The sequence below is a fragment of the Mycolicibacterium wolinskyi genome (assembly GCF_002101965.1).
GTDB classification, from domain to species: Bacteria; Actinomycetota; Actinomycetes; order Mycobacteriales; family Mycobacteriaceae; genus Mycobacterium; species Mycobacterium wolinskyi.
The window spans coordinates 1-57,060 of record NZ_LQQA01000007.1 but is presented as its reverse complement, the minus strand read 5'-3'; the positions used below and the strand labels follow the sequence as shown (position 1 = coordinate 57,060).

The window sequence follows — 57,060 nt, the reverse complement described above, 5'->3', positions numbered from 1 at the left end:
GCGACGTCGGTCGCCGCCCATGCGCGGGCCACGATCGGACTGGCGTGGCCACGCCGCAGGAACACCACGAAGATCACCGCGGTCACCGCGGTGACGGCGATCGGGTAGATCAGACCGGCCATGGCGCTGTCGAGCGACGTGTTGAGCGACAGCGCGATGAGTGGGGTGAATCCACCGAACACGCCAGTGCCCAGGTGGTAAGCCAGGGACAGTCCGGTGTAGCGGATCTGCGGCGGGAACAGCTCGGTCAGGAACGCCGCCACTGGTCCGTAGATCGCCGCGACGAGCACGACCTGCAGGGTCAGCGCCACGACCATCGACACTTCGTCTCCGTCGATCGCGGCCTGCCGTACCCAGGCGAACAGCGGATAGCAGCCGGCTGCGGACAACACCAGGCCGGTCAAGATGACCGGTGGCCGGCCGATCCGGTCGGACAGCCACCCGAAGACGACGAAGAACGGGGTGGCGACCACGAGGGCGATTCCCACGCACAGATTGGCGGTGAGGAAGTCGACCTGGAGGATGCTCTGGAGGAAATAGAGCGAATAGAACTGGCTGGTGTACCACGCCACGCCCAGCCCTGCGGTCACACCGAAGAGCACGGTCAACAGCAGGATCAGTGTGGGCCGTTGTGCGACAGCATCTTTGACCGGCGTCTGGGACAGGCGACCGTTCTGCCGCATCTCCTCGAATACCGGCGACTCGTGCATCTTCAGCCGGACCTTGAGCGAAAACAGGACGAGCACGGCAGACAGCAGGAACGGTATGCGCCACCCCCACGCCTCGAACTGTTCCTCACCGACGATCAACCGGCACAACACGATCACACCGATCGACAGGACAAGACCGCCCGTGGCGGTGGTCTGCAGAAAGCTGGTGACCGCACCGCGCCGCCGTTTGGGTGCATGCTCGGCGATGTAGATCGCCGCGCCGCCGTACTCGCCGCCGATCGCGAGGCCCTGGAGCAACCGCAGCAAAACCAACAGGAGTGGCGCAGCCAGGCCGATGTGCTCATAGGTGGGCAGTAGTCCCAGCAGGGTGGTCGCGCCACCCATGATGAGCAGCGTCGTCAAGAACGTCTTCTTCCGGCCCACGCGATCGCCCATTCGACCGAAGACCACCGCGCCGATCGGGCGCACGACGAAGCCGGTGCCGAACGCCGCAACCGTCACCAGGAGCGCCGCAGCGGTGTTGCCCTCAGGGAAGAACATCCCGGAGAACACCACCGCGAGACTGCCGTAGATGTAGAAGTCGTACCACTCGATGAGCGTGCCCAGGCTCGAGGCCGTGACGATCTTCCGTAATTCCCGCGCCGAAGCCGGCCGGTCGGGTGAGCGTTTATCTGTCATGGTTTCCATTCGAGAAATACGTGAATTCGTCATTGCTGTGGCGGAACAGAACGGCCGAGAATGTCGGCTGCCGCGGTGACCATGTGGTCGATGATTGAATCCGCTGATTCGACGGCGGTGATTTGACCGATGACTTCACCGACGATGACATTCGCGATGTCGTAGTTGCGCGATTCGACCGCGGCGCGGAATTCTTCACGGCGGCGCGCGAGATCATCGCGCAGGCCGGGCTCGTCGCCATGCCAGCGCCGCAGGAAGTCGTTGCGCAGCACGCGGCCGGTGTAGGGCGCGGGCCATGGCTTGTCGCGGACGATGTCGAACGCGTTCTGCCGGATCGTCTCGTCGCCGGTGGCCCGCAGTGCGCGGGCCTGCGCCGCCTGCGGGATGGCCGCCTCGGCGGCCGCCCAGAAGCGGGTGCCGACCACCGCGCCGTCGGCGCCGAGCGCCAGGGCGGCTGCAAGACCGCGACCATCACCGATTCCACCCGCGGCGAGCAGCATCACCTCGGGCGACTCGCGCGCCAGCAGATCGGCGACTTCGGGAATCAGCGTGAATGTCGACCGTGCTGCGGTGCCGTGACCGCCGGCCTCGCCGCCCTGCGCGACGATGACGTCGGCTCCCACCTCGATCGCGTGGCGAACCTGCTCGATGTCATGGACCTGACACATCAGCGGGATACGCGCGGCTTTGATGGCTGGGGCGTGGGGAGCGGGATCGCTGAACGACAAGAACACGGCGGCCGGTCGCTGCTCGATGACCAAGTCGAGCAGTCCCGGTTGCCGCTCCATCGACCACGTGATGAAGCCGACGCCGATCTCCGCGCCGGAGACGTGGTCGAACTGTTCTTTCAGCCAGATCTCGTCGCCGTAGCCGCCGCCGAGAATGCCGAGGCCGCCCGCTTGCGAAACCGCATTGGCCAATCGCCAGTCGGCAACATAATCCATGGGAGCGAGAACTATCGGATGCAGAATCCCGAATTTCTCTGTGAATCGATTCTTCAGCCGCATTTGTCCTCCAATGTTTCTGCGGTGTTACGGCTCACATTTGGCGCGTAATTCACGGTAGGACCGTTTGCGACACCAGCACCAACGGTTTATCGGGAACGCAGCGTTCTCTGGAACAGAACGCTCTGACGGCCCGCGGGTTGCAAGAGGTGGGCACCCGCACACTGTTCGCGGATCATGAACGGTATATCCACGAAGATCATGTGGACGTGAACGGTCCGGGTGTTTTTCAATGCAGGAGTGACTTCCACCCCGGCCCGCAGTGGCGCCCTCATGGCGATGGGATCCATGGCGTGCGTGCAGATTGGCCTGGCGTTGGCCGTGTCACTGATCGACGACATCGGCGCCGAAGGCGCAGCCTGGTTGCGCCTGGTCTGGGCGGGGATCCTGATGCTGGCGATCGTGCGCCCGCGCCGCACCGCCTTCACCAGATCGACGTTCGGGGCCTGTGTGGTTCTCGGCGTCGTGACCGCAGGGGTCACGCTGCTGTTCATGGCCGCGCTGTCGCGCATACCGCTGGGCACCGCGGCCGCCCTTGAGTTTCTGGGCCCGCTCGGCGTCGCGGTTGCGCACGGGAAAGGCCGCAGTCGGCTCGTGTGGCCAGGCTTCGCGGCAGCAGGCGTCGTGCTGCTCACCCAACCCTGGTCCGGCACAGTGGATCCCATCGGGGTGCTCTACGCGCTCGGCGCCGCGGTGTGCTGGGCCTGCTACATCCTGCTGACCCAACGGGTGGGCGACGAAGTCGCCGGGATCAACGGCTTGGCGGTGTCGATGCCCGTCGCGGGAATCGTCGCCACCGTCACGGTCGGGCCGTCGGTGTTCGGCCGGCTGACTCCCGAGATAATGCTCATCGGAGTGGGTCTCGCCATTCTCCTGCCGGTCGTCCCGTTCGCCCTGGAAATGCTCGCGCTACGGAAGTTGACGACGGCCGCATTCGGCACGCTCATGAGCCTCGAGCCGGCCTTCGCGATGGTGGTCGGACTGGTGATGCTGCATCAGGTTCCTGGGCCGGCCGCGGTGGTCGGAATCTGCTTCGTGGTGGCCGCGGGCATCGGCGCGGCCCGCACCGGGGCGCGTAACCTGCCCGTACCCGCCGAGGTCGGTTGATCGGGCTACTCTGGCGCAAATGGCACGTGGAATCTTCAATTCACCGGTCGTGCGCTGGGTCAACTCGGCGGCAGTCGGCCTCACTCGCGTCCCCGTATTGGCCCGCTTGGTGGGGGACAACGTGGTGGTCATCCGATATCAGGGACGCCGTTCTGGCCAGACGTTCGAGACTCCGGTCTCGGTCCGGCGCGACGGCGATCAGGCGACCATCCACGTGATGGCGCCCGACAACAAGAACTGGTGGCGCAACTTCCTCGGCGAAGGTGGTCCGATCACGTTCCTCAACCTCGACGGCCGCGAGCGCACCGGCCACGCGGTCGCCCACCGCGACGCGGAGGGCAAGGTCGCGGTCACCGTCCAGCTCGACGCCCCCTGACGCCGAGCAGACGCGCACGCACCCGAGAACGCGCGTTCCCGGGTACGCGGGCGTCTGCTCGCGCGGACTCAGACGTCGATTCGCTTGCGCCGGTAGAGCGTTCCCGCAGCCAGCAACAGCAAGCTGATCACGAGGATCGCGGTGGCGAGCACATTGATCTGGGGCGGCACGGCGGCCTTGACCGCGGCGTTCACGTACAGCGGATAGGTGACCGCCGACCCGCTCACGAAGTACGTGATGATGAAGTCGTCGAGCGACAACGCGAACGACAACATCGCAGCCGCGACGATGCCCGGAACGATCAGCGGCAGCGTCACTTTGAAGAACGTACGGGTCGGGCTGGCGCCCAGATCCATCGACGCGTCCTCGAGCGTCCAGTCGAATCCACGCACCCGGGCCCGCACCGTCATCGCGATGAAGCTCACCTCGAACGCGATGTGCGCGATGAGGATCGTCGTGTAGCCCGCGGCCCAACCGAGGTCGAGAAACAGCGTCAGCAGCGACGCACCCATGACCACCTCAGGGGCGGTCAGCGGCAGCACCAGGAAGGTGTCTACGGCTTTCTGTCCCCGAAACCGCTGACGCACCAACGCAATCGCGACGAGTGTGCCGAGCACGAGCGCTACCGCGGTGGACACCGCGGCGATGTTCAGGCTCAGCTTGAGCGCCTCGGTCAACGCCGGATATTTGAACGGGTCGGCCCAATTCTCGAGCGTGAAACCCTGCCACGTGTAGTTGAACTTGCCGGCAGGCTTGTTGAACGAGAACAGCACGATCACGAAGATCGGCAGGAACAGATACAGCAGCACCAGACCGGCGACGATCCGCAGGGACAGATCGCCCCATTTCGGCGAACCCTTGACGGTTTTCGGCGGGGTGGCCTCGCCCGTGGCCTCGGCCATCGCGGTCGCGGTCATACCAGGTCCTCCGTGCCCAGGGCCCGCGTGTAGAGCAGCACACCGACCAGGATGATCGCCATCAGCACCATGCTCAGCGCGGCCGCCGCCGGATAGTCCTTGACGACCAGGAACTGTTTCTGGATCACGTTGCCGATCATCGTGGTCTGCGTACTCCCCAGATAATCGGCGTTGATGAAGTCACCGGCAGCCGGGATGAACACCAGCATGCTGCCGGCCAGCACGCCCGGCATCGACAGCGGCAGAATCACTTTGGTGAAGCTGCGGGTGTTCGACGAGTACAGGTCCTTCGAGGCCTCGATCAGCCGCGGGTCGATCTTCTCCAGGCTGACGTAGAGCGGCAGGATCATGAAAATGATCCAGTTGTAGGTCAGGCCGCCGATGACCGCCCAGCTCGTCGACAACAACCTGCCCTCGTCGGGCAGCAGGCCGATCGCACCCAGCGCACTGACCACCCAACCGTCGTCGGCGAGGATCGTCTTCCACGCGATCGTGCGGATCAGGAACGTGACGAAGAACGGCAGGATCACCAGGCCGAGGATCAGGTTCTTGAAGCGGCCGGCCTTGAACGCGATCACATAGGCGAGGGGGAACGCAAGGATCGCGCACAACACCGTGGCGACCAGTGCGTAGCCGAACGTCCTCAGGATCTGGTCCTGGTACTCGCTGAACGCGTGCAGGTAGTTACCGAAATTCCAGTCGAAGGTCAGCGTCGGCAGGTACACCGAGCCGCCCGACGACGACAACGACGTGCGTGCCAACGAGAAGAACGGCACGACGAAGAAGATCCCGAGATACACCAGGGCCGGCAGGATCATCAGGTACGGAGCGATCTTGCTCCGCTGCCGGCTGCTGGTGGCTACACCCGCCACCCGGTCAGGCTCCGGTGACGGCGGTGTACATGGTGTTGAACTCCTGGGTCTGCTCGTCGGTCAGTGCCGCCCAGGACTCGAGGTTGTTCGACATCTCGGCGGGCGGGTTGATAAGCGGGTTGCTCGCGATGGCCGGGTCGATCTTGGCCAGTTCGTCGGTCATGTCCGAGAGCACGGGCACGAACTGAGTGAACGCGATGAGCTTGGCGTAGTTGGCCCGGTCGTAGACATAGTCGATCCAGGCTTCCGCGGCCTTCTGGTTCTGCGTGGTGTACGGGATCACCATCGTGTCGATGAACCAGTCGCCGCCCGACTCGGGCACCACGAACTTCAGGTCGGGGTTGTCGGCCTGCAACTGCACGACGTCGCCCGAATAGGCTTGGGCGACTGCGATGTTGCCGGCCGCAAGGTCGTCGGCGTAGTCGTTGCCGGTGAACCTGCGGATCTGCCCCTTGTCCTTCTGCTCGCGAACGAAATCGACGGCCTTCTGGACGGATTCGCTGGTGGGTTCCTCGACGGAGTTGCCCTGCCACTGCATGATCATGCCGAGCCCATCTTGGACGTCGGAGAACAGGCTGACCCGGCCCTTGAACGCGGGATCCCACAGATCGTCGATCTTGGTGATGTCGCGTCCGGTCGCGGCCCGGTTGTAGGCGAGCCCGACCATGCCGGTCATGTACGGCGCGGTCACCTTGCGGCCCGGGTCGACCTTCGAGTTCAACAGGTCCTGGCGCAGGTTCTTCTTGTTGGGTACGCGGGATTCACTGATCTCGTTGAGCCACTGGAGGCCGTTGAGCCGGGCCGCCATGAACTCGGTGGGCACGACGAGATCCGCCCCGATGTCCTGCTTGCGCGACAGCGGTTCCTTGACCTTGGCGAACCACTGCTCGTTGTCGTTGAAATCCTCTTTGTAATCGACCGTCAGGCCCGACGCGGTCTGGAATGCCGCGACGAATCCGTCGGCCATGTACAGCGGCCAGTTCGAGATCCGCACCGTGCCGCTCGCCGGCGAACCGTCGTCAGGTGCGGCCGAGGTCGTCGGCGAACTGCTGTCGCCGCCCGAACCGCAGGCGGCCAGCACGGTCGGCCCCAGGGCCAGGGCTGCGGCGGCCGCGGCGCCTCCGCCGAGGAATCGCCGCCGGGTCGTGCGGTTGGCGGCCAGTCGGGCAAGCAGTCGGGGATCGGTGTTGTTGGGCATGGGCGACCTTTCTGGGATTCGGGCGCGTGTCGTCAGAGGGGAGGGGTGCGCGATCGGCAATCGCTATGAGTCGTCCAGCATCTCTTCGAGATCTTCGGTCGTGGGGATGTCGGCCGCCGGTAGGACGCGCGATGCGTCGGGGGCCCAACTGACATGGACCCGATCGCCCGGCCGCAACAGCGGCAGATCCTGTTCGGCTCCCACGTGGGCGATGATCGCCGAATCATCCGGGGCGGCAAGGGAAAGCCGCACGACCGGACCCTGGAACGTCAGGTCGGTCACGGTCGCCGGGACGGTGGCGACGTCGCCGGTCGGCGCATCCATCGAGACGCGTACCCGCTCCGGGCGGATCATCAGTGTCGCGTGGCCGCCGGATTCGATCGCGGTGTCACCAGGCTTCGCCTTCAGCGTGGTGCCGAGTACCTCGACTTCGACGTAGTCGCGGTTGATCCGGCCCGTCTGCCTGCCGGGCCACAGGTTGGCCTGGCCGATGAAGCTCGCGACGAAGACCGTCGCCGGGCGGTCGTAGATCTCGGTCGGACTTCCGATCTGCTCCACATTGCCCGCATTCATGACCGCGATCCGGTCGCTCATGGTGAGCGCCTCTTCCTGGTCGTGCGTGACGTAGATGAACGTGATCCCGACCTCGCGCTGGATGCGCTTGAGCTCGAACTGCATCGCATGGCGCAGCTTGAGATCGAGGGCGCCCAGCGGCTCGTCGAGCAACAGTGCGCTCGGGTAGTTCACCAGGGCTCGCGCCAAGGCGACCCGCTGCTGCTGGCCGCCCGACAGCTGGCCGGGCTTGCGTTTGGCGAAATCGGTCAGCCGCACGATCTCGAGCAGCTCGTCGACGCTGCGCTTGATCTCGGCCTTGTCCTTCTTCATGCTGCGCGGCCCGTACGCGACGTTGTCCCACACGGTCATGTGGGGGAACAGCGCATAGTGCTGGAACACGGTGTTGACGTTGCGCTTGTGCGGCGGGACGCGGGAGACGTCCACCCCCTCAAGCCGGATCGCGCCCTCGGTGGGGCTCTCGAACCCGGCGATCATGCGCAGCGTTGTGGTCTTCCCGCATCCGGACGGGCCGAGCATGGAGAAGAACTCGCCCGAGGCGATGGAAAAGTCGGCGTCTGCCACCGCCACGTAGTCGGCGAAGCGCTTCGTTACGTGGTCGATCTCGATGACGGCGTTGCCGGGCGTGTGTGGTGCGCCGTCCTGTCCGGTCGGGTGGTCGACGGCAGTGGTGTCTGGGCCGGTCAGCGTGGTCCTCCTCAGGTGCAGCCGTGGTGGCTGTGCGTAAACAATCGCGGATTCAGTCGACCTTCGCAAGCGATTCCGCAACGATTTAACATTTCTACAATGGAATCCTTCGTTTGGCAGCGGTTTGGGCACGAGAAACCGCTGTGAAGGACGCGAACACCTACGGCAGGCGCTGACCAGCCTGCGGGCTACGGAATGGGTGGACTTGCTGTATCAGTTTCGCAGTCCGCCGGCCAGGGACGGCGGGAAACTGTCGAGTAGCTCAGCCCCACTCGTGGTTCATGGCACGCGACTCCGACAGGTTCTGCATCGAGTCGCGATGCCGATCCGGCGCCCGGGAAACGGCGATGAGCGCCATCGCGAGCCCGGCGGTGACCGCGCCCGCGACGAAGATCGTCACGAAGCTGGCTTCGGTGGGAATCGCGCTGTGGCCGAGCAGCACCGCGACCACCGCCGCGGCGCTCGAGCTGCCGATCGTGCGGGCGATCGCGTTCATGCTCGTGGCGACGCCGGTTTGGCCGGCATCGACTTCGCTCACCACGAGTGCGGGCAGTGCGCCGTAGCCCAGGCTGATGTACGCGTTGGCCAATACCCCGGCGACGATGACCTGCCACGCGCGGTCGTGCGCGACCGCCAGCATCGCGAACCCGGCGATACCCGCCAGAGCGGCGACCACCAGAACCCGCCGGGCACCGAACCGGTCGATGAACCGGCCGCTGATCAGAGCCACCAGGAAGCCCGCGAGTGCTCCCGGCAGCAGGAAGTAGACGCTCGCCTGAAGCACGTTGGCGCCGAACCCGTACCCTGCGGCTTCGCGCGAGATCTGCACGAACTGGGTCAGACCGAGGAATGCGAAATAGAGCCCCATGCCGACGAACACCGTCGCCAGGTTGGTCAGCAGTATCGCTCGTTTCGCCAACATCCCGGTGGACACCAACGGATGCGCGGCCCGTCGCTCCCAGAACCACCAGGCGACGAGCACGACCACACCACCGGCGAGAAAGGCCACCGTCATCGGCGCCGCCCAACCCCACGAATTGCCCTGGGTCACTGCGAGTAACACCGCGGACAGTCCGCAGGCCAGGCCAAGGGCGCCGAGCCAGTCGATCGTGCCGCGCGCGGTGGGTTTGCGCGCCGGCACGGCGAGGACGGTGACGACGATGACCACGGCGGTGAACCCGGTCGTCAACCAGAACACCCGGTGGTAGCCCGCGTTGCCGGCCATCAGCAGACCGGTGACGACGAGACCCATCCCGCCGCCGAACCCGAGCGTGCCCGACAGCACCGACATCGCGCTGACGAGTCGGTCCTCGGCGAGTTCTTCGCGGAGGATCGCGATGCTTATCGGATAGAGGGCATACGACGCCCCTTGCAGTACCCGGCCGAGGATCAGCATCGGCACGGATGCGGTGGTAGCGGCAAGAACCGAACCGACAAGCACCACGATCAGGACGGCGAGCAGTACGCGCTTCTTGCTGTACAGGTCGGCCAGCCGGCCGATCAGCGGCGTCGCGGCGGCGGCCGCGAGCAAGTTGGCCGTGACCGCCCAACTCACGGCGACCGACGAGGAATGCAGCTGGGCGGCGATGACGCCGAGTACGGGAACCACCGCGGTCTGCAGTACGGCGACCGTGAGGACGACCAGGCTGAGCCCGGCGACCAGAAGGGCGGGACGCGGGTGCGGGGCGTCGGTGGCCGGGGTCGACGGGCTGGCTTCGGTACCCGTCATGGCCTTCTCATGGCCCCAGCCACGTCCCCTCCGATCGTTAGCTCATCTTGATGTTTCTCGATTATGGACCGACGGGCCATGACAGGGCCAATCCACGTTGAGGTGAGCGACCGGTGGTCATCTCGGCCGTGATCGAATACCTCCATGTCTTTGGGATCCAGTGCGCTGAACGCGTCCACCTTCAGCGGGCGCAGGCCGTCCGGGGCCGGCGATCTGACCGTCGAGACCCATGGCATCGCACCTGTCGGCGCCGATGACCGCTACGGGCACCCGGCCCGGTTGTTCACCGTCTGGTTCGCCCCGCAGGTCAACATGACCGGCGTCTTTACCGGGACGCTGGCGATCGCGCTCGGTCTCGGATTCTGGCTGGGGCTGCTGGCCATGGTGATCGGGACGGTGCTGGGTTCGCTGGTGGTCGCGTATCTGTCGACGTGGGGACCGCGCACCGGAGCGGGACAGCTTCCCAACTCCCGCATGGCATTCGGTGGGTTCGTCGTGGTGCCGGGGATCCTGCAATGGGGTTCGTCGATCGCCTGGGACGCGCTGGTCGGGCTCTTCGGCGGGGAGGCCCTCGCCACGCTGCTGGGCATCCCGTTCTGGATCGCAGTTCTCGTCGTGCTCGCAGTCCAGGGCGTGGTGGGCTTCTTCGGCTACGAGTTGATCCACCGGCTGCAGGCGGTGCTGACGGTCATCCTGTTCGTCACCTTCGTGGTGTTCGCGGCCAAGCTCGTCAGTGGGCACGACATCGTCGCCCCGGCAACGGTGCACGGCGCCGACCTCGTGGGGGCGTTCGTCTTCGAGGTCACGATCGCGCTCAGCCTCGCGATCTCGTGGGCGAGCTATGCCGCCGATTTCAGCCGCTACCTGCCGGCGGACTCGCCGCGGGTACAGGTGTTCGGGTACACCTTCGCCGGAATCGCGTTGGCTTACACGTTCGTTCAGGGCATCGGGATCGCGGCGGCCGCAGCCATCGGCGAACACACGGCAGCCGGGGTGCAAGCGGTCATGGGCGGCGGCCTGCTCGGGGGGCTCGCGTTACTGGTGATCGCGCTGGCCGCGATCGGCTCGGGCGTGATGAACGACTACAGCGGGTCACTGGCGTTGCAGACCATCGGTATTCGGGTTCGGCGTCCGGTGTCGGCCGTGATCGTGACGGTGCTCGCGTTCTTCCTGATCCTGTGGTTGCATGCGGCCGACACCGCCACTCGCTTCACCGATGTACTGCTGCTGGTGAGCTACTGGATCCCGGCGTTCGTCGCCGTTGTCGTCGTCGACTGGGCGATCCGTATCGGGGGCCGCGCGACCATCGACCCGGCCACCGAACCCACCGGGCGGCGCGACGCGGTCGCGGCGCTCATCGCGTTCGTGCTGGCCTATCTGATCGCCATGCCGTTCATGAACACCACGCTGATCCAAGGCCCGGTGGCCGTCGCGTGGCATGGCGCCGACATCGCCTACTTCGTCAATTTCGTTGCCGCACTTGTTCTCTACGGTGGCTACCGCTGGCTGGCCCGACCCAGGAGTCGTCAACCACAGCCGTGAGCCTCAGCACCGCGGAACCGCCCGGATCGCGAGAAATCCGGTGGGCTGTGTCGAAAGGCGTTGATACGTCTCTGGATCAAGCTCGCACGCGCGCCGTGTCGGTCGTGGTTCGCGCAACTGCTCGATGAGGAAGCCGGCCTGCCGCAGTTCCTCGCAGGTCTGCTCGAGCGGCGACAGCCAGTACCGCACCTGCCAGCCCTTGCTCCATGTCTCTTCGATGACCCTGGGCTCGAAGTAGTTGCCGCCGTGCCGCAGCCAGTCGCCGGTGGGATGCTGCCGCGACAATACGAGCGCGCCGCCGGGCCGCAGCACCCGGTGAAACTCCCGCAACGCGGCGGGCCGGTCGTCGAGATATTCGAGCGCGAGTGCGAACAGCACGAGATCGACGGACCGATCGGGCAGCCAGTCGAGCGGTGCGCTCAGATCATGCACCCGGAAGTCACCGTCAGGAACCCGCTGCCCGGCCAATTCGACCATGCGCGGGCTGATGTCGAGACCGATCACGCGCGCACCCCGCGACACCAGTTCCTCGGCGTAGAGACCGGGGCCGCACGCGGCGTCCAGGACGGTAAGGCCGTCGACGTCACCGAGCAGGGCCAGACAGGCTGGTCGGTCATAGTGAGCGTTGTAGAGTCCGTCGCGCGCATGGTCGAGGAACTCGTCGGCGAATACGTCGTATTGAGGCTGGGGTCCTACCATCTCGGGCACCTGCCCAGTGTGCACTCTCAGATCGGGTGCGCCGCAAACCACTCCACGAGTAGGTCTGCGATGGCGTCGGACTCCTCCTCGGGCAACCAGTGTGATGCGCCGCGCAGCGTCTCGAATCGGTATGGCCCGGCGACGTACCTCGCGGTGTCATGGGCAGGCTTGGCGGTCACCGCGATGTCGTGGTCACTCCACACGTACAGTGTCGGGACCGTGATCTTCTGCCGCGCGCCACGGGGATCGGTCAGGGACAGCGGCATGGCCCGGTACCAGTTGAGGGCGGCGGTCAGCGCACCAGGCTCCGTCATCGCGCGCGTGTCGCGCATGGCGACTTCGCGGGACTGTCCGCTGCGCCGCAACGATTTTCGCAACGGCTCACCGCGGCCATCGCGTCCCAGCATCATTCGCTCGGGCAGTCGCGGCAACTGGTTGAGATACATGTACCAGGACGCCAGGCCCTGCCGGCTTGTCGGCATCGAGCGAAGGAAGGCAAGCGGGTGTGGCACCGACAGGGCCGAAAGCGACGCGAGCCGGGCCGGTGCCTGCGCCGCGACACCCCACGCGACCGCCGCGCCCCAATCATGCCCGACCAGATGGACTCGGTCTGCGCCGCTGGTGTCGATGAGTGCCAGCACGTCCCGGACAAGTTCGGTCATTCGGTAGTCCCGCCGCCGCGTCGGGCGCGCACCCGGTGAGTAGCCGCGCTGGTTTGGCGCCAGGCAGCGGTAACCCGCTGCGGTCAACCGCGCGATGATGGCGTCCCAACTGCTGTTCTGCTGTGGAAAACCATGCAGCAGTACGACTACCGGGCCATCGGGCGGTCCCGCGTCGATCAGCTCGAACACCAGCTCACCGCGGCGATACTGCTCCATGTACGGCCCCTTCACTCGCGAAGACATCTCGACGATGTGTCGGCAGCGTACCGCCGGGTTCGGCGCGTGGACGGACGTCGCGGTTCAGTCGAGGTCTTTTGTGAAGTACACGCGGGAAAAGCCGTCTCTGATGGCTCGATCGACTTCGAGGTAACCGAGGTGCGGATAGAGGGTGAGATTCTCGGTCATGGCGGCATTCGTGTAGAGCCGCACCTGCGCGTAGCCGAGGCGTCTGGCTCGGCATTCGGCGTGTTCCAGCAGTCGACGCCCGTATCCCCGTCCTTGTGCGGCGGCGGCGAGTGCGACCGTCTCGATCAGCATGTGATCGTTGCGGTCCTCGGTCACCAGGACGCCGATGATGTCGGCATCCTCGATGAGTACGGTGACGTGTTGATTCGCGACCTCCGTTCGGTAGTCGGCCACCATCGGCGCCGGTTCGCGGCCGATGCGGGCGGTGTAGCGGCTGAATGCCTCGTCGATCACGCGTTCGATCGCCGCGACATCGGCGAGGGTCGCCGTGCGCAGAACGGCGTCGTCTGGCATGGCGCCCAAACCTACCCGACCGGCGTCGGCCTGCCGTGAGGAAACGGGTGGGGGCGGCTCGTTGCCGCCCCCACCCCCGAGTTCGATTACAGCGGAATCCAGGTGCCCAGGAACCAGAAGCCCCATCCGCGCCCGTCGGCGGCAGGCATGGGCGTCACCTGATGGCCGTTCCAGTTGAACGGCTGGTGGTCGGCGCGCCCTTGGTCGATTCCCCGGTGATTCCAGTCGACCGGTGCCGGGCCGCGGTCATTGCGATTGTCATTGTGCTGGTTGCCGCATTGCTGGTTGCCGGGTCGGTTGCAGTCCGGCCCGGGTTCTGCGCTTGCCGTTTGCAGGCCGAGGCCGAGCAATCCGGCAAGGCCGATTCCGGCGGCCAGCGTTGACACGCCCATCGTGCGTTTGAAAGTCATTGCTCCACTCCGTTTCTGTCCATGCGGCGATCCAGCCACACGTGGAATGAAGTTATGGAGGCGCGATGGGTTTGCCCTGTGTCGGTCATGTGCCCTGGCTGTGCAACCGGTAACGGTTCGAAAACCATCTGCTGTCAGCGTGATCGAGGAATCGGCGCCATCAGTCCTTCGCCGGGTCGGATGTGCAGGTGGCAAGGAACGTTTTGCCGTCCTGGGCCGCCACGTCCGCGGCGGTGAGCCAGCCGATGTCCTGGAACCAATAGGCGTCGGTACCGTGCTGTGTGGAGCCGGTGACGACTTGCGTGAGATCGGAAGTCGAGCCCCAGCCATCGCGGCTGGCCGAGATCACCATCCGCAACGAGCGTGCGCTGCGCCAGTCGAAGCCGTCCGGAAGTGGTTCGGATATCTCCAGCCCCGGATACGGGCCGCCGAGGGTGAGGTGCTCGACGTGCGCTCCCTCGTTTGTTGGTGAGGTGAGCACCAGGTCGGCACGGTCGGCTTGATCGGGATTGAAGGTGAGTGCCAGCCGCGTCACACCCGTGCACGGCGAGCCCGTCCAGATCCGGAGCTGACCGTCGGTGACGCGGGCGCCGAAGGCAGGCTGCAGCGAGGGAGCGAATTGCGCGCTCGGGCTCCAGTCGTCGTTGCCGCCGCAGGCGGTCACGGCCGCGGCGACCACCAACGCTGCAACGGATGCGCGGCCGATCAGTTGTAACCCCCGTCAGATAGCCCGGCGTCTTCCTCGAGGCCCCGGCTGTCAGTGAGGAGTCTCCACCCCATGCCGAGGTGCTCATGTTCAGCCCACTGCTGCGAATGCCGCTCCTCGTGGTGCAAAAGCCTATCCAAGTCGAGCGACCCCTCGTATGGCTTGCCGTTGTCGTCGGTGTACCAGGCGCGTCCGGATTCGACGATGTCTTCGAGCTGCGCAGCCGGATCCGCCGGGTCGTCGATGTTGACCATGAACGTGTCGCCCCACGCGGTTCCGCCTTTCGCGCTGTACAGGTCCTGGAGTTCGTTCCCGCCGAGGCCCATCATCATGCCGTTGGGTGTCGTGACCAGACGCCCGCCGTTGCCGTGGACGAATCCGACATCGTCGTTATAACTCCAGCTGTTGTCTTCCTGACGGTCGATGATCCGCTGAACTTCATCGGCCGAGTACGGCGTCTCGGCGAAGTCGTTCTTGACTCCCGGCCTTCGGCCTGCGTCTCCGTAGTCGGTTCCCGCGTTGAGGATGTAGGTCATCAACACTGCTTTGCGTGCGTCGTCGCCGCTGATGTCGTCGGGAAGCAGGAAGAACGACTTGCCGTCCGTATCCTTGATTTCCTTCATGCCGTCGAAGATCTCGAAGTCCTCGGGTGTGATGCCGTGTCGCCTGGCGATCTCGACGAGTACCTCGGGTGCGATGCCCTGGCGTTCGGCATTCGCCAACCACTGCGCGTAATAGCCGGTCGGAGGCGGTCCGGTGAGCAGGCCCGCTTCGCGCAGGAGTCGTTCGTATTCCGCCGAGTTGGGCTCTCTGGTGGAGTTGAGCTTGACCGAAAGGCCCTGCTTGTCACGATTGATCTGATCGGCGACCGCCTGATCGGAGTTCCACCACTTGGTCGCGGCCGACTGGATTGCGGTGGCCCGGTTCTCGGCGTCTTCCTTCTTCTTCGGATCCGGGGGATCGGTCGCGGGGTAGGTGACGCTCAGGTCGTCGTTGACGGTGAATCCGGCCGCCTCGGCCGAGGAGATTTTCGAGCGGACATCGTTGAGGTTGGGGATGACGGGGTCGTTCATCGAGTTGGTGGCGGCGTCGGCCATCGCGTCGATGGCCTGCCGCAGGTTGTCGATGGCCTGACGGTCGTTGGCGGCCATCGAGATCGCCGCGGTTGCCGTGGCTCCGGACCAGCTCTGACCGCCGGGGTTGCGGATGTTGCTCTGGTACGTTTCGGCGGCGGTGACAAGATCAGCCGCCGATTGCTTCCAGGATCGCGCCATACCCAGCACGGTCTCGGGCCTGGCAGCGTCGATCTGTTTGCGTGTCACCACCGCGCCGACTCCTTATCGCTAGAACGTTCAGTCGGGTGGGAGCAGGCTTCCGGTGCGGATGATGACCCACCCGCGATTGTCATCGGCATCCCGGAAGAGGGTTCGGGCTTGATCCACCAAATAGCCGACTTCGGTGAACCGATCGGCCACCGTGCCCTGCAATTCGCGAATGGTCTGCGTACTGACCGGCCTGGCCGCCACCAGAGATGGCATGTCGACGGCGGGGTCCGGCGTCGCCGTCATCGAGGGAATCTCGCTGGTCCGCTTGAGTGAACCGCCAAGGCGGTTGAGGTCGACCGACAGCCGGCCCAACGCGGCCAACTCAAGTTCCAACGGATCTGCCACTGTGCCCCCCGCATGCACCGACCACGTCTATCGAAACCACCGTAACAAGCAAATGGCGTCAACGGAATCGTAAACCGTTGTGGCAATACAGAAGCGATCGCACCGGCGCTATGGTGATCGACGAAAAGGGGGCCGCTACACGTGTTTGGATCGCACATGCGTCCGGTGGGGGAGATCGAGCTCTCTGACCTCGCCGCGCTCGGCCGTCTCGCCGGTCACGAGAGCCTGCCCTACCCGTTTGCGCACACCCGAACACCGCACCGCGGCAGTGAACGCCGTGATTCGGTCGAAGACAGCCTCGCGAACGGTGACCTCGCCCAGTTCCGTGAGTGGACCGACGCGTACGTCGCGGCCGACATCTGGTTGACCGGCCGGGTACATCATCGTGATGCAAGCATTGCCGACGGCCGCATCCTCGGCTTCCGAGGCGGCGACACCGGCTATCTCGCCCGTCAGCGCTCCGACGATGTCGTCGAGATTTTCGCAGTGCCCGCCGAGGACCTGGGCGCCGAGGGCGCGGGATTGGTCGGCCTCCCCACCCCGGGGGCGCATCCACGGATCGTGGTGCCCGGTTACGTCGGATACTTCGACGGGCCGGCCGATGCCGCCGTCGCCGGAGACGACAGTGAGGGTGTGGGGTCTGTGCTCACCGCCGTCAAGCGACCGGCCGCGCCCGATCACCACACGATCGCCGACGACGAAGTCGCCGCCATTGCGATCATCCAGTCGCGCTGCCAACCGGCACGTGAGTGGGGGGTCGACTGGACCAAACCCCTCGTCGCGTGCCTGCACATCGAGGGCGACGGTAGCTACGTCTATGCGCCGGACTTCAGTCACGCCGTCCCCGTCGCTGAGTCGGACCTCGCCGGCCGGGTCGATCGGCTGATCTCTGCTGACATCGCGCTTCTGGCGCACCTGCGCGGCATGGACTTCTGAATAGCCTTGACTCCCAGCCCGATTGGCTTGCCCGGCAGGCGCCACGCCGCCGCGGTGCTGCGAAAACCGGTGTTTGCCAGTCGATCACATGTCCCCGATGACGGGTGATGGCGAGTGCCATGGTGAGCTAACGACGAGATAGCGCCGCAACGTTGCTATCCCGCAACGGCAGTTGCACGTCACCGCTCATTGTTGTACCAATCATCAGGGCACTTGGGGGAAGGACGACTATGAGTAGCTTCGCGCCCGACGTAACTCCTGGGCGCTGGTTGACTGCCGCCGAAGTCGCACGCGCGTCGAATCTGAGGGAAGACCTCGTCGAGCGCTTCCTGCCGGCGATGGAGCCGCCTGAGGCGCTCTACAGCGGTGACCTCGTCTCTATCGCGCGATTCGTCAAGCAGCTCACCGACCTCGGCACCCCGGCCGCGGCCATCGAGGTGGCCGTCGCGGAACTTCGCGCCCGACCTGACGCCGCGTTCAAGGTCGCGCTCGGAAGTGGCAGGCATCGCGCGTCTTTCGACGCAGGCAAGCGCCGCATTTGGATGTCGGTCGGCGCGACTGTGATCGCGGCGGTGCTCGTCGGCGCCATCGCGACCGCGTTCTTCGGGCCAGACGACACGGGGTCGACGACAGCAGCGCCGGTCACCGAGACCAAACCGGTTCCCGCAGAGCCAGTTGCGCCGACTGTCATGCATTTCGCCGCGATTCCGGCAAAGGCTGATCCGGTGTGCGGCCAGTGGGAGCGGGCGTCCGCCGCATATGGAGCCAAACTGCAGGCCTGGGTCAAGACCGATGCGCGCGTGCCCGCGACACGTTGGTCGCCGAAACAGCGGTCGGTCACCATGGCGGTCATCCCGGTCATGCGCGAAGAGGCGGCAGGCCTGCGGCAGTTGGCCGACAAGGCCCGCGATCCGCTACTCGCCGACCTGTTGCGCGGCCAGGCGATGTACGAAAGTGCGTATGCGGATCGGCTGCCGCATTTCCAACCGGGTGACCATGCGCTGTGGAAGGCCGCGAGTTCGTTGAGTGGTTCGGTGAAAGCAATTTGCTCTGCGGTGAAATGAGCAAATCGTCCGACGCGCGGCGGTAGGCGTTCGAGCGGTTGAAGTGCCCGGTTCAGGTATTCGCCCTGCAACATGCAGAGGCGAGGCCCGATGAACGAGGTCGTTTCGTGTGGTGGCGATCGATGCCGCAGACCATGGCGAAACTCCGGACTTACCCTGCGCCGCAGATGAGTTCACCGAGTCTGGACATCGACCGGGCGATCGTCACGGTAACGCGGCGATGAGGGCATCGGTGACCTCGATGGTGGACGCGTGGCCGCCGAGGTCCGCAGTCCTGGTGTCCGCGTCGGCCAAGGTGGCCTCCATTGCGGCCATGACGTCAGCTGCCGCCGACGTGTGGCCCAGGTGTTCGAGCATCATCGCCGCCGACCAGACCGCGCCGACCGGATTCGCGATGCCCTTGCCCGCGATGTCGGGCGCCGAGCCGTGTACCGGTTCGAACATCGACGGATACTGCTTCGTGGGGTCGAGGTTGGCCGACGGTGCGATGCCGATCGACCCGGCCACCGCAGCAGCGAGGTCAGACAGGATGTCCCCGAAGAGATTTGAGCCGACCACGACGTCGAACCGCTCGGGTTGCAGGACAAATTTCGCGGCGAGTGCGTCGATGTGTTCGCTGTCGACGCGGACGTCGGGATGGAGGGCGGCGCGCTCGGCGACCACCTCGTCCCAGAACGGCAGGGTATGAACGATGCCGTTGGACTTGGTGGCCGACGTGACGTACCCGCGCCGGGTCTTGGCCAATTCCAGTGCGTAGTCGGCGATGCGGCTTACCCCTGCCCGGGTGAAGACGGATTCCTGCACAGCCATTTCCTCGGGGAAGCCTCGGTTGAGCCGACCACCGATCTCGCTGTACTCACCTTCGACGTTCTCGCGCACCACGACGAAATCGACGTCGGTGGCGTTGCGCAGGGGACTGCTCACACCGGTGAACACCCGGATGGGCCGCAGGTTGACGTACTGGCGAAAGGCGCGGCGGATGGGGATCAGCAGGCCCCACAGCGATACGTGGTCGGGCACGCCGGGCCAGCCCACCGCGCCGAGCAGAATCGCGTCGAAGTCCCGCAGGGTGTCGATCGCGTCGGCAGGCATCATCGCGCCGGTCCGCTCGTAGCGCTGGCAGGACCAGTCGAATTCGGTGAACTCGAGATCTGTTGAGTGACGGGTAGATACGGCGTCCAACACAGCTCGGGCGGACTCGATGACCTCCCCGCCGATCCCGTCGCCGGGGATGACTGCGATTCGCTGTCGGGCCATCAGCTGCCGAGACCGATCAGGGCGATCATCAGAGGTAGGAACACGATGATGAGGATAGCGCCGGCGATGTCGAACGTGACGCCCGAGCGGATCATCGTCGTGATCGGTACGGCCCCGGAACCGTAGGCGATCGCGTTCTGCGGCGTCGAGACCGGCAGCATGAAGCCGAACGACGCGGCGAACGTGGCGGCGAGCGCGGGGACGAACGGGTTGACGCCCGCGGCGACCGCCACCGGGATCACGATCGGCACGACGACGGCCGCCGAGGCGGTGTTGCTCGTCGTCTCCGAGACCACGATCGCCAGCAGCACGGCGAAGACGGTGATCGCGATGATGCTCGACAGCCCGAGGGCATCGGCGACCGATGTGCCGATCGTCTCCGCGAGGCCGGTGTCGGCGAGCAGGGAGCCGAAGATGATGCCGGTGCCGAAGAGAACGATTGTGCCCCAGTCGATTGCGGCGGCATCGCGCCACCGCAACGTGAATTCGCGGCTCTGCCAATCGGTCGGCAGCAGGAACAGCAGCGCGGCGCCGAACACCGCGACGGTGCCCTCGTCGAGACGTTCACTGATCGTGCCGTAGATGTCCGAGTCATTGCCGAAGATCAACGCGATGATGCCGGGGAAGATCCACAGCGTCACGGTGACCGCGAACGCGATCAAGGTGTTCTTCTCCGCGCGAGAGAAGCGGCCCATCTCCTCGCGTTCCTTTGCGACATACTCGTCGACACCGTCGATGTGTTTGATCTCCGGCTTGTTGAGTTTGATCAGCACCAAGGCGAGCACCAAGAACATCAAGAGGCAGATCGGTGCGGCCATCAACGACCATTGGGCGAAGCTGATGCGCTCACCGGTGGCCTCCTCGATGAGGCCGCGGCCGATGAGGTTCGGTGGGCTGCCCACCGGCGTCAGCAGACCACCGACGCTCGCCGCATAGGCGAGCATCAGCATGATCGCGGCGCCGACCTTGAGCCGGAGCGGATCGAAGTCGGGTTCGACCTTGCCCTGCTTCTGGAGCAGTTTTGCGATGACACCGAGGATGCCGAGCGCCGTGGGCAACAACATGGCCACGGTCGCGGTGTTGGACACGAATGCCGACAGCAGGCAGGTGATCGCCCCGAACGCGATGATGACGCCGGTGGTGGAACTGCCGGCGCGGGGGAGCGCGAGGATCCGGAACGCGAACCGGCGTGCGAGACCGTGTTTGAGCATCGCCTGAGCCAGGATGAACGCACCGATGAACGTGAAGATGGTGGACGAACCGAACGGACCGAGCACGTCATCGACCGGGGCCACGCCGAGGAAGACGACCACGGCCACACCGAGCAAGCCGCCGATCGGGATCGGCACCGCTTCGGTCACCCACAGCACGATCACGCCGAGCAGGACGCCGGCAAGTGTCTGTTGTTGAGGCGGAATGTTCAGCGGGAGAAGCAGAAACACGATCGTCACGACGGGTGCGAGGAACAGACCGATCGTGCGCCGCGCCTTCTCGAACCGCTCTTCGGCCGGTGTCAGTCTCTGCTCACCGAGGCTGCGATAGGTCGCACTGCCGAGCAGTGCCTTGTCGACATCGGTTCTGGTAACCGGTTCTTTCGTGGTCATGACGCCCCCTGCCCGCAAGTAGAGACACGCGGTGTGGTCCGGGTCACATCGCGTGCACTCGGGATTCCCGTACGTGCGTGGATCTAATCCTCGGATCGAGCGCGTTGCTCAGCGGAGCGTCTGAGCGTCGAAGTGTTTCGAGTGCTCGCAGGGGGTACTTCTCCCGATGTGTCGCACATCAGACGATGGGGAGCGGTATACCTTCTCCTCATCCTTTTCGCCGGCTCGTGGATCGGGCAGTTCTTCACGCAGATGGCCGAATACACCAGCACGCAGCAAGCCCATGGCCAGCCGTTCGAATGGTCCGGTTACTGGCCGGAGTTCTTCGCCAGCACCTTCGAGAACTGGCAGAGCGAGTGGCTGCAGCTCGTGTTCCAAGCCATCCTGCTGCTTGGCGCCAAACACTGGATCTTCCGGGTGGACGCCGAGGACCTGGAACGCATCGAGGCCAAGATCGACGAGCTCAAGGACGCGGCGGGGCTACCCACCCCGCCGCCCAGGTGACGGGAGAGCGAAAACCACTGTGCGGGGCGGCGATTCGCACGTCACGTCCGCGCGGCAGCCACAGCGTCTCGTTCGATACGGCGCTGCTCGTAGTAGGACGCCTTCGCGTCGACCAGCTCGAGGAACTGGCCCAATTGGTCTCGTGCTCGGGCGCCCTCGCCGGTGAAGTCCTCACGTTCGAAGATCTTCCAGAACCGCAGCACCGGCCGCAGCACGTCGTCCAGATGCGATCGGAGATCGTAGATTCCGGCTTTGGCGATTGTGAGCGCATTCTCGGCGAAACCTGGCATGGTGTTGCCCGGCATCTGAAAGTTGATCACCTCGTTCGCAACGGCCTCCATCGTGGCGTTCGGTGCGACGTCGAGCGCGGCCGCGACGAGATTTCGATAGAAGACCATGTGCAGGTTCTCATCGGCCGCGATGCGGGTCAGCATCTGCTCGGCGATCGGGCATCCGGCCGCCCGGCCGGTGTTGCGATGGCTGATCCGGGTGGCCAGCTCCTGGAACGAAACGTAGGCCAGCGCCTGGAGAACAGTCTTGTCGCCTGAGTCGTAGCCGGCGACCGTGTGTTGCATCCGAAGACGCTCAAGGGCATCCGGATCGACACCGCGCGTGACGACAAGGTAATCGCGAATAGCGATGCTGTGGCGCCCTTCTTCGGCAGTCCACTGGCCGACCCACTGGCCCCACGGTCCATCGAGGCCGAACCGGACGGCGATTTCGCGGTGATAGGAGGGCAAGTTGTCCTCGGTCAGGAGATTGACGACCAGCGCGGCCTTCGCTACTTCGTCGAGCTGTGAATCCTCTGGCGTCCAATCCTCGCCGCCCAACAGCGCGAAGTCACGGCCACGGCTCCACGGCACATAGTCGTGCGGATTCCACGGTTTCGCCTGTCCCAGGTGCCGGTTGAGGTTGGCCTCGACCACCGGCTCCAACTCTGTCAAGACCGCGTCTTGAATCGTGACCATTTTCGTTCTCCCCGTAGTCAGAAGCCCTACTTACGTCACCGTAGGTTACGGTAGCGTAGGTTTCCCATCGGGTCGAGACCCGAAACCACATTTCTTTCGAGCGACTTGCCACCGCCGGCCCTGACACTCGGCGTTTCATCCCCGTCAATAACTGGGTATACCGAGCCATCGCCCCGCACGATCACCTAGCCGCAGGAGGATGGACGATGAGCATGAGCGCGAGGCCGGTTCACGGCGCGTTCGACAGAGCAACGGACAGCAGCGCTTTCGAGTACGCGGCGCGCGCCGGATTCGCCGCGAGCGGGGTTCTGCATCTACTGGTCGCCTACATCATTCTGCGCATCGCGTTCGGTTCGGGCGGCAACGCCGACCAGTCGGGTGCACTCGCGACTCTGGCCAACCAGACCGGCGGGGCTGTCATGTTGTGGGTGACGGCAGTCGGTCTGCTCGCGTTGGGTCTGTGGCGGGTGGCCGAAGCCGTGATCGGATCGAAGCCCGGCGAGAGCCGCGGCCCGGGGCAGGATGACAACCCGGCATGGAAGCGCGCCAAGGCGATGGGACTCGCGATCGTCAACTTCGCGATCGCGTTCTCCGCGGCCCGCTTCGCGATCGGGAGTGGCCAGTCCAGCGGTCAGCAGAACTCGGGGATGTCGGCGCAGCTCATGCAGTCCGGCTGGGGCAAGTTCGTGCTGATCGCCGCCGGGCTCGGGGTGGCCGTGGTCGGCGGCTACCACGTCTACAAAGGCGTCGCGAAGAAGTTCCTGAAAGACCTCCGCGTCTCGGGTGGCACCGCGATCACGGCAGTCGGCATCACCGGCTACGCGGCCAAGGGGGCGGTTCTCGCCGGCGCCGGCCTGCTCGTGATCGTGGCGACGCTGCAGGCCGATCCGGCCAAGGCCTCGGGTTTGGATGCCGCCGTCAAGACGTTGGGCCAGGCACCGTTCGGCAAGTTTCTCCTCGTCGTCGCCGCGGTCGGCATCGCCGCGTTCGGCGTGTACAGCTTCGTGCGCAGCCGCTACGGGCGGATGTAGTTCGTAGCGGGCAGCACTTTGCCGGGGTTCATCAGCCCCCGCGGATCCAGCGACTTCTTGATGTCGTGCATGAGGCCCAGTTCGCAGCTGTCCTTGTAGTCGGCGACGATGCCGGCCTTGGCCTGCCCGAGCCCGTGTTCGGCGCTGATGCTGCCGTTGAAGGTCGATATCTGGTCGTAGATGACACCGGCGAGGTCGGCTGCTCGCGCACGGAAGACATCGTCAGCGGATCCCGGCGGCTTGCTGAGGTTGTAGTGCAGATTGCCGTCGCCGACGTGTCCGTAGGTCACGATCCGAATGCCGGGGACAACCTTGTCGAGTGCTGCATCGGTGCGCGCGACGAACTCGGGGATACCGCTGACCGGCACCGTGACATCGTGTTTGAGGCTTGGCCCCTCGTGATTCTGGGCCTCCGAAATTCCTTCGCGCAGTGCCCACAGCGCAGCGGACTGAGCCGACGATGACGCGACCACGGCTTCGGCGACCAGGTCATGCTGCACCGCGCGTTCCATAGCCAGTTCGATCACCGCGTCGAGCCCGGCGTCCGGCAGCGCGTCGCTCAGCTCCACCAACGCAAACCACGAATACTGCCCGTCGAGCGGGTTCCGTACGCCCGGTGAATGGCGCACGACAAATTCCACGCTCTGGCGCGACATCAGCTCGAAGCCGGTCAACCGGTCTCCGGCGACATCGCGGAACACGCCGATCAGGTCGACCGCGGCCTGCGTCGTGTGCATCGCGATCCATGCCGTCGCGCGGCTTCGCACCGCGGGAAACAGCTTGAGCACCGCAGCCGTGATGATGCCGAGCGTGCCTTCGGCGCCGATGAAGAACTGCTTGAGGTCGTAGCCCGTATTGTCCTTGCGAAGCCCGCGCAATCCGTTCCAGATGCGACCGTCGGCGAGTACCACTTCGAGCCCGAGGGTGAGATCGCGCATCGTGCCGTAACGCAGCACCGCGGTTCCGCCCGCATTTGTGGCGACGTTGCCACCGATCGTGCAACTTCCTTGTGCGCCGAGGGAAAGCGGGAACAGCTTGCCGACGCCCGCGGCCGCCTCCTGCACCGACTGCAGGATCGTGCCTGCGTCGACGGTGATGGTCTGGTTCGCGACGTCGATATCGCGAATGCGGCGCATGCGAGTCAGCGACACCACCAGTTGCCGTCCGGAGGAGTCCGGGACCGCCCCGCCGCACATCCCGGTGTTACCGCCTTGTGGAACAACCGCGACGCCTGCCTGGTGGCACAGCCGCACGACTTCGGCGACCTCCGCGGTGTCAGCCGGCCGCACGACGGCCATGGCATGGCCCGCATAGGCACGCCGCCAATCGGTCAGGTAGCCGGCCATCTCGGCGGGGTCGGTGATGATTCCGGCGGGCCCGACCACGTCGCACAAGCGTCCGACAAGCTCAAGGGTTGCGACGTCGGCGCGCGAATCGGTCACGACCCGAGATCGTAAAATCCTCGGAAGACCCGCGTCCAAGTCGATTTGGGCATGCGCCAATACCGATCGAGTATGGGTCGATGCCGAGAGCGGCTCGGTTCAGATGATCGGCGGCTCCTCGGGCCTGCGCAGCCGCAACCACCGATAGCCGTAGGGTTGCAGCCCCAGCTCGACTCGGCAACCGGCATCGAGCTCGTGCTCCGAGAGGCCGTCGAGCAGGTCGACGAGGATCGAACCCGGCGGTACGTCATCGAGTTGGACGGGCACCAGGCACCCGTCCCCGCCGAAGTTGTGTAGCGCCACCATCATCCAGCCGGACTCCTCGCGGCACACGTGGGCCAGCACCGCGGGGTTCGGTTGCTCGAGAATCTCCAGCGTCGACCAGCCGATCTCCGGCTGCTGGCGGTAGGTGTAGATGAGATTCCGCATGAACCACCAGAACGATTCGTGATCGTGGCGCTGGTCTGCGGCATTGATGCGCTGCGGTCCGTACAGGCCATCCGGCAACCGACGGCAGAGGCGGCGTTTGTCCGCCTTCGAGAAGCCGCCGTTCACATCCCCGGTCCATTGCATCGGTGTGCGGACGGCGAATCGTCCTGGCACATCCAAGTTCTCGGCCATGCCGATCTCTTCGCCGTAGAACAGGACGGGTGTGCCCGGCAACGAGAACGCCAGCGAGTACGCCATCTTCATGCGCCGGGTGTCGCCACCGAGCATGGGCGGCAGTCGGCGACGGAGTCCGCGACCGTAGAGCTGCATGTCCTCGTCCGGGCCGAACGCGTCGAAAACCTCCTTGCGCTCGTCCTCACTCAGCTTGTCGAGCGTGAGTTCGTCATGGTTGCGCACGAAATTGGCCCACTGGCTCGTAATGTCGAGACGCGGCCGCTGCTGCAGCGTCTTGGCGAGCGGGCCGGCCTCGCCGCGCGCGAGCGAAAGGTAGAAGTTCTGCATCCCGATGAAATCGAACTGCATGTTGAGCCCGTCGCCGTCGGGCCCGCCGAAGAACCTCTGCTGGTCTTTGTAGGGCACGTTGACCTCGCCGAGCAGAACGGCGTCGCCGCGCCGCCGGGTCACGAAGTTGCGCACGTCGCCGAGGTATTGGTTGGGATCGAACACTCCCGGGCCGCCCGGGAGCGTGTCCTTGGCGAACAGGAAGGGCACCGCGTCGACCCGGAAACCCGACACGCCGAGCTCCAGCCAGAAGCCGAGCGTGCGTGAGATCTCATCCTGCACTTTCGGATTCTCGACATTGAGGTCCGGCTGGTGCTTGTAGAAATGGTGCAGGTACCACTCGTCGGTCTTCGGATCGAGTTCCCACAGACTGTCCTCCTGGTCGGGAAAGACGACGTCCTTCGAACTCGACTTGGGCTCGGTCGCGCTCCACACGAAGTAATCCCGATACGGGTCGTCCTTGCTGCGGCGAGCGGACTTGAACCATGGGTGATGATCCGACGTGTGGTTCATGACGAAGTCGATGATCACGCGAATCCCGCTCGCCTTCGCCGTGCGCACCAACTCGACGAAGTCACCAAGGGTTCCGAGCCGCGGATCCACACCGAAGAAATCGGTGATGTCGTAGCCGTCGTCTTTGCGGGCGGTCGGATAGAACGGCATGAGCCACAGGCACGTCACGCCGAGGTCGAACAGGTACTCGATGCGTTCGGTCATGCCCCGGATGTCGCCGGTGCCGTCGCCGTTCCAGTCGTAGAAGGTCTCGATGTCCGCGCAGTAGAAGACGGCGTTCTTCCACCACAGGTCACCGGTGTCGGCGCGTCTCATGCGCTCACCTCCTGCGGCGCGGTGGGGGAGAGTTGCGGCAGGACGTTTTCGCCGAACGCGTCGATGAAGCCGCGCTGCTGTTGCCCGACGAAATGCAGATAGAGCTCGTCCCATCCTTGTTCGATGTACTCGTGCAGCCATTGACGGTGTCGGCCCAGGTCGCCGGACACGTTGACCGACTTCTTCACCTGGTCGGGGGTGACGTATTGACTGACGACGTCGAACGCGTCGACCGATTCGAGGTCCCAGCAGATCGGCGGACCGAACACATTGCTACGCCACTGGTCGTGTGCGATCGCGAGGGCTTGTTCCTCGGTGGGCGCCCAGCTGAGGTGGATCTGCAGGCGGGCCGGGCCCCGACCGCCCGCCTCGCGGTACGCGTCGAGCACCTTCCGCAGCGCGTCCTTCGACTGGTTGACGGTCACCAGGCCGTCGGCCCACGCGGCGTGACGTGCCGCGGTCTCGGGCGTGACAGCGGGTCCGACGAGGTCGGGGACCGTATCGGGCAGGGTCCACAACCGGGCTCGGTTGACGTGCACATGACCGTCGTGGCTGACCTCCTCACCGCTGAGCAGGCGCCGGATGACGTCGACACATTCGACCAGGCGCTGATCGCGTACGTCCTTTCGCGGCCACGCGTCGCCCGTCACCCGCTCGTTGGACGCCTCGCCCGACCCGAGTGCCGCCCAGAACCGCCCCGGGAACATCTGTGCCAGCGTGGCGATGGCCTGGGCGACGATCGCGGGGTGGTAGCGCTGTCCAGGAGCGTTGACGACGCCGAAGGGCAGGTGGGTGGTGGCCAGCGCGGCGCCGAGGAATGACCAGGCGAACCCCGACTCGCCCTGACGGTCGCTCCATGGGCTGAAGTGGTCGGACGACATCGCGGCGGTGAAGCCGGCCTGCTCGGCGTGCTGCACGTCGACTAGCAGTTGCGCGGGACTGATCTGTTCATGCGAACAGTGAAAGCCGATGACGGTCATGGGCACGGGGTACCCGTTATTGACCCGTGCGTCGCACCAGCCGTGGCCGCTAGGGGAATGGAATCGGGGGAATCGCCGATGGCAGCTGAACCGGTGGGATGTCCGCGGGAAGCTCCAGGCGGGGGATGTCAGCGGGAAGTTGCACGCGCGGGACATCGTTCGGCAACTGGACATTCGGTACATCGCTCGGCAACGGGACCGGTGGAACGTCACTCGGCAACGGGAAAGGCGGCAGGTTCGGCGGCACCGGCAGCGTCGTCACCGAATTCTGCGGCGCGGAAAGGTCACTCGACGCAGCACCGCACGCGGTCGTCATGGTCGCGGCGGCGAGCGCCGCGGTGATCATCGCGGCGCATCGTCCGGCAGACCGAGCGACCGTCCTGCTTGCCACCTCGAGAACTCCTTCACCCCGATGCACCTCAAACGTAACACCGCGGCATCACGCAGCCGACCTGACTGCCGGCCGCCGTGTGGTGATGAAGTAGGCGCTTGCCAGAATCAGGAGACTGCCGACCATTTGCCACATCGACGGCACCTGCCCGAGGAACGCCGCCCCGAGTATCAGAGCGCCGATCGGCGTCAAGAGCAGTAAGGCCGAACTCACCTCGGCACGCAGTAGCGGACTGCCCAGCGCGACAAGCAGCCAGCCCAGCACCTGGCCCGTAATCGTGGTCAGCACAAGCCATCCCATTGCTTCCCAGCCCGGCATGAGTGTGACACCGCCCCAGAGTGCGCCGCCGGCGAGCCCAGCGATCGCGGCGGACGCCATGATCGTCAGGTACGACTGGACCGGCGGGCGGTCCGGACCTCCGCGGCGAAGCAGAAACAGGAAAATCGAGTAGCACACGGCGGCCAGCGCCGCGTGCACCGTACCGGCGGCAGGTGCCGTCCCGATCCCGCCGGTCTCAAGGATTCCGCCGGTGAGTACCGTCCCGACAACGACGACGGGCAACAGTCCGACGAAGTGACGGCTCAGCGACTCGCGGTCGATGAACCGGGCGAGCAGTGGCACGATGACAACCTGGGTGTTGACCAGCACCGCGGTAATCCCAACGCCTACCTCGTAAATCGCCTGCGTCCACAGGAGCGCGTCCGCCGCGAACAGAACGCCCGCAGCCGCCGCCCACCCTTGCTGCCGTGCTGTCGGCACGCCGCGGCGACGCCACTCGACGACAGCTAGCGGAGCCAAGAGGGGCAGAGCGAAAACGCACCGGAAGAACGACGCCGTGCCGGGGGAGGCCGCGGACAGCGCTACGAACAGGCCGGACGCCGACACCCCGAGGGCACCCAATGCGGTGGTCAGCGCGGGCCGATCCGTGACCATCGCCCGATCGTAGGAATCGCGTCGCGGCGCACGCATCTCAATTAACACGGGCACCGCAGGGTATATGTACGCGTGGTCCGGGTACTCGAAGTTGTGCCTCAGACACTTGAACTGACGATTCACGACCCGCGAACCGGTGACCTCGTCGCGCAATTGCCGGTCGCCGACCCTTCCGAATGCGCGGCAGCGGTCGCACGAGCCACCGCCGCGTCGAGCAGTTGGGCGAGGACACCGGCCGCCGAACGCGCGGCCGCCCTCACCGCGGCGGCGGCATCGGTGAAAGCTGCGGCAGACGAACTCGCCGAACTCAACGAACGCGAGACCGGAAAGCTGCGCCAAGACGCTCTGGGTGGTGTCGAAGCGGGCGCGGGAACGCTTGTCCAGTACGCCGAACTCGGGCCGCTGCACCGCGGTAGGACCCTGCACGGCGGTTGGTCTGCCACCGATTTCATGGTGCCCGAGCCGCGGGGCGTGGTCGCGGTGCTCACGCCGTGGAACGACCCGGTGGCAGTGGCCGCTGGATTACTCGGCGCGGCACTGGTGACCGGAAACACCGTGGTACACAAGCCAAGTGAGCGTTGCCCGAAGACGGGCCGCCGGTTCGCCGAGTTGCTTGCGGAACATCTTCCTGACGGTGTGCTGGAGATCGTCGACGGTGACGGCAGCGTCGGCGCCCGGCTCGCCGATGCAGACGAGATCGACGTCGTGGCCCATGTGGGCAGCAGCGCGACCGGCCGTGCCATCGCGGAAGCCTGCGCGCGGCGGGGTGCCAAAGCACTGTTGGAGAACGGCGGCAACGATGCGCTCATCGTCGATTCGGGGGTGGACCCGGCGTGGGCTGCCCAGCAGGCTGCGCTGGGCGCGTTCGCCAACGCGGGTCAGATCTGTGTGTCCGTAGAGCGCATATTCGTGGTGGCGGATATGGCAGATGCGTTCACCGATGCTCTGGTCGGCGAAGCGCGCGAGTGGTCAGGCCGCATCGGACCGCTCGTCGATGAACGCCAGCGCGAGATCGTTTGTCGGCATGTCGACGACGCGGTCACCCGCGGGGCGCGGGTGCTGGCTGGGGGAGAGCCCGGTAGTGGCCCCGGCACGTTCTACCCGCCCACGGTGTTGGCCGACTGCAGCACGGACATGCTGGTGTTTCAGGAAGAGACCTTCGGCCCGATCGCGCCCGTTCGTTCCGTGCCGGACTTCGATACCGCCCTCGCGGAGGCGGGGGACGACCGTTACGGGTTGTCGGCTGCGGTGCTGACGCCCGACATGGCCCATGCCCAGGAGGCGTGGCGAAGCCTTCCGGTGGGAACCGTGAAGATCAATGACGTGTTCGGCGGCGCTCCCGGCGGCGCGTCTCAACCGCGGCGAGCGAGCGGCAGCGGGTTTGGCTTCGGCCCGGAATTGCTCGATGAGATGACCGCGGTGAAGGTCGTGCACTGGTCGCCACCTCCGGAGGCGTCCCGATGATTCCGATGAACTGGAAACCGCCCCGGGTGGGAGCGTCCTAGCGTGCCGACCGTGACCGACGCGGTCCTGGTCCTCGCGTCGAACGGACCACCCGGCTTGTTGCCCGCCCGCCAACAGATGGCGGTGTCACTCGGATTCCACATCATCCTGGCGTGTTTCGGGGTGGCCTTCCCGGCGATGATCTACGTGATCCACCGCCGCGGCATCGTCCGCAATGACTCGGTGGCGTTGGGCCTTGCGAGGCGGTGGGCCAAGGTGTCGGCGGTGTTGTTCGCGATCGGCGCCGTCTCCGGCACGGTGCTGAGTTTCGAGATGGGATTGCTGTGGCCAGGCCTGATGAGCCGGTTCGGCGATGTGCTCGGCCTGCCATTCGCGTTCGAGGGGCTGTCCTTCTTCATCGAGGCGATATTCCTGGGTATTTACCTCTACGGCTGGGACCGTCTGCCACCTCGACGGCACCTGGCGATGCTCATCCCGATGGCGATCTCGGGCATTGTCGGCACCTTCTGCGTCGTGTCGGTAAACGCATGGATGAACCACCCGGCAGGTTCGACATCCAGGACGGTCGGGTCACCAACATCGACCCGTGGGCGGCGATGTTCAACGAGGGCGTGTGGCTGCAGTTCCTGCACATGTGGGTTGCGGCGTTCATGGTGGTGGGCCTGACGGTTTCCGGCGTCTACGCCGCCGGTCTGCTACGCGGCCGCGACGACGCGCATCACCGTCTCGGATTCCGGGTGCCCTTCGTGTTCGCGAGCGTCGCGGCCGTTGCGCAGCCATTCATCGGTCACGTCCTCGGGATGCGCATTCACGACACCCAACCGGCGAAACTTGCGGCGTTCGAACTTGCGCCGAAGACCGAGGGTCCGGCCCCGCTCCGACTAGGTGGTCTCCTGATCGACGGCGAGGTGCGGTGGGCGTTCTCCATACCCCGCCTGGGTTCGATCATCGCTCGCAATTCGTGGGATGCGCCGGTGCCTGGGTTGGACACCGTGCCCGCGACCGACCGGCCGCCGGCCAACATCACCCACCTTGCCTTTCAATCGATGGTCATGATCGGCACGCTGCTGGCTGCGGCGGTGGTGCTGTTCTGGGTGGCGCGCTGGCGCGGTTGGGATTTGCTCAAGGCCCGATGGTTCTTGTGGTTCGCCGTCGTTGCCGGCCCACTCGCCATCGTCGCGGTCGAATGTGGTTGGACCGCAACCGAAGTAGGTCGTCAGCCCTGGACCGTATGGCAGGTTCTCCGCACCAGCGATGCCGCCAGCATGAGTAGTGGATTGTGGTGGAGCTATGTGGGCGTGCTTGTCTTCTACCTCGGGATGGCGGTGGGCGCGTATGTGGTCTTGAGATCTATGGCGCGGCGCTGGCGTAGCGGCGAGGAGAACCTGCCCAGCCCGTACGGTCCCGCCGCAGTTGTCAGCAAGCGGCAGTCGGATGGGCGGGATTCGGGGCCATGACACTCGCGGACGTCGTCGCCGTTGCGATGTTCGTCGGTGTTATCGCCTACGGACTGTTCGGTGGAGCCGATTTCGGCTCAGGTTTCTACGATCTCACCGCTGGGCGCGGGGAAATGGCCGGTGAGTTGCGCGAACTGGTCGATCACAGCATCGGGCCGGTGTGGGAAGCCAACCACGTGTGGTTGATCTATATCTTGGTGATCTGGTGGACCGGATTTCCCCGGTCCTTCGCGGCTGCCACGACCACGCTCTTCATTCCGTTGATCTTGGCACTTGCCGGAATCGTCTTGCGGGGAGCCAGTTTTGTGTTCCGCAAGTACGCGGCCACCTACCGGCAGGCCAGACTGTTCGGCGCAATATTCGCGGGATCGTCGTTGATCACCCCGTTCTTCTTCGGCACGGTCGTCGGGGCGCTCGCCTCTGGACGCGTGCCCGCAGGGGGATACGGCGACCGCATCGGCTCATGGGTTAATCCGACGTCGTTCGTCGGTGGAGCCCTTGCGATGGCAACCTGTGTGTTCTTGGCCGGTGTGTTCCTGACCGCCGACGCCCAACGGTCGGGAGCCGACGCACTCGCCGAGCGGCTGCGCATCCGCACGATTGCAGTCGGAATCGTCGCCGGTGCCATCGTCTTCGCGGGGCTGTATCCGGTTACGCACGATGCCCCTATCCTGCGCGGCGCCGCCGCGCCATTGTTGGTGATTGCCGCGGTCGCGGGCGTCGCGACGCTCGCGTTGCTGTACCTGAGACGGTTCTCGATAGCGCGGATCCCGGCCGCGGGCGCGGTGGCCGCGGTCATCGCGGGCTGGGGTGTGGCGCAGTACCCGTGGATGTTGGTCGGCCAGATGACCATCGCTCAAGCCGCGGGCGCACACCCGACCATGGTCGGGCTCCTCGTAGTGGTCGGTGTCGCGTGCGTATTCGTTCTTCCGGCGTTGGGTTACCTCTTGTGGCTCACACAAACGGAGGTGTGGTCGCGCCACTGATCAGCGCGGGCCGCGACGGCAACGCTCACGCAGGCGGGTAGGGCAGCGAGAACTCGTCGGCCAGCAGACTCTGCACGATGATCATGGCGGCCTCCGCCCCTGCCGCGATGGCGCCGGCAAGGTATGGCTGCTCGGTGCATGGATCACCGGCGGCGAAGACGGTGTGCACGGTGGTGCGGTGCAGTGCATCCACATCGAGCGAGTCGGGCGCCGTCGGGCCCGCACTGCACGCCGCACCGAGTTGCGTGGCAAGGCCGGAACGCTGGCGCAGCGGCGCCTCGACGAGCAGTCCATCGCGTTCCAGGCGGCTGCCGTCGGCGAACGCGATCGCGGTCAATTCGCCGTCCTGGCCGATGAGTTCGACGATCCGGCGCTCGTCGATATCCACCTTGGCCGCTGCCAGCCGTCGCCTCTCGCCATCGGGTAGATCCGGTGCTCCGTCGGTGAGGAGCACGACGTCGTCGCTCCATCCGCGCAGCATCAACACTGCGTGGACGGCGTCGTCACCGGCGGCGAGCGCGGCAAGTCGTTTGTCGCGCATCTCCCAGCCGTGGCAGAACGGGCATTGGAACACCGATTTGCCCCAAAGCTCGTCGAGTCCGGGCAACTCGGGCGGGCAGTACCGCATGCCGGTGGCCAGCAGTACCCGTCGGGCGGCTATTGTCTCGCCGCTGTCCAGCTCGAGCACAAGCCGGTCGTCGACGGTCTTGCCACTGATGACCTCGCCTGCGACGTACTGCACGCTCGGATATTCGGCCAGCTCCCGACGGCCGGTCGCATACAGCTCGGCGGGTGGTCGGCGGTCGTGGCCCAGCAGCCCGCCGATCGCGCGTGCCGACTGGTTGCTCGGTTCTCCGGCGTCGACCACGAGGGTTCGACGACGCGCGCGGCCGAGCACCAACGCCGCGCTCAACCCTGCCGCACCGCCACCCACGACGGCGCACTCCCACTCGTCCATGCCCGCATACGTTGCCTCGAACAGGCAGATCAAAACGCGTGCGTCGTGAGCTCCTGGTCGATTCGGCTGGGGACCAGCCCGCGTAGCAGACTGCTACACTCGTTTCATACTGCTACAGCGGGAGGCTGTCATGACCGAAGCTCCAGACCGGGTGACCCGATTCGCCGCGGATTTGATGGACAGCGCGGCGGCCGAAGGTGCTCGTCAGAGCCGGTCGGCCAAACAGCAACTCGACCACTGGGCTCGCGTCGGGCGGGCCGTGTCGAGCCAGCAGAGCGCCGCGCGTCGTCGGGTTGAGGCAGCCCTGGCCGGGCAGATGCCGCTGCGTTCGCTGACGGTAGAGGAAGGGGTCGTGTTCAACGCCGAGATCTCCGCGGCCATCGAAGAGAGCTTGGGCCGGGCCGACTACGGCAAGACCCTCGCCGCCCGTGGAATCACGACGGTCGCCATCGGCGATGACGGCGAGATCGTGCAGTACCGTCCCGACGGCACCACGACGGCGCTGACGCACCAGGGGTGAAGCGCCTCGACCTCGTCGTCGGATCCAACGGCGCGGGCAAGTCGACCTTCATCGAACTGACCCTGGCTCCGCTGTTGCCAGGCAGCCCCGTCGTCAACGCCGACGAGATCGCCAAGCGCCGCTGGCCGGATTCGGCGGCGACACATGCGTACGAGGCCGCTGCGGTCGCCGCCGAAACCAGAGCCAAACTCATCGAGCGCGGCGAATCCTTCATCGCTGAAACCGTCTTCTCCCATGCCTCCAAACTGGACCTCATCGGCGACGCACACGCAGCGGGATACATCGTCACCCTGCATGCCGTCTTGATCCCTGAGGATCTCGCCGTGCTGCGCGTGCGACACCGAGTCGAAGCCGGTGGCCATGACGTGCCTGAGCACAAGGTTCGCGAACGCTATCAACGGCTTTGGGATCTCGTCGCCATAGCGGCAGCGCGGGCGGATTCCGCGACGTTCTATGACAACAGCAAGCTGAAAGGTCCCCGCATCGTGGCACAGGTCGCGGGCGGATTCATCGTCGGTTCGCCGGCCTGGCCGACATGGACACCGGCGCCACTAGTCGCGCAGTGGCCTGACTGAGCGGCGTCGTCATGTCGGCACCTCCACCCAAGTAGAGGATTGAGACGAGGTGATCACCGCGTCCACCAGTGCGGCCGCGCGCAGGCCGTCGGCAAACGTGGGCAACCCGTCAGGAGCCGACCCGCCGATCGCGGCGTAGGTGTCCGCGACAAAGGCGTTGAAGCAGTCCTGGTAACCCTGCGGGTGGCCGGGCGGAAGCAACGAGTAGCGTGCCGTCGCCGCAGACGACGCAGGCGACCCGCGATGCAGCGTGAGGTTGCCGTCCATGCCGCCGACGAACAGGTTCTCCGGATTCTCCTGGTCGAAACCGTATGCGGCGTCGGCACCGTCGAGCGAGATCCTCAGCGCGTTTCGCCGGCCGATGGCCGTCTGGCTGGCCAGCATCGACCCCGCGGCGCCCGCGTCGGTGTCGAACAGCACCGTTGTCACCGTGCCGCTGGCGGTCGTGCGTGCCAGCAGTCGCGTGATTCGGTGCCCGGCCGTGAATTCAACGAGATCGCACCAGTGCACCCCGATGTCGGCGAATGCTCGGTAGGCGCCCCCTTCGGTGTCCTCACCGCGCCACCCGGCGGACGCGCCGCCGGCTTGCCAGTCCTGCAGATAGGCCCCGTGCAGCAGATGCAGGGGACCGGCCTCGCCGGCCGCGATTCGGGCCCGGGCCTCGCGAATCGCCGGATAGAACCGGTAGACGAAGGGTACTGTGGCGACCCTGCCCTGGGCCTCGGCGGCCAACGAACTCGCGTCGGAAAGTGTTGTTGCCAGCGGCTTTTCGCAGACCACCGGCTTGCCGGCGGCCAGCGCACGCCGGGCCAACGGCACGTGCAACGAGTTCGGTGTGCAGATATGTACGACCTCGACGTCGTCGGAATCGATCAGCTCCTCGGCCGTGTCGGCTGCACCGAGGGCGCCCAGTCGATGAGCGGCCTCAGCAGAGCGCTCCGGAGTGGATGCGGCAACCTTCGTCACCACTCCGCCCGCGGCCCGCACGGCGTTGGCATGCACCGCGCCGATGAAACCGGCTCCGATAACCCCGGCCCGCAGTTGCTCAGTCACTGATTCCCTCCAGAACGTCACTAGGTTCCCTGGTCGACGAGGTCGAAGACCACAAAGGCCTCGGAAAAGGGTTGGGGCGTAACGCCCATCGGACCGAACGGGTGGTCGAGCACGAATATGAGGTACAGCAGCAAGGCGAGCAGCATGGTGACGGCGCTGACGAGGATGATGTGAGCACGGTTGTCAGCCAACCGCATAAAGCTCGTGAGCGCGATCAGCACGAACCCGCCGAAGACCAAGGCGCACCACAACAATGGTGGAATCCGTGGCTTCGCATCCAAGATTCGTGCGCTGCGAATCGTTGACAGCTCCGTCAGCTGGCTGAGGAACGGCTGGTTGATCGCACTGGTCGCATCACTGGGCTTGCCACTGCCGACGATGCGGTACATCGCGGTGAGCGCCGCCCGGCCGTCGTTGCTGATATTGCCGAACTCATTCTTGCCCCACTCGGGTCCTTGCATCGCGGTCGCGTACTTGCGGATCTGTGCGCGAACCTCGGATTGTTCGGGCTGCGGCATGGCGACGGTCTGGCGGTACATCGTCTTCAATATTGACGCTTCTGTCGCGACATTTGTCTCGGCCGAGAGATACTGCTGCCAGCCGACGACGACGGTAAACCCAAGAACCGCACCGTAAATGAGGCCGACGACGGTGAGGAACGGCGACAGGATCGAGTTGTGTTCCGGTCGCGCGTCACGGGCAATGATGCGGCTGGCGATGAGCACACTGCCGACCGCGATGATCACTCCGCCGACGATCACGACCGCCAGCAGCAGCCACGCGCCGATCAGCCCAAAGTCGCCCATGGTGCGTAAGAATGCCAGCGAATGCGGCGGCGCGGCGGCGCATTGCGTGTTCCCACGTGATGACTTTCGACGGTCTTACTTCGGCCGCCGGCTGTCTTGCGCCAAACCCTGTTCGTCGGCAAAGAAGTCGACGAGCCCGTATGGCGCACGCGCACCGAGGCACAGATCCAGGGTCTCGCGGGCGTCGACGGCCGACGCTGCACTGCGGGGGAACATCTCCTGCTCGTACACCGCGAACGCCGTATCCGCGTCGTCGGGATGGGTGGCGATCGCGAGCGCCAGACGCGCGCCGTCGAGCATGGCCAGGTTTGCTCCCTCGCCGCCCGGAGGGCTCAGGTGTGCCGCGTCTCCGATCAACGTCACGCCAGGCACGCGATCCCAGCGGTGACCGTCTGGGAGCGCGTACAGCGGCCGTGCCACCGGACCTTCATCAGCCTCCATCAGCAGTGCGGTCAGTTCGGGTGCCCACCCCGAGTACTCACGGGCCACACCTGCGATGGCCGCAGACGGATCGGTGAAGTCGATGCTGGCGACCCACTCGAGTGGCCGGGTGAGTTCGAGGTAGCCGTGCAGCACACCGTGTGGTTCACGGTGCGCGGTGATTCCGACGCCCGGGGCGAGCGCATACAGCGCTCCGGCTCCGACCGCCTTGGCTGCCAGGGGATGTCGCACGTCTGCGTCGTGCAGGTAGGTCTCGACGAACGTCGTGCCGATATAGCTCGGCTCGGCATCGGAAACCAGTCGGCGAACCCGCGACCAAGCGCCGTCAGCGCCGACCAGCAGATCGGTGACGACGGTGTGCCCGCCTGCGAACGTCAGCTCGTGGCGACCTCCGCCGAGCGCACGCGCACCGGCGAGCTTGCGCCCCCACGACACGGTGCCATCGGGCAACGATGCCAGCAGGAGCCGGCGTAGGTCGCCGCGAAGCACCTCGGGTCGATGACCCGCGCCGTCGTCGGGCTGATCGAACAGGACGGTGCCGTGCCGGTCAAGGATGCGGGCGGCCTCTGCGCCTTCGTGGATGATGGCGCGGAACTCGGCCGTGAGTTCGGCGGCGTCGAGTGCCACCTGCCCGGTCTCGGCGTGGACGTCCAGTTGGCCGCCTTGGGTGCGGCTGCCAATCGACGGTTCGGCCTCGTACACGGTGCACGCGATGCCGTGCACGGTCAGCACCCGGGCGAGCATCAGCCCGCCGATACCCGCTCCCACGATCGTCACCGTCATCGCCGCCACCTTTCGCCGTCTTTGGAACGATGTTCCAAACTCCATATTGGAACTGCGTTCCAGAGATGTCAAAATGACGAGGTGCCAAACCGAGTGCGCGACTCCTCCCGACGAACCGATGCGCTGTCGCATGAGCGCATCATCGACGCGGCGGTGTCGCTGCTCGACGCCGACGGCGAGGGTGGCTTGACCTTTCGGCGGCTCGCCGATGTGTTGCGGACCGGGCCGGGCGCGATCTACCACCATGTGGCCAATAAGGACCAGTTGCTCAGCGACGCAACGGATGTCGTCGTGAACATCGGCGATGCCGCGTTCCTCAGCGACACTCACGGCGACGCCGCCCAGCACGCGGCGGCGATCCGGTCGATCGCAGAAGTCGTCTTCGATGCCGTCGACGCCCACCCGTGGGCGGGAGCACAGCTCACGCGCGGACCGCTGCAGCCGGCCATGCTGCGAATATTCGAGGCCGTCGGCCGACGGGTCGTCGCGCTCGGTGTGCCGGATTCCGCGGCGTTCACCTGCGTGACAGCGGTGACCAACTACATGCTCGGGGCCGCTGAACTGAACGCCGCAAATGCGCGCGTCGTTGCGCCGGGTGAAGACCGCAGCGTCCATCTGTCGGCCGCCGCGGCCGCATGGGGGAGTCTCGACCCAGCCGACTACCCGTTCACCCGCGGCGTCGCCGAGCAGATGCGCGAGCACGACGACCGGGAACAGTTCCTCGACGGCATCGATCTGATCCTCACCGGCATCGTCGCCATGGGTGACAAGAAGCGCACCCGCTGATCCGGACGTGAACCTACCCCCGAGGCGACCGCAATAGCCGCCGTCGTCGACGAACCCAGGCGCGGGGGACCGTCAGAGGACCGGCGCTGGTGGCGCGAGCCGGCCGACGACAAACGCCGCGGCTTGAGCGGCCATTCCGTTCATGCCGTACTGGCCGTGGGCGAGGCTCGACCCGTTTGCACCATCGCCACTACACACGGTGTCGCCGACGGCGCAAAGCACCAACGACTTGCCGGCATACAGCGGACCGACATCGATGGCCGGTACGCCGTATTTGATCTGCGCTTGACCGGAAGGCTTGCCGAACAACACCACGGCATCAACATGGTCGGCGAGGTCGGGCGCTATCGGCACCGGCGCCGCCGCGGGAGGCACGCCTTGCGGTACGAGACCTGAAGTTGTCAGCGCCGCGACGGCGGCTCCTTGCGAGTATCCGCCGAGAACCATCCTGGTATTCGGGCACACGGACAGCACGCCCCGTACATGGTTGGCGAGGTCCCGGATGCCGTCGGCGACGTTGAGTTCGAATTCGAGGCCGCTGCCGAAATTACTGCTCGCCGGATAGTTCACGCCGTATACGCCGACGGTGCGCGGGAAGGCCTGCGACCTCAGGTTGTCGACGAAGCTCTGTCCGACGTTGCCGACGCCGGGCCACTCGCCGGTGCCTCTGGCGAATGCCACGCCGATATCCGGGCATGGCTCTGCCGTCGCGGTGGGCATGCCGGTCCACAAACCCGCCAGCGTTATGACAATCGCTCCCCAGGAGCGCCACCGGGTCAACAGGCCACCGCCCACTCACGCCTCCCCAAGACCACGTCCTCGCACGGCGCCGCCCGACGCGTGCCCCCGAGGCGTAACACTAGGCGCTGTCCATCCAACTTCGGGTGAGAACGTCCTTCAGTTCTCTTTGAATCTTGGGCGAGCAGGTGTTGGCCGATCGGTAGCTGACAACGTGTCCCGTGCGGGTAGCAAAAATCCCTTTCTTGGTCGGGCGCAAATTTCTTAGCATTCGGCCCGTGCTATCCCGCCCGGTATCGATTGGTGACGAAGAGATCACCAATGTGGTTGCTGCGCACTGGTTGCCCCAGATCACCGATATCAGTTATCTGCCATGGGGTTTCGGTGCGTACCACTGGCGGGCGAACGGCGGCGGTACCACGTTGTTTGTGACGTTGGACCACTTGGAACCCCGACACACCGGATCTTCTCTTGAGGCTGCCTACGCCGGAGCCGCTGCGCTGGCCGCCGCCGGTTTGACCATGGTGTGTGCACCGCTGCCGACCCGGTCTGGACAGTTCACCGTCGGTCTCGGGGCTTGCGCGCTCAGCGTGACGCCGTGGCTGCCGGGCAGCAGCCCGACGGAGGCGCAGGCCCGCGAGCCCCAACATGTCCGCGAAGTGGTTCTGGCCTTGGAGGCGCTGCATCGGGCCGTTCCACCTGAGGGGCTGCGGCCATGGACCCCGCGGGTCGGGCTTTCGTTCGCCGACGAGTTGCGAACTCGCACCCGCGAGCCCTGGACGAGCGGCCCGCTCGCAGAGAAGGCACGACTGGCCCTTACCGCGCACATTGAACAGATCCAACGCTGGACGGAGCGCTACCTGGAGTTGGCGGAGACAGCATGCTCCCGACGCGACACATGGGTGCCGACACATGGCGAGCCGCACAACGAGAACCAGGTCGTGACCGCCGACGGCGTCCGGCTGGTCGATTGGGAGTCGTTGGCTCTTGCACCGCGCGAACGGGACTATGCCGACCTACCCGCTGCGGTACACGGCCTTTTGCGGCCCGACCCCGCGATGCTAGAGCTCTTCTCGCTGGACTGGCGACTCTCCGAAATCGCCGAGTACACACGATGGTTCACCGCTGCGCATATCGGCTCCGAAGACGACCACACCGCTCTGGAAGGGTTGTACGAAGAATTGACCGGGGGCCTGGAGTGAACCTAAGCCACTCGCCAAATCTGTACCGCCACAACAGAATACGTCACAGTGACGAATTTCGCCCTGGTCGCCCCGGCTCTTACGGAAAGGGGATGGGCGGGATCGCAGAAGGCAGCTGGATCTGAGGAATCGCAGCAGGCATCTCGATCTGGGGTACGTCGGCCGGAAGTTGCGCCCGCGGGATCTCACCAGGCAGTTCCACGTCGGGAACGGCGCTCGGCAACGGCACCGGTGGAATATCGTTCGGATACGGGAACGGTGGCATGTTGGCCGGGACCGGCAGTGTTGTCACGGGATCATCCGATGCGACCGGTCGTCCCGGATCGGCCGAGCAGCCTGAGAGCATCATCGCGGCTGTCAGCGGCAGGAGCAGCGCAACTCGCCACCGAGTCCGTCTCACCCCAATAGACATCTGGTCAGCCCCTTGCATTCACTGACGACGCTATCACCGGCTGAGTGCTCGAGGTTGTCGCCGAGCCTCGTTCCAAAGCCCAGCGGGCCCAAATCACCTGCAGTGCAATCGAATCTGTCGCACGGGCACCAGGGGAGAAAACGTCACTGTGACGTAATAGCACGATAATTGCCGAGAGCGACGAGGGGCGTCAGTGGTCGTCGCCACCGATCGACCGACGTGAATACCGGCGTACGTATCCGAGACGCCGACGCGTGGCGACCGCATCCTTTGCGGCACGACCAACGCCGCGACGCTTGCGTGGTTTACACATCGCGCAGCCACGGCATGATCAGGAACGGTGATGGTTGGCCATGGGAAGCTCCCGGGAACAACTCCGCAGGGGCACGGCGAAGAGATTGACTGTACGTCCGCTGCCGGTGGCATTTCGCCAGGTTGCATAAGTGCCGATAACCTACATTATGTCAGTTAAGCGGCCGCGGCCAGTTTGGCGTGTGCGATCTCGTCTGCGGCTCGACCTGGAGCGATGGATTCCGCTTCCGCGTGCCGCAGGATCGTGGTTACGGAGTCGTAGATTCCCTCGACACGTCCGCGGATGACGTCGGCGCCCACACCCTCACGTTCGCCCGCGACCTGGATGAGACCACCGGCGTTGGCTACATAATCAGGAACCCAAACGATCCCCCTGTTGTGCAACCGCACGTCAATCTCCGGGGATGCTAGCTGATTGTTCGCAGCCCCGCAGACGATCGACGCGGTGAGGCGCTCGAGTGTGGCCTCAGCGAGAGTTGCGCCGAGGGCGCACGGAGCGTAGATGTCGAGCTTTTCGGCGAGGAGGTCGTCGGTGACCGTGACACCGGGGTAACGCCCGGTGACCGTGACGGCCACCTCGCGGTTGACATCGGTAACCATTATGCGGGCGCCGTCGGCGTGTAGCAAAGCGATGAGCTCCGATCCGACCTTTCCTGCTCCTTCGATACCGATGAGGCGATCTGTCAACGAGTCGGTGCCCCACGCCACGGTGGCAGCGGCGCGCAACGCCTGGTAGACCCCGAGGGCAGTCATTGGACCGCTGTTTCCAGACCCGCCCGCAGATCGTGTGCGCCCAACTAGGTGGCTGGTGGACTCACCGATGATGTCCAAATCCTCAGCATTCGTGCCAATATCGGCCGCCGAAATATAGCGACCCCCCAGCGTTTCGATGAAGCGACCGTACGCGCGCAGGAGCGCGGATGTCTTGACGCGGTTGGGGTCTCCGATGATCACGGCCTTACCGCCGCCGAAGGGTAAGCCAGTGACGGCGGCCTTGAATGTCATTCCCCGTGACAGACGCAGCACGTCTGTAAGGGCCGACGCCTGGTCGGGATACGGAAAGAACCGGGTACCGCCGAGGGCAGGGCCGAGCACCGTCGAGTGGATTCCGATGATCGCTTGCAGGCCGGTGGCTGCGTCTTCACAGAAAACCACCTGCTCGTGTGGGAGTCCCCGAACCGCGTCTGTGCGGTCGAATACGGCAGAGTCTGCGGTGGCGTCGAGAGCGGTGGTGCTGATCATTGTGATTCCTTGGGCCTGTTCTTCGGGGTGGGTGTCAGTGGTGAGCATGCAGTGGACGTCCTGCAAGGGCGAGATGTGCCTCACCAAGCGCTTCGGCTTGGGTCGGATGTGCGTGTACCAGGGCGGCTACATCATCTGGGCGAGCGTCCCAGTTGACGATGAGTTGTGCCTCACCAATCAGTTCGCTGATCCGGTGGCCGACCATGTGAATTCCGACCACAGGGCCGTCTGGGATGCGGACCAACTTGACACCGCCGGCCGTCCCGAGGATCTGGCTTTTGCCGTTTCCGGCAAGGTCGTACTCGAAGGTGCTGATCGCACCGTGCTTCTCGCGAGCCTGATGTTCGGTCAGGCCAACCGACGCGACCTCGGGGTGGGTATAGGTGACGCGGGGTATATCGAGTTTGTCGAGCTGCACCGGATCATGTCCAGCGATCTGTTCGGCGACGTACAGCCCATGTTGAAAACTGCGGTGGGCGAGTTGCGGGCCGCGAACGAGGTCGCCGACTGCCCAGACTCCCTCGTGGTTGGTCCGCAATAGGCTGTCGACGGCGACATATCCTCGATCCAGTTCGAGACCAGCCTCGGTGAAACCTGCTCCCGCAGTGCGGGGTCGGCGTCCCACAGCCACGAGTAATAGGCTCGTCTCGATTTTCTCCCCGTTGTCGAGGCTGACGACGACGGTGTCCCCCGACTGGGTGGTCGACATCATCTTGGTCGACGTCATGGTGGTGATGCCGCGCTTTCGGAAGGCGCGGGTCAGCTGTTTAGAACTCCAATCGTCCTCGGCGGCGAGCAGCCGCGGCAGCGCCTCGATTACGGTGACCTCCGTGCCGAAGGAGGTCAAAACGCTGGCAAACTCGACGCCGATCACCCCACCGCCGAGCACCACCGCACGCGCCGGGATCTCCTCTAGCTCCAGAAGGTCGTCACTGGTGACGATCCGGCCCCCCACTGGAGTATCCGGGAGCTCACGCGTCCGCGATCCGGTGGCCAGGACCACCCCGCGGCGAGCTGTGAGCGTCTGCCCGGCGACGTTGACCCGGCGCTCGCCGAGGTATCGGCCGTGTCCGATCACCACCTGTATGCCGTGGCTGGCGATCAGGCTCTGCAGACCCCGATGGAGCTTGCCGACCACCCCGCGCTTGTATGCCTGCACACGAGCGGGGTCGATACCGACGAGATCGCCGAGCACTCCGAAACGTTCGCTGGCACGCACAGTATCGGCTACCTCAGCCGCGTGGACCAAGGCTTTGGTGGGAATGCACCCGCGATGCAGGCAGGTACCACCCAACTTGTCGGCTTCCACGACGATTACCGAAAGGCCGAGCTGTGCGGCACGGATGGCGCAGGCATACCCGCCTGATCCTCCGCCGAGCACGAGGATGTCTGGATCGTCGGTCATCGTCAGGCTCCCTGTGTCGATGCGCTGCGTGCGCGTTCTGGGCGGCGGGTCATCCGAGTGCGATCATTTCGAACGGGTCGGAAAGGATGCGTCCGATTTCGGCGAGGAATCGTGATCCCTGTTCACCGTCGACCAGGCGATGATCGAAGGACAGGCTCAGTGTCGCGACGGAGCGTAATGCGATGGCACCCAGATGCTCCCAGGGCCGTTTCCGAATGGCGCCGACGCAGAGGATGGCGGCTTCGTCCGGGTTCAGGATAGGCGTGCCGGTATCGACACCGAACACACCGACATTGGTAATCGTGATTGTGCCCTTGGCGAGGTCTGCCGGAGTCGTCTTCCCGGCCCTGGCGGTGCCGGTCAGATCGTTTAGTGCTGCTGCCAGTTCGCGCAGCGACATCTGGTCGGCATTCTTGATGTTTGGGACCATGAGGCCGCGCGGTGTCGCTGCCGCGACGCCCAGGTTTACGTAGTGCTTGGTCACGATCTCTTGTGCAGGTTCGTCCCAGAACGAGTTCAGGCTGGGGTTGGACCGTAGCGCTATCAGGAGCGCTTTGGCGATCAGCACCATCGGGGTCAGCCGCGTTTGCGCGAACGCAGGATGCGTGCGTAGCCGTTCCAGCAGCTCCAGAGAGGCCGTGACGTCGACGGTGACGAATTCGGTGGCGTGGGGCGCGGTGAACGCGCTGGCGACCATTGCTGCAGCGGTCTGCTTGCGCACACCTTTGATCGGAGTGCGGGTTTCAACTCCGCCGAAATGCACCTCGTCGGCCGGGGGGGACTCACAGCCGTCGCTCGCGTCAGCGATCAGATGGCGCTGGCCGTCGCGTGCCGCCGCCAGGTAGGCGGCGACATCGCCGCCCGTGACCTCGCCCTTCGGACCGGTGCCTTCGATGTCCGCTAGATCGACGCCGTTCTGCTTCGCGAGGAACCGGACGGGTGGCTTGGCCATCTTCTGTTGTGGTGCAGGCGGCTGCGGGCCGGCAGATAAAGGTCGCGATGGTGCGCCGACCTGCTCCGCCTGACGGCGTCGGCCTCGACGACTCACAGCCTCACCAGCGACTCCGTAGCCGACCAACACGGCGACTTTTTCCTGGTGCTGATGTTCGGGGGCCGCGTCGTCGGTGTCGATGTCGATAATCGGCCGGCCGACCGCAACCGTTTCGCCTTCGGCGGCGTGCAGTGCACGGACTGTGCCGGCATACGGTGACGGCAGTTCCACAGACGCTTTTGCCGTCTCGACTTCAGCGACGATCTGATTGAGATCGACGGTGTCCCCGATCGATACGAACCATGTGACGATCTCGGCCTCGGTGAGGCCTTCACCCAAGTCGGGTAACACGAAACTCTGTACAGAACTCATAGCTGATTCCTTGTCCCCTTACGCGGCGATCGACCGGTCAACCGCGTCGAGGATTCGGTCGACGTCGGGCAGGAAGAATTTTTCAAGCTTGGCGGGTGGGTACGGTATGGCGAACCCACCCACACGCAGGACCGGTGCCTCGAGGTGATAGAAGCAACGTTCGGTAATGCGGGCGGCGATTTCGGCCCCGATGCCCATGAACGTCGATGCCTCGTGCGTCACGATCAGGCGGCCGGTCTTGCGGGTCGAAGCCGCGATGGTGTCGATGTCCAGGGGGGAGATCGAACGAAGGTCGATGACTTCAATCGAGATGCCCTCTGCAGCAGCCACTTCGGCGGCCTGCACTACAGTACTGACAAGGGGGCCGTATGTCACCACTGTGGCGTCGGCCCCTTCGACGAGAGTACGCGCTCTATGCAGCGGGAACGAGTCCGGATCGGCACCGAGGTCGACCTCACCCTTATCCCAGTAGCGGCGTTTGGGTTCGAAGAACAACACCGGGTCGTCGGAGGCGATGGCCTGCCGAATCATCAGATGGGCGTCCGCGGAGTTACTGCACGTGACCACCCGAAGTCCGGCGGTCTGCGCGAAGTATCCTTCCGGGGACTCGGAGTGGTGCTCGATAGCGCCGATCCCGCCGCCGTAGGGCACGCGAATGGTGATCGGCATCCGCACGTTGCCACCGGTGCGGTAGTGCAACTTCGCGACCTGCGAGACGATCTGATCAAAGGCGGGGTAGATGAACCCGTCGAACTGAATCTCGCACACTGGCCGGAACCCCCGCATCGCGAGTCCGATTGCGGTGCCGATAATTCCCGACTCAGCGAGGGGGGTGTCGATGACCCGCTGGGGTCCGAAGTCCTTCTGCAACCCGTCGGTGATACGGAAGACTCCCCCCAGGGCACCGATGTCCTCCCCCAGAAGGAGGACTTTCGGGTCGTCTTCCAGAGCGCGCCGCAGGCCTGCGTTCAGCGCCTTGCCCAGTGGCATATTGATGTTCATCGTGTCGATCCTTCGAAACCGGCCAGATAGGTAGCGAACTGTTCACGCTCTTCAGCTACCAGTGGGTGGGGGTGTGAGTACACGTTGTCGAATAGGGACATCGGTTCGGGTTCCACGGTCCCTAAACAACCTGAGCGCAGGGCCGCGGCGACTTCGTCGGCGCGCAACTGAATTCGGTCGTGATAGTCGTCGTCGAAAAGACCCTGGCGCTCAAGGAACTTTCGGACCCGATCGAGGGGATCTTTGGCCCTCCACTCGTCGTCGACAGCCGAAGGCCGGTAGCGAGTCGGGTCGTCGGAGGTGGTGTGCGGACCCATGCGGTAGGTGACGGCCTCGATCAGGCTGGGGCCGTTTCCTTCTCGTGCATCTGCCAGTGCTGCCCGAGTGGCGGCCAGGACCGCGAGTACATCGTTGCCATCCACGCGGATCGAGGGGATACCGAACCCGCGGCCCCGCTCGGCAATGGTGACTGTGGTTTGCAACGATACCGGCTCCGAGATAGCCCACTGGTTGTTCTGGCAGAAGAACACCACTGGCGCTTGGAAACTCGCCGCGAATCCGAAAGCCTCGGAGATGTCGCCTTGGCTGGTGGCGCCGTCGCCGAAGTAGGTGATGGTGGCGCCGGACGCTCCGTCCAGAGCGGTTCCCAGCGCATAACCTGTCGCATGGAGCGCCTGGCATCCGACAATGATTGCCGGTGTGGTCATTCGGCACTCGTGCGGATTCCAGCCCGAATGGGTCGACCCCCGCCAGAACCGCAGCATGTGGGTCGGATCGACGTCGCGGCAGTAGGCGACGCCGTGTTCGCGGTAACTGGCGAACACGAAGTCTTCAGCATCGAGTGCGCGCGCTGATCCCACCTGGGCGGCCTCCTGGCCGAGAAGTGGCGCCCAGAGACCTAGTTCGCCTTGCCGCTGCAGGGCCGTGGCTTCGGTGTCGATGCGGCGCACAACCACAAGGTCCTCGTACAGGTCGCGCAGCCGGACATCATCGATGTCTGCGACAAGCGGTGCCAACACGTCGTCGTCAACCCGCAGCCCCTCTTCGCTCAGTAGTTGCGTAGGTGTGTTTTCGATCTTGTGCACGTCATTCCTCCTTATTTACAACGGATTTGACGCTTGATGGTTTTCACCCAAACACCTCGTTACAGACTGCACAACTGTTGCTCGTGAGATTGCGCACTCTGCGTAGTTGGCCCCACATCGGGGCCTGCGACACTGCGCAATTTGCGTGGCTGCCTCCCCCGCGGACGTCGGCACCTACAGTCGGCGGGACCTTGATCGGTGCTGTCAAAACACCTTGGCAAGAGCGGAAATAACACCGCCGCACATCAGCGAGCCGACGGGAGACATCCATTGTCCGTGCAGCCAAAACTTAGGAAGTTTGGGATATCGCATCCCGATGTGGTGCAGCAATGAATCTGCGGCGTCGCTGTGGAATTAGGACACCGTGTCGGCTGAACTTGAGCTAGACGTCGACCACGATCAGCTCCGTGCGTGCCCTCGAAACGCACGGATACATCCGGCCATCGGGCGCCCCGACGTCGTCTCGGTGCTCGGGTTCGCCTGATAGCACTGCGATCTCGCAACTTCCGCAGACACCCTCTCGGCATCCGCTGACTGTGGCGATGCCGGCCTTGGTCAGCGCGTCCAGCATCGTCTCGTGGTTGCCGACGGTCACAGTCCGGTCGGATCTGGCGCACATGACTTCGAACTCGGTGTTGGCCGCAAATACCCGTGCCCGGGGGCGGAACCGTTCGATCTGTACCGGCATCCCGCTCGTTGCCGCGAACGCGTTCTCGATCGCGACAAGCATCGGTTCGGGTCCGCACGCATAGACCTGGGTGCCGCCGTTGAGATTCGCGGCCAGTTGCGAGAAGTCCGGGCGTCCCTCCTGGTCATCAGAGGCCACGATGACGTCTTCACTGTGTGGATCGAGCTCATCCAAAAACGCCATGCTGGAACGTGACCATCCTGTGTACAACAGCGTGGCACGCTCGCCCGCAGCACGGGCGCCCAGAAACATCGGCAGCATCGGTGTGATCCCAATACCACCCGCGATGAACATCATCGGAGTTCCGGACTGGGGTGCCTCAAAGGTGTTGCGCGGTAGTGAGACCGTCAGCTTCGCGCCGACACGGAGAAAGTCGTGTATGTACTCAGATCCACCGCGACTCAACTTTTCACGCCGCACCGCTATCCGGTACCGCTGGAGATCAGCGGGGTCGCCGCACAGAGAATATTGGCGCACCAGCCAGTTGGGCAAAGTGAGGTCGATGTGTGCACCGGCGTCCCAGGGTGCCAACACGCTGCCCGATTCAGAGCGCAACAGTACCTCGACGGCGTCCGGGGTCAACTTCGTGATTGCTTCGACTCGGACGTGCTGATCCGGGACGGGTGTCGCTGCGAGATCCTGCATGGTGATCGGCTCCGATTCTGTCAGTAAAGAGTCTTGTAGCCGACTTCGACGACGCCGTCGATAGTTTCGGCGTCGAGTCCTTCTGGCCGAATTTGGTCTGCGACCATGTCACCCATGCTTGGAACCTCAGCCGCCAGTGTTTGGCTGTCCGGATTCCACAGTCGAGACCGGATGATCGCTCTCCCGCAATGGATGAAGGCCTCTTCGACCTCGACAATCACTGCCAGTCGCGGCGTCTTACCCTCCACTTGCAAACGGGTGAGCACATCGTCATCCTCGGTCAGGTAACCCTTTCCGTTGACGCGAAGCGTCTCTCGGTGGCCTGGCACCAAGAAGATCAGTCCGATACTGGGATTAGTCGCCAGGTTCTCAAAGGAGTCAATTCGGGCATTGCCCACCCGATCCGGGATCGCCACGGTGGTGTCGTCCAGCACCTTCACGAACCCGGGGTAGTCACCGCGCGGTGAGCAGTCGGCAGTGCCGTCGGCATGGGAGGTGGCCATGCACAGGAAGGGGGAATGCGCGATAAAGCGCCGGAAATGGACGTCTAGGCCGGGCTGCACTTTGTTCGCCGCCAGCGCCTCTGGCTCACCGATGATCTCACGCACCCGTTGCGGGGAAAGCGCGGCTGGTCGTCTGTCCACAGAAGTCGCCACTGTCGACCACCTTCCAGATGGGTGAAAAGGTCAGGACCAGCGTCCTCCAAGTTTGGAAAGAAGAGCAATGTGCAACTCGTGCGGTCAGGATGATGTTGTTGGGCGTTCTGTCGTATCAGTTCAGTTCGGCGAGGTGGACCGCGAGCTGCGCAGCCAGCCTGTCCTCGGCGTCGGTGAAGTCCAACTTCAACAAGGCGGTGATTCTCTCGAGTCGATGCAGAACCGTGTTGCGGTGGATGTTGAGCGCCTTGGCTGTCGCGGTGGCCGAGGACTTGTTGTCCAGGAACGCCGCCATGGTGCGTTCCAGATCACCGGCGGTGTCGGCCTCCCGCAGCGGTGCCATTAAATGTGCCGCGACTTCCCGTAGGGCGCGGTTCGAGTAGTAGCCGATCAACAGCCGGCGAACGCTGGTGGAGTCACTATGCTCGACGGCGACCGGCTGCGAACTTGTCCTGGCGAGTAGGCATGCGTGCTCAGCCTCCTGGATCGATTTCCTGATACCCTCCGGGCCCTCGAAGGGTAGACCGACGCCGGCGGCCAGCGACGCCGACGGCACCTCGTGGTTCACCCACTCGAGGGCCGTTCGAATCCGGTCCATCAGCGCGACGCCGTCGCCCGTAGACGGCTCGAGCTCGTTCGTGATCCAAAAGACCCAGCCCTCCGGACGTTCCACGAGGTCAGCGTTGATCTCGTGGAGTTTGAGACCGTCTTCGACCACCCGAGCGGCCAGGCTCCCCCGGGCATCAGCTCCCCCGTCTCGGCTGGTGACCGCGACAGCAGTGTGCCATCCCGACAGTTGCCAACCGAGTGCCGCAGCCCGTTCGACGGTCTGGCGTGGCAGCGAATCCGAGTGCTCCACTATCTCGGTGAGCAACATCGATCGCTGGCGCCCCTCGCGCTCACCGGTGAGTGTGCGCTGAAGCAGTGCGGCCGTGAGCGGCCAGGCCGACACAGCAAGGAGGTGGCGCGCATGGTCCATGCGCGCCTCGATACGTGACTCGATGTCCGCAGCCAGCCAAAGGTGTGCCGTCCGTTCCTGTGACCGGGTGATCGGTTCTACGACGGTCACACCACCAGTGTCGTCCTCGATCGTCCTTCCAACAGCTGGTGACTGCCTGAGGTGCTCGAGGAGAGTCTCAGAGGCTTCGAATGCGGTGGTGCCACGGACTCGTCGTCCGTGGCTGTCGATAAGAGCAACCGGGCAGGAAAGTTGTTCGGTCAACGCAGCAAGGAGCCGGTCGGGTGATTGTCCGGTATGGCGTAGTTTGCGGATGAACTCCTGCAAAGACCGCGCGGTCGCAAGTTCCGGGAACCGCGCCAGGTTGTCGAGGCGGTCGACCGCCTCGGCGGTCGAGGTCAATCGACAGACGATGACGGGCAACCCCAGTTTGTCCGCCAGCCGGCGAGTCGTCACCAGGGCGTCGCGTGGCTCCTGACTGGGGAAGACCAACGCGGACAGGTTGAGGCCGCCGGCCAGCCGGATCGCGGTCTCAGCGTCGAGATCTTCGATGGTGGGGCCCTCGGAGGTGAACACCGCGACAGTGCCGGTACCCAGCGTTCGCAGGCGATGTGCAGAGTCGCAGGACGTAACGGTACGGACACGGCGGCCCAGCCCCCGTCGTCCGCCAACTAGTTCGGTATCGCTCAGGATACCGCTGGCAATCAGTTGAGCGACGTTGAGAGACAAGATGTTTCCTCTTCGGGAGCTGACGAGGCGGGTTGAGACGACGTCATCGCGATTGCAAGTCGAGTACGGGACCCACCGCCCGAACTCGTATTCGTGCGCCTCGACCCGGCGAATAGCCCAAGGGCGTCTCCCTGACACTGTCGATCCTGATGTGTCGGATATCGGCGCCGGATCGCACGGCAGCAAGTGTGGCGGCTTCGATGCTTTCCGCCAAGAGCTTTTCCCGAGACTGATTTTCGTAGTCACACGTTCGATCGATACTCCCTGAGACGTCAGCGACTGCAGCCCCGACCGCCGCGGCCGCGGCGGCGTGTTCCACCACCGCTACCTCGCGCGCCGCACCGCCGATCCGCTCGAGCAGGTTGGCGCTGTCTCCCACCCCGAGCAGAGGCATGTCACGGTGCGGACCCGCTAGGCGTTCTGCCGCACTTACACACCAACGTTGTTCCGACTCTGACAAGACATCCGGGCCGAGAGGAGACGCTCGGCCCGCGCGGATCGTGATGAGATCAGGCATCCGACAATGAGTGCGGATACCCACGATGTCGGTCGGAAGGGTGGACTCCAGCGGATACCCGTCCACCAGCGCTCCGAACCTGATCATCGTCGGCTCTGCATGAGCGACAATGGCATTGGTCGTGTTAGACAGGTGCGCGGCGCCGCGCATGGCGTGTGGAGTACCGCTTTCCAGGGTGAAGATCGGGCGCCGCGCTGCTTCGGCCAAACTCAGCAAAGTTCCGTCGTTCTGGGCAATGAGGATCTCGCCAGTCAGCCCGCGACGAGTCAGCTTGTCACTGCAGGCACGCAGCGCCCGGGTGAACGACCGAACCAGAGCCGCGTTGAGGATGGCGCCGTTCTCACGCTGCAAGAGTCCGACACCCCCGATCTCGTGTGCCAGAGTGACCGGAATCCGGTGACCGAGCACCGATCGAATGATTGCGGCGGCTCGCTGTTCATGGTCAGAGTTGACGGTCGAACACAATCCGGTGACTGCGATCGCGTCCACCGCGCCGCGGCAGCGAAATGCGAAGGAACGCACTGCCGCGAGATCGAGGTCGGCGAGTTCACCGCCGGTGTAGTCGTGTCCACCACCGATGACAGCCGATTCCACAGCGACGCTTGCGGCCAACTCGGCAGGCCACGTCGCCGCTGGCGGAACCGAGATACTGGCCGGCGCCGAGATGCGCAAGGCTCCGACCTTTGCAAGATCCTGGTGCTCGATCGCTTCCCGGCCGACGTTGACCACGATCCCGACATAGGCTATGTCTGTTAGATCGATTCGCGACGGTCCGTTGGTGACCAGGGCGTCCAACGACTCCGCCAAGGTGCCGGATCGGGGAACTGAGAACGAGGTGGCAACCCGCAGCGACGTGTCGATCAACGCGGCACTGAGCGTGCTGTCGCCAATGTGAATACCCAACCGAAAGCTGGTCAACCGGCACTCTCGAACGCGGAGTAATCGAGGTCGTACCCGTAAGCTCGTGGGCCGGCCATCGCGATTCCCTCGGCGGTGGTCCAGCCGTGGTGGACAGGGATGCCGATGACCTGCACCCGCTGCCCGACCGCGATGGCTTCGGTGGCCACCGGTTGCAGGGTCTCAAGGCGAAGGATGACGATGAGGTCGGGGGTGGTGGCTAGAGGCCGTCCATCCTCGATGGCGATGATGTTCTCTGACTGGTACTCGATCCGCACGAGGCGTTCCGGCGACTCTTCAGCCTCGATCAACACCGTTCCACGGCCGTTGCGGACGTTCACTTCAGGTCGTACGACGTGGACGACGGCCCCATCGACAAGGCAGCGCCCGCCCACCAAGCCGAGAAAGCCATCGAGGGCGTCGGGCTCGTGCGGGTCGACAGCGGCAAGCTGCCGGCCGATTTCAAGACAGTGCGTCAGCGACCCCTGCGCGCAGGTTTTTATGCACTGCTCACTAGTCATCGGGTAGGCGCAGAGCACCGCCACCAGCCCCATATCGCGAACGCATCCGCGCGCCATCGATTCGATACCGCGATTGGTGGGAGCACGCAGCACCACATCGTATCCGGAACACCCCGCCAGTACCGCAGGGCCTGCTCGGACTCCCCGCAGCGCTGGCAAGGTCATGTCGATGTGCGGAAATGCACGATGCATGGCATCAGCGTCGAGGCACGGAACACCCGCCCAGGCGGCGGCGGCCAGCGGGAACAACGCGTTCATTCCGCCGACTTCGATCGGCATCACTGCGGCACACTTTGCACCTACCACTCTTTCGAGCAGGTCCAAACTTCGTTTCACTTCGCACGGTCCCGGAAACTGTTCGAGCATCGCCGTAGGTGCCCCTACCAGTCCAATGGTCGCGACCCGATCAGTCGCCGGCAGTTGCGACGCGTCGACCACCTCGATGGGGCCGTACTCGGCGATCGCTTGGGCCAGGATCGCCGTGTTCACCCATGGATCTCCACCGCCCCCCGCGCCCAGAACGGTAGCTCCTAGCGCCAACGCGCCGATGTCTTTCTCGACGATTTCTAACACCAGATCCTGCCACTCGACGTCCCGCCGGACAGTCAGTCAATCACATAATTTGATATGTAGCCTGTTGCATTCGCCCAATGCAGCCGCTTCCGCGCAGCGAAGTGCACATTGATTTCCCGATCCACCCGCCACAGTCTGATGCGCACGCAGCTCGACGTGAGACCTACGCAACAGGCGGGTCCCGGAGCAGCCAGATCTGCTGACGACAACAGGAGCGCACCTCGGCATGAGACTCGGAATCGATGTGGGCGGCACCAACACCGATGTGGTGCTGCTCGAGGGCACAACCATTCGTGCCACCTGCAAATCGCCGACCACCCCGGACATCACATCCGGTATCCGTGATGGCATCGAGAAACTGCTGTCAACCTCCTCCACACGGGACGTCGACGCCGTGGTGATCGGCACGACGCACTTCATCAATGCCGTCACTCAAGCGAAACACCTTGCTCGAACGGCAAGTATCCGTCTGGCGACGCCACCCCAGACGCTTATGCCGCTGACCGATTGGCCAGAACCTCTTGCCGCCGCCTGTAACGCAGGCACGTACGTCGTTCGTGGCGGCACTCAGTTCGACGGGAGGCCTCTCCACGATCTCGATGAACCCACCTTGCGCGAGATCGCCCAAGAGATACGCCGGCATGGTACCCGGCATATCGCAATCTCCGGCACCTTCTCCCCACTCGATCCGGCAGCCGAAGAGCGCACAGCACAGATCCTGCTCGAGGAGATCCCCGAGGCGTCTTCTACGGTTTCTCACGAGATCGGCCGCATCGGCCTCTTGGGCCGGGAGAACGCCGCCATCTTGAACGAGAGCCTTCGTCCGCTCGCTGGTTCCGTGGCCTCGGCATTCACCGATATTCTCGACGGGCTCGATCTCTCGGCGCCGATCTTCATCACAGGCAACGACGGCACACTCATGACACTCGGACAGGTCGAGAAGTATCCGATCTTTGCGATTGGCTCTGGCCCCACCAACTCGATGAGAGGAGCCGCCGCGCTGTGTGGGCTTGCCGCCCACGATGCCGCGGTGGTGATCGATATCGGCGGCACCACCACCGATATCGGTTTGCTCCGTGCGGGTTTCACGCGAGAGTCGACAGTCTCGGTTGATCTCGGAGGTGTGAGAAGCAACTTTCGGATGCCAGATGTGGCCTCATTGGCGATCGGGGGTGGCAGTATTGTCGATGTTTCCACCGGTCTGGTCGGCCCAGCGTCAGTCGGGTACCGACTGACCAGCGACGCGCTCGTCTTCGGTGGCAGCACACTGACATTCACCGACATTGCTGTCAGAGCGGGATTCGCCCAGATCGGCGATGTCGACGCAGTCCGGAACGTACCCCGGCAGCTGGTGGAGCGCGCACTCGCCTATGTCCGCGACAAGGTCAACGCCTTGATCGAGCAGACCAAGATGACCGACGCCCAGACCGTCATCTCGGTGGTCGGAGGCGGCGCCCCACTGATCGCCCCGCTCATCGCAGGCGCCACAGAAGTGCCAACTGAACCAGGCTCGGCCAACGCCGTCGGGGCAGCCATGGCGATGGCCGGCGGAGAAGTCGATCGGATCGAATCACTCGCCGGAACAGGCCGCGATGACGTCCTGATCCGCGCTCGAGTCGACGCACGCGACCGCGCGGTCGCCGCCGGCGCTGACCCTGCAACCGTCCGCATCATCGACGAGGAAGACATCCCCCTGTCTCACCTGCCCGGCGGCACGGCGATTCGGGTACGGGTCCGGGCAGTCGGCGACATGCAGTTGAAAGGAGCGCTGCTATGAGGTACATCGACGAATCGGCATTGGTCGACATCGCGCTCGGCGCCACTGTCCTGGGAGCGGGTGGAGGAGGTGACCCCTATATCGGCCAGTTGATGGCGCGCGAACAGATCCGAGCCCATGGCGACGCCCCGCTCGTCGAACTGGACGACCTGGCAGATGACAACCGCATCTGCTTCGTTGCGGCCATCGGCGCCCCGGGGGTCCTGGTCGAGAAACTGCCCCGTGTGCAAGAAGCAGTAAGCGCTGTGCAAGCACTCGAGAACTTCCTCGGTGCACGCTTCACCCACATCGCCCCCATCGAAGCGGGCGGTCTGAATGCCGTTGTCCCTTTCAGCGCGCTCTCTCTAGGTCTTCCAATCGTCGACGCCGACGGCATGGGGCGCGCATTCCCCGCACTCGAGCTCGTCACGCCCACACTGTACGGAGGATCAGCCACGCCGCTGAGCATGACAGACGAGCACGGCAATGCCGTGGTGCTGACCGCGTCCTCGAACCAATGGGCCGAGACACTAATGCGCGCAACGACCGTCGCATCCGGTTGTTGCAATATGACGGCGCTGTATCCGATGACCGGGAAACAAGCCAAGGAGTGGCTGATCCCGGGAGTGATAACCCTTGCCCAAGACCTCGGGCGTCTGGTCCGCTCCTCCAGGGCTGAACACCAGTCAGCCGCCGATGCGGTGGTCACCCACCGAGGTGGCCGAATCCTCATCGAAGGCAAGGTCACAGCAGTCCAGCGCGCGAACTCCGGAGGCTTCACCCTCGGGACGGTCACATTGCAAGGTCTCGACGAATGGCGGGGCCAGGAGATGACCATCCATTTTCAGAACGAGAACATCGTCGCCCTCCGCAACGGCGAGTTGGTGGCGACGGTTCCCGACCTCATCGTCATGATGACCAGCGACTCCGGGCAACCCATCACTGCTGAGGAAGTGAAGTTCGGGTACCGTCTCTGCGTCCTAGGTCTCCCATGTGACGACCGATGGCGATCAGAACGAGGACTCGCACTCACCGGTCCTCGAGCGTTCGGCTACGACGCAGACTTCCGACCTGTGGAAGAAGCCAAACGTTAGGCGCCGAGCGCGCTGCGGAATGCCCTGCGCCTTATGGGTCGTGTCGGACTGACTGGCAGACGCCCGGTTATCGCCGCCAGTCACCGCCGCGCTGCGCCGCGACGCGACCCCGCGCCGGGGCAACCGTTCGTGAGCGCGGCGTTGGATCTGGACGACCTTGTCGACGTCGCACACGTCATCCAACAGGAAGCAGTCTGGCCAACCGCTACGACGATTCCGTCGTCTACCTGCGGCGCCGCCGACGACAGAGCCATCACGATCCGGTCGCCTCTTTTACCCGACACGCG

General features: G+C 64.9%; 53 protein-coding genes and 1 pseudogene (1 of these 54 only partly in view). 16 read left to right on the top strand and 38 right to left on the bottom strand.

What is annotated here, in order from left to right:
• Both AWC31_RS06350 and AWC31_RS06345 read right to left on the bottom strand, forming a co-directional pair.
• On the bottom strand, nucleotides 1-1,349 hold the 5' portion of the coding sequence (locus AWC31_RS06350) for an MFS transporter (RefSeq protein WP_085143528.1). It extends 37 nt beyond the left edge of the window; 1,349 of the gene's 1,386 nt are visible here — the first part of the coding sequence; it begins with the start codon at nucleotides 1,347-1,349; its stop codon lies off the left edge, out of view.
• Nucleotides 1,350-1,378: 29 nt separating this feature from the next.
• Nucleotides 1,379-2,356, bottom strand: coding sequence for an NAD(P)H-dependent flavin oxidoreductase (locus AWC31_RS06345; RefSeq protein ID WP_085143494.1), 978 nt, complete (start codon nucleotides 2,354-2,356; stop codon nucleotides 1,379-1,381).
• A gap of 270 nt (nucleotides 2,357-2,626) precedes the next feature.
• Here AWC31_RS06345 and AWC31_RS06340 point away from each other — a divergent pair, with 270 nt between their 5' ends.
• Entirely contained in the window at nucleotides 2,627-3,460 is an 834-nt protein-coding gene (locus AWC31_RS06340) for an EamA family transporter (RefSeq protein WP_275082576.1), read from the top strand.
• Nucleotides 3,461-3,479: 19 nt separating this feature from the next.
• Nucleotides 3,480-3,836 (top strand): nitroreductase/quinone reductase family protein, encoded by a 357-nt coding sequence (locus AWC31_RS06335; protein WP_085143492.1) that lies wholly within the window; start codon nucleotides 3,480-3,482, stop codon nucleotides 3,834-3,836.
• Nucleotides 3,837-3,904: 68 nt separating this feature from the next.
• Here AWC31_RS06335 and AWC31_RS06330 read toward each other — a convergent pair whose 3' ends face one another.
• The 5 genes from AWC31_RS06330 to AWC31_RS06310 all read right to left on the bottom strand — a co-directional run bounded on the left by AWC31_RS06330 (nucleotide 3,905) and on the right by AWC31_RS06310 (nucleotide 9,812).
• On the bottom strand, nucleotides 3,905-4,753 hold the full coding sequence (locus tag AWC31_RS06330; protein WP_085143491.1) for an ABC transporter permease: 849 nt from the start codon (nucleotides 4,751-4,753) through the stop codon (nucleotides 3,905-3,907).
• Entirely contained in the window at nucleotides 4,750-5,625 is an 876-nt protein-coding gene (locus tag AWC31_RS06325; RefSeq protein WP_085143490.1) for an ABC transporter permease, read from the bottom strand. Before AWC31_RS06325 ends, AWC31_RS06330 begins: the two co-directional genes overlap by 4 nt.
• A gap of 4 nt (nucleotides 5,626-5,629) precedes the next feature.
• A complete protein-coding gene (locus AWC31_RS06320) occupies nucleotides 5,630-6,823 on the bottom strand; it encodes a polyamine ABC transporter substrate-binding protein (protein ID WP_085143489.1) in 1,194 nt (397 codons plus the stop codon).
• A gap of 63 nt (nucleotides 6,824-6,886) precedes the next feature.
• A complete protein-coding gene (locus AWC31_RS06315) occupies nucleotides 6,887-7,966 on the bottom strand; it encodes an ABC transporter ATP-binding protein (protein WP_234790767.1) in 1,080 nt (359 codons plus the stop codon).
• 379 nt (nucleotides 7,967-8,345) lie between these two features.
• A complete protein-coding gene (locus tag AWC31_RS06310; protein WP_085143488.1) occupies nucleotides 8,346-9,812 on the bottom strand; it encodes an MFS transporter in 1,467 nt (488 codons plus the stop codon).
• Nucleotides 9,813-9,956: 144 nt separating this feature from the next.
• On the opposite strand from AWC31_RS06310, the gene AWC31_RS06305 reads away from it, so the two are divergent.
• Nucleotides 9,957-11,354 carry a purine-cytosine permease family protein gene (locus AWC31_RS06305; RefSeq protein WP_085143487.1) on the top strand — a complete coding sequence of 466 codons (1,398 nt, stop codon included), beginning with the start codon at nucleotides 9,957-9,959 and terminating at the stop codon, nucleotides 11,352-11,354.
• Nucleotides 11,355-11,357: 3 nt separating this feature from the next.
• Here the strand turns inward: AWC31_RS06305 and AWC31_RS06300 are convergent, their stop codons facing one another.
• From AWC31_RS06300 to AWC31_RS06270, 7 genes are all read right to left on the bottom strand, one after another.
• Nucleotides 11,358-12,053: a class I SAM-dependent methyltransferase gene (locus AWC31_RS06300; RefSeq protein WP_234816751.1), complete on the bottom strand. Its 696-nt coding sequence runs from the start codon at nucleotides 12,051-12,053 to the stop codon at nucleotides 11,358-11,360.
• Nucleotides 12,054-12,079: 26 nt separating this feature from the next.
• Nucleotides 12,080-12,931 carry an alpha/beta fold hydrolase gene (locus AWC31_RS06295; protein ID WP_085143486.1) on the bottom strand — a complete coding sequence of 284 codons (852 nt, stop codon included), beginning with the start codon at nucleotides 12,929-12,931 and terminating at the stop codon, nucleotides 12,080-12,082.
• 84 nt (nucleotides 12,932-13,015) lie between these two features.
• Complete coding sequence (locus tag AWC31_RS06290; RefSeq protein ID WP_085143485.1) at nucleotides 13,016-13,474, bottom strand: GNAT family N-acetyltransferase; 459 nt, start codon at nucleotides 13,472-13,474, stop codon at nucleotides 13,016-13,018.
• 86 nt (nucleotides 13,475-13,560) lie between these two features.
• The gene (locus tag AWC31_RS06285) at nucleotides 13,561-13,884 is read right to left on the bottom strand and encodes a hypothetical protein (RefSeq protein ID WP_067845723.1); all 324 of its coding nucleotides are present in this window, start codon (nucleotides 13,882-13,884) and stop codon (nucleotides 13,561-13,563) included.
• A gap of 160 nt (nucleotides 13,885-14,044) precedes the next feature.
• Nucleotides 14,045-14,563, bottom strand: coding sequence for a hypothetical protein (locus AWC31_RS06280; RefSeq protein WP_085143484.1), 519 nt, complete (start codon nucleotides 14,561-14,563; stop codon nucleotides 14,045-14,047).
• A 26-nt stretch (nucleotides 14,564-14,589) separates the two neighbouring features.
• On the bottom strand, nucleotides 14,590-15,912 hold the full coding sequence (locus tag AWC31_RS37650; RefSeq protein WP_198538807.1) for a WXG100 family type VII secretion target: 1,323 nt from the start codon (nucleotides 15,910-15,912) through the stop codon (nucleotides 14,590-14,592).
• A 30-nt stretch (nucleotides 15,913-15,942) separates the two neighbouring features.
• Nucleotides 15,943-16,260: a hypothetical protein gene (locus AWC31_RS06270; protein ID WP_067845730.1), complete on the bottom strand. Its 318-nt coding sequence runs from the start codon at nucleotides 16,258-16,260 to the stop codon at nucleotides 15,943-15,945.
• A 156-nt stretch (nucleotides 16,261-16,416) separates the two neighbouring features.
• On the opposite strand from AWC31_RS06270, the gene AWC31_RS06265 reads away from it, so the two are divergent.
• Entirely contained in the window at nucleotides 16,417-17,196 is a 780-nt protein-coding gene (locus AWC31_RS06265) for a hypothetical protein (protein ID WP_085143483.1), read from the top strand.
• A 230-nt stretch (nucleotides 17,197-17,426) separates the two neighbouring features.
• The gene (locus tag AWC31_RS06260) at nucleotides 17,427-18,260 is read left to right on the top strand and encodes an ESX-1 system-associated protein (RefSeq protein ID WP_133060113.1); all 834 of its coding nucleotides are present in this window, start codon (nucleotides 17,427-17,429) and stop codon (nucleotides 18,258-18,260) included.
• A gap of 204 nt (nucleotides 18,261-18,464) precedes the next feature.
• Here AWC31_RS06260 and AWC31_RS06255 read toward each other — a convergent pair whose 3' ends face one another.
• Nucleotides 18,465-19,517: a tartrate dehydrogenase gene (locus AWC31_RS06255; protein WP_085143481.1), complete on the bottom strand. Its 1,053-nt coding sequence runs from the start codon at nucleotides 19,515-19,517 to the stop codon at nucleotides 18,465-18,467.
• Complete coding sequence (locus AWC31_RS06250) at nucleotides 19,517-21,121, bottom strand: SLC13 family permease (RefSeq protein ID WP_085143480.1); 1,605 nt, start codon at nucleotides 21,119-21,121, stop codon at nucleotides 19,517-19,519. The genes AWC31_RS06255 and AWC31_RS06250 overlap by 1 nt, the downstream gene beginning before the upstream one ends.
• Nucleotides 21,122-21,289: 168 nt before the next feature.
• On the opposite strand from AWC31_RS06250, the gene AWC31_RS06245 reads away from it, so the two are divergent.
• Nucleotides 21,290-21,625, top strand: coding sequence for a DUF6766 family protein (locus tag AWC31_RS06245; RefSeq protein WP_067845749.1), 336 nt, complete (start codon nucleotides 21,290-21,292; stop codon nucleotides 21,623-21,625).
• A 41-nt stretch (nucleotides 21,626-21,666) separates the two neighbouring features.
• Here AWC31_RS06245 and AWC31_RS06240 read toward each other — a convergent pair whose 3' ends face one another.
• Entirely contained in the window at nucleotides 21,667-22,593 is a 927-nt protein-coding gene (locus AWC31_RS06240; RefSeq protein WP_085143479.1) for an acyl-ACP desaturase, read from the bottom strand.
• Nucleotides 22,594-22,799: 206 nt separating this feature from the next.
• Here AWC31_RS06240 and AWC31_RS06235 point away from each other — a divergent pair, with 206 nt between their 5' ends.
• Nucleotides 22,800-23,624 (top strand): DUF1206 domain-containing protein, encoded by an 825-nt coding sequence (locus AWC31_RS06235; protein WP_085143478.1) that lies wholly within the window; start codon nucleotides 22,800-22,802, stop codon nucleotides 23,622-23,624.
• On the opposite strand, the gene AWC31_RS06230 is transcribed toward AWC31_RS06235, so the two are convergent.
• From AWC31_RS06230 to AWC31_RS06210, 5 genes are all read right to left on the bottom strand, one after another.
• A complete protein-coding gene (locus tag AWC31_RS06230) occupies nucleotides 23,609-25,066 on the bottom strand; it encodes an FAD-binding oxidoreductase (RefSeq protein ID WP_207626304.1) in 1,458 nt (485 codons plus the stop codon). The genes AWC31_RS06235 and AWC31_RS06230 overlap by 16 nt on opposite strands.
• 99 nt (nucleotides 25,067-25,165) lie before the next feature.
• Nucleotides 25,166-26,845: an alpha-amylase family protein gene (locus AWC31_RS06225; RefSeq protein ID WP_085143477.1), complete on the bottom strand. Its 1,680-nt coding sequence runs from the start codon at nucleotides 26,843-26,845 to the stop codon at nucleotides 25,166-25,168.
• The gene (locus AWC31_RS06220) at nucleotides 26,842-27,825 is read right to left on the bottom strand and encodes a TIGR03885 family FMN-dependent LLM class oxidoreductase (RefSeq protein ID WP_085143476.1); all 984 of its coding nucleotides are present in this window, start codon (nucleotides 27,823-27,825) and stop codon (nucleotides 26,842-26,844) included. The genes AWC31_RS06225 and AWC31_RS06220 overlap by 4 nt, the downstream gene beginning before the upstream one ends.
• 49 nt (nucleotides 27,826-27,874) lie before the next feature.
• Complete coding sequence (locus AWC31_RS06215) at nucleotides 27,875-28,141, bottom strand: hypothetical protein (protein WP_085143525.1); 267 nt, start codon at nucleotides 28,139-28,141, stop codon at nucleotides 27,875-27,877.
• A 123-nt stretch (nucleotides 28,142-28,264) separates the two neighbouring features.
• The gene (locus AWC31_RS06210; protein WP_234816746.1) at nucleotides 28,265-29,149 is read right to left on the bottom strand and encodes a DMT family transporter; all 885 of its coding nucleotides are present in this window, start codon (nucleotides 29,147-29,149) and stop codon (nucleotides 28,265-28,267) included.
• Nucleotides 29,150-29,242: 93 nt separating this feature from the next.
• Here AWC31_RS06210 and AWC31_RS06205 point away from each other — a divergent pair, with 93 nt between their 5' ends.
• The 3 genes and pseudogenes from AWC31_RS06205 to AWC31_RS06190 all read left to right on the top strand — a co-directional run bounded on the left by AWC31_RS06205 (nucleotide 29,243) and on the right by AWC31_RS06190 (nucleotide 33,056).
• Nucleotides 29,243-30,613: an aldehyde dehydrogenase family protein gene (locus AWC31_RS06205; RefSeq protein WP_234816745.1), complete on the top strand. Its 1,371-nt coding sequence runs from the start codon at nucleotides 29,243-29,245 to the stop codon at nucleotides 30,611-30,613.
• A gap of 117 nt (nucleotides 30,614-30,730) precedes the next feature.
• Nucleotides 30,731-32,070 (top strand): annotated as a pseudogene (locus AWC31_RS37770) (cytochrome ubiquinol oxidase subunit I).
• Nucleotides 32,067-33,056: a cytochrome d ubiquinol oxidase subunit II gene (locus tag AWC31_RS06190; RefSeq protein WP_085143473.1), complete on the top strand. Its 990-nt coding sequence runs from the start codon at nucleotides 32,067-32,069 to the stop codon at nucleotides 33,054-33,056. Before AWC31_RS37770 ends, AWC31_RS06190 begins: the two are co-directional and overlap by 4 nt.
• A gap of 25 nt (nucleotides 33,057-33,081) precedes the next feature.
• Here the strand turns inward: AWC31_RS06190 and AWC31_RS06185 are convergent, their stop codons facing one another.
• Nucleotides 33,082-34,014, bottom strand: a complete 933-nt coding sequence (locus AWC31_RS06185; RefSeq protein WP_085143522.1) for an NAD(P)/FAD-dependent oxidoreductase — start codon at nucleotides 34,012-34,014, stop codon at nucleotides 33,082-33,084.
• Nucleotides 34,015-34,144: 130 nt separating this feature from the next.
• Between AWC31_RS06185 and AWC31_RS06180 the strand changes: the two genes are divergently transcribed.
• Both AWC31_RS06180 and AWC31_RS06175 read left to right on the top strand, forming a co-directional pair.
• On the top strand, nucleotides 34,145-34,534 hold the full coding sequence (locus tag AWC31_RS06180; protein WP_085143472.1) for a TA system antitoxin ParD family protein: 390 nt from the start codon (nucleotides 34,145-34,147) through the stop codon (nucleotides 34,532-34,534).
• On the top strand, nucleotides 34,531-35,109 hold the full coding sequence (locus AWC31_RS06175) for an ATPase (protein WP_085143471.1): 579 nt from the start codon (nucleotides 34,531-34,533) through the stop codon (nucleotides 35,107-35,109). Before AWC31_RS06180 ends, AWC31_RS06175 begins: the two co-directional genes overlap by 4 nt.
• Nucleotides 35,110-35,118: 9 nt before the next feature.
• Here AWC31_RS06175 and AWC31_RS06170 read toward each other — a convergent pair whose 3' ends face one another.
• The 3 genes from AWC31_RS06170 to AWC31_RS06160 form a co-directional block, all read right to left on the bottom strand.
• Nucleotides 35,119-36,162: a Gfo/Idh/MocA family protein gene (locus AWC31_RS06170; protein ID WP_085143521.1), complete on the bottom strand. Its 1,044-nt coding sequence runs from the start codon at nucleotides 36,160-36,162 to the stop codon at nucleotides 35,119-35,121.
• Between the two features lie 20 nt (nucleotides 36,163-36,182).
• Nucleotides 36,183-36,968 carry a bestrophin-like domain gene (locus tag AWC31_RS06165; protein WP_085143470.1) on the bottom strand — a complete coding sequence of 262 codons (786 nt, stop codon included), beginning with the start codon at nucleotides 36,966-36,968 and terminating at the stop codon, nucleotides 36,183-36,185.
• A gap of 75 nt (nucleotides 36,969-37,043) precedes the next feature.
• Nucleotides 37,044-38,192 (bottom strand): FAD-dependent oxidoreductase, encoded by a 1,149-nt coding sequence (locus tag AWC31_RS06160; protein WP_085143469.1) that lies wholly within the window; start codon nucleotides 38,190-38,192, stop codon nucleotides 37,044-37,046.
• Between the two features lie 81 nt (nucleotides 38,193-38,273).
• On the opposite strand from AWC31_RS06160, the gene AWC31_RS06155 reads away from it, so the two are divergent.
• Complete coding sequence (locus tag AWC31_RS06155) at nucleotides 38,274-38,978, top strand: TetR/AcrR family transcriptional regulator (protein ID WP_085143468.1); 705 nt, start codon at nucleotides 38,274-38,276, stop codon at nucleotides 38,976-38,978.
• A 72-nt stretch (nucleotides 38,979-39,050) separates the two neighbouring features.
• Here the strand turns inward: AWC31_RS06155 and AWC31_RS06150 are convergent, their stop codons facing one another.
• Nucleotides 39,051-39,698 carry a cutinase family protein gene (locus AWC31_RS06150; protein WP_085143467.1) on the bottom strand — a complete coding sequence of 216 codons (648 nt, stop codon included), beginning with the start codon at nucleotides 39,696-39,698 and terminating at the stop codon, nucleotides 39,051-39,053.
• A gap of 296 nt (nucleotides 39,699-39,994) precedes the next feature.
• Between AWC31_RS06150 and AWC31_RS06145 the strand changes: the two genes are divergently transcribed.
• Nucleotides 39,995-40,918, top strand: a complete 924-nt coding sequence (locus AWC31_RS06145; protein WP_085143466.1) for a phosphotransferase — start codon at nucleotides 39,995-39,997, stop codon at nucleotides 40,916-40,918.
• Between the two features lie 79 nt (nucleotides 40,919-40,997).
• Here the strand turns inward: AWC31_RS06145 and AWC31_RS37765 are convergent, their stop codons facing one another.
• The 11 genes from AWC31_RS37765 to AWC31_RS06090 form a co-directional block, all read right to left on the bottom strand.
• Nucleotides 40,998-41,210, bottom strand: a complete 213-nt coding sequence (locus AWC31_RS37765) for a hypothetical protein (protein ID WP_234816743.1) — start codon at nucleotides 41,208-41,210, stop codon at nucleotides 40,998-41,000.
• 588 nt (nucleotides 41,211-41,798) lie between these two features.
• Nucleotides 41,799-42,884, bottom strand: coding sequence for a Glu/Leu/Phe/Val family dehydrogenase (locus AWC31_RS06135; protein ID WP_085143465.1), 1,086 nt, complete (start codon nucleotides 42,882-42,884; stop codon nucleotides 41,799-41,801).
• Between the two features lie 34 nt (nucleotides 42,885-42,918).
• A complete protein-coding gene (gene lpdA, locus AWC31_RS06130; RefSeq protein WP_085143464.1) occupies nucleotides 42,919-44,289 on the bottom strand; it encodes a dihydrolipoyl dehydrogenase in 1,371 nt (456 codons plus the stop codon).
• Between the two features lie 49 nt (nucleotides 44,290-44,338).
• The gene (locus tag AWC31_RS06125; RefSeq protein ID WP_085143463.1) at nucleotides 44,339-45,652 is read right to left on the bottom strand and encodes a dihydrolipoamide acetyltransferase family protein; all 1,314 of its coding nucleotides are present in this window, start codon (nucleotides 45,650-45,652) and stop codon (nucleotides 44,339-44,341) included.
• A gap of 18 nt (nucleotides 45,653-45,670) precedes the next feature.
• Entirely contained in the window at nucleotides 45,671-46,636 is a 966-nt protein-coding gene (locus AWC31_RS06120) for an alpha-ketoacid dehydrogenase subunit beta (protein WP_207626309.1), read from the bottom strand.
• Between the two features lie 14 nt (nucleotides 46,637-46,650).
• A complete protein-coding gene (pdhA, locus tag AWC31_RS06115) occupies nucleotides 46,651-47,730 on the bottom strand; it encodes a pyruvate dehydrogenase (acetyl-transferring) E1 component subunit alpha (RefSeq protein WP_207626308.1) in 1,080 nt (359 codons plus the stop codon).
• Nucleotides 47,731-48,121: 391 nt separating this feature from the next.
• Nucleotides 48,122-48,610, bottom strand: a complete 489-nt coding sequence (locus AWC31_RS37645; RefSeq protein ID WP_207626302.1) for a flavin reductase family protein — start codon at nucleotides 48,608-48,610, stop codon at nucleotides 48,122-48,124.
• Between the two features lie 482 nt (nucleotides 48,611-49,092).
• Nucleotides 49,093-49,728, bottom strand: a complete 636-nt coding sequence (locus AWC31_RS06105; protein ID WP_234816742.1) for an MSMEG_1061 family FMN-dependent PPOX-type flavoprotein — start codon at nucleotides 49,726-49,728, stop codon at nucleotides 49,093-49,095.
• A 115-nt stretch (nucleotides 49,729-49,843) separates the two neighbouring features.
• Nucleotides 49,844-51,262 carry a PucR family transcriptional regulator gene (locus AWC31_RS06100; protein ID WP_085143459.1) on the bottom strand — a complete coding sequence of 473 codons (1,419 nt, stop codon included), beginning with the start codon at nucleotides 51,260-51,262 and terminating at the stop codon, nucleotides 49,844-49,846.
• 196 nt (nucleotides 51,263-51,458) lie between these two features.
• A complete protein-coding gene (locus AWC31_RS06095; protein WP_133060112.1) occupies nucleotides 51,459-52,727 on the bottom strand; it encodes a hydantoinase/oxoprolinase N-terminal domain-containing protein in 1,269 nt (422 codons plus the stop codon).
• Nucleotides 52,728-52,846: 119 nt separating this feature from the next.
• Nucleotides 52,847-53,923 (bottom strand): S-methyl thiohydantoin desulfurase family protein, encoded by a 1,077-nt coding sequence (locus AWC31_RS06090; RefSeq protein WP_165765921.1) that lies wholly within the window; start codon nucleotides 53,921-53,923, stop codon nucleotides 52,847-52,849.
• A gap of 226 nt (nucleotides 53,924-54,149) precedes the next feature.
• On the opposite strand from AWC31_RS06090, the gene AWC31_RS06085 reads away from it, so the two are divergent.
• Both AWC31_RS06085 and AWC31_RS06080 read left to right on the top strand, forming a co-directional pair.
• Complete coding sequence (locus AWC31_RS06085; RefSeq protein WP_085143456.1) at nucleotides 54,150-55,700, top strand: hydantoinase/oxoprolinase N-terminal domain-containing protein; 1,551 nt, start codon at nucleotides 54,150-54,152, stop codon at nucleotides 55,698-55,700.
• A complete protein-coding gene (locus tag AWC31_RS06080; protein ID WP_085143455.1) occupies nucleotides 55,697-56,773 on the top strand; it encodes an S-methyl thiohydantoin desulfurase family protein in 1,077 nt (358 codons plus the stop codon). Before AWC31_RS06085 ends, AWC31_RS06080 begins: the two co-directional genes overlap by 4 nt.
• Nucleotides 56,774-57,060 lie beyond the last annotated feature (287 nt).

What these genes read in the sequence shown, in the direction of transcription:
- AWC31_RS06320 (WP_085143489.1), bottom strand. Translation starts at nt 6,823, where the DNA reads ATGCCCAACAACACCGATCCCCGACTGCTTGCCCGACTGGCCGCCAAC.
- AWC31_RS06085 (WP_085143456.1), top strand. Translation starts at nt 54,150, where the DNA reads ATGAGACTCGGAATCGATGTGGGCGGCACCAACACCGATGTGGTGCTG.
- AWC31_RS06190 (WP_085143473.1), top strand. Translation starts at nt 32,067, where the DNA reads ATGACACTCGCGGACGTCGTCGCCGTTGCGATGTTCGTCGGTGTTATC.
- AWC31_RS06160 (WP_085143469.1), bottom strand. Translation starts at nt 38,192, where the DNA reads ATGACGGTGACGATCGTGGGAGCGGGTATCGGCGGGCTGATGCTCGCC.
- AWC31_RS06240 (WP_085143479.1), bottom strand. Translation starts at nt 22,593, where the DNA reads ATGGTCACGATTCAAGACGCGGTCTTGACAGAGTTGGAGCCGGTGGTC.
- AWC31_RS06260 (WP_133060113.1), top strand. Translation starts at nt 17,427, where the DNA reads ATGAGTAGCTTCGCGCCCGACGTAACTCCTGGGCGCTGGTTGACTGCC.
- AWC31_RS06300 (WP_234816751.1), bottom strand. Translation starts at nt 12,053, where the DNA reads ATGGTAGGACCCCAGCCTCAATACGACGTATTCGCCGACGAGTTCCTC.
- AWC31_RS06250 (WP_085143480.1), bottom strand. Translation starts at nt 21,121, where the DNA reads ATGACCACGAAAGAACCGGTTACCAGAACCGATGTCGACAAGGCACTG.
- AWC31_RS06345 (WP_085143494.1), bottom strand. Translation starts at nt 2,356, where the DNA reads ATGCGGCTGAAGAATCGATTCACAGAGAAATTCGGGATTCTGCATCCG.
- AWC31_RS06295 (WP_085143486.1), bottom strand. Translation starts at nt 12,931, where the DNA reads ATGGAGCAGTATCGCCGCGGTGAGCTGGTGTTCGAGCTGATCGACGCG.
- AWC31_RS06310 (WP_085143488.1), bottom strand. Translation starts at nt 9,812, where the DNA reads ATGACGGGTACCGAAGCCAGCCCGTCGACCCCGGCCACCGACGCCCCG.
- AWC31_RS06255 (WP_085143481.1), bottom strand. Translation starts at nt 19,517, where the DNA reads ATGGCCCGACAGCGAATCGCAGTCATCCCCGGCGACGGGATCGGCGGG.
- AWC31_RS06225 (WP_085143477.1), bottom strand. Translation starts at nt 26,845, where the DNA reads ATGAGACGCGCCGACACCGGTGACCTGTGGTGGAAGAACGCCGTCTTC.
- AWC31_RS06080 (WP_085143455.1), top strand. Translation starts at nt 55,697, where the DNA reads ATGAGGTACATCGACGAATCGGCATTGGTCGACATCGCGCTCGGCGCC.
- AWC31_RS06165 (WP_085143470.1), bottom strand. Translation starts at nt 36,968, where the DNA reads ATGGGCGACTTTGGGCTGATCGGCGCGTGGCTGCTGCTGGCGGTCGTG.
- AWC31_RS06340 (WP_275082576.1), top strand. Translation starts at nt 2,627, where the DNA reads ATGGCGATGGGATCCATGGCGTGCGTGCAGATTGGCCTGGCGTTGGCC.
- AWC31_RS06335 (WP_085143492.1), top strand. Translation starts at nt 3,480, where the DNA reads ATGGCACGTGGAATCTTCAATTCACCGGTCGTGCGCTGGGTCAACTCG.
- AWC31_RS06290 (WP_085143485.1), bottom strand. Translation starts at nt 13,474, where the DNA reads ATGCCAGACGACGCCGTTCTGCGCACGGCGACCCTCGCCGATGTCGCG.
- lpdA (WP_085143464.1), bottom strand. Translation starts at nt 44,289, where the DNA reads ATGACCGACGATCCAGACATCCTCGTGCTCGGCGGAGGATCAGGCGGG.
- AWC31_RS06235 (WP_085143478.1), top strand. Translation starts at nt 22,800, where the DNA reads ATGAGCATGAGCGCGAGGCCGGTTCACGGCGCGTTCGACAGAGCAACG.
- AWC31_RS06185 (WP_085143522.1), bottom strand. Translation starts at nt 34,014, where the DNA reads ATGGACGAGTGGGAGTGCGCCGTCGTGGGTGGCGGTGCGGCAGGGTTG.
- AWC31_RS06125 (WP_085143463.1), bottom strand. Translation starts at nt 45,652, where the DNA reads ATGAGTTCTGTACAGAGTTTCGTGTTACCCGACTTGGGTGAAGGCCTC.
- AWC31_RS06180 (WP_085143472.1), top strand. Translation starts at nt 34,145, where the DNA reads ATGACCGAAGCTCCAGACCGGGTGACCCGATTCGCCGCGGATTTGATG.
- AWC31_RS37645 (WP_207626302.1), bottom strand. Translation starts at nt 48,610, where the DNA reads ATGGCGTTTTTGGATGAGCTCGATCCACACAGTGAAGACGTCATCGTG.
- AWC31_RS06220 (WP_085143476.1), bottom strand. Translation starts at nt 27,825, where the DNA reads ATGACCGTCATCGGCTTTCACTGTTCGCATGAACAGATCAGTCCCGCG.
- AWC31_RS06305 (WP_085143487.1), top strand. Translation starts at nt 9,957, where the DNA reads ATGTCTTTGGGATCCAGTGCGCTGAACGCGTCCACCTTCAGCGGGCGC.
- AWC31_RS06215 (WP_085143525.1), bottom strand. Translation starts at nt 28,141, where the DNA reads ATGACGACCGCGTGCGGTGCTGCGTCGAGTGACCTTTCCGCGCCGCAG.
- AWC31_RS06285 (WP_067845723.1), bottom strand. Translation starts at nt 13,884, where the DNA reads ATGACTTTCAAACGCACGATGGGCGTGTCAACGCTGGCCGCCGGAATC.
- AWC31_RS06210 (WP_234816746.1), bottom strand. Translation starts at nt 29,149, where the DNA reads ATGGTCACGGATCGGCCCGCGCTGACCACCGCATTGGGTGCCCTCGGG.
- AWC31_RS06135 (WP_085143465.1), bottom strand. Translation starts at nt 42,884, where the DNA reads ATGATCAGCACCACCGCTCTCGACGCCACCGCAGACTCTGCCGTATTC.
- AWC31_RS06330 (WP_085143491.1), bottom strand. Translation starts at nt 4,753, where the DNA reads ATGACCGCGACCGCGATGGCCGAGGCCACGGGCGAGGCCACCCCGCCG.
- AWC31_RS06150 (WP_085143467.1), bottom strand. Translation starts at nt 39,698, where the DNA reads ATGCCCACCGCGACGGCAGAGCCATGCCCGGATATCGGCGTGGCATTC.
- AWC31_RS06265 (WP_085143483.1), top strand. Translation starts at nt 16,417, where the DNA reads ATGCGTCCGGTGGGGGAGATCGAGCTCTCTGACCTCGCCGCGCTCGGC.